The organism is Paenibacillus sp. FSL L8-0340 (assembly GCF_038593145.1).
In the GTDB taxonomy this organism is placed as follows: domain Bacteria; phylum Bacillota; class Bacilli; order Paenibacillales; family Paenibacillaceae; genus Paenibacillus_AQ.
On sequence record NZ_CP151967.1, the window covers coordinates 4,662,495 to 4,720,165 of the forward strand.

Genomic DNA, 57,671 nt, shown 5'->3' on the forward strand with positions numbered 1-57,671 from the left:
AGCAGCTATATCAAGCAGGTAGCCCGCTGCCTCCAGCTCAGAAAATTTTTCGCGGAATGTTCCGATTCCCCAACCTCCGCCATGCACAACCAATCTGCCATTCCTTGCTGGCATGGGCAGCGGCTCGATACCCGTGTCCATTCTGCACAGCACCTTCCGATTCACAAGGTCATACATGTTCACTTCATGGTAGCCCTGCGCATACCCGGGGTTCAGTTTGCGGAGGTTCTTCCAGGAAGGAGAGAGGTCCGCATCGATATAGAGCAAATCGGCCAAGACTTCATAAGCCGCCGTTTCCCGGTACATGTCCAGTACATGAACCCAGTGTCCGGAGAGTGTAATGAAATGCTGCCTTCCTTCCCCACGCCAGCGTTCAAATAACGCTTTGACCACAGTGGGGTCAAGGCTGCTGCGGATATCCCCCGGTATTTTTTGCGAAGTCAGCGCCACGGCAAAATTCTCCCTGTAAGCTTTGCGGCTGTTATCTGTCGTCTTCTTCTTATCCTCAAACATTAAGGTTTCGAAGACCTCCACCTCCGCCTTGATTCCCAAAACCTTCAGCGCCCGTTCAATCAGCAGGCCAGGAACATAAAAGCCCAGCCCAAAGCCAGAACATAGTATCGTCACTGTATCCTTCATTGGCTGCTTCCCTTCATTTCCGCAAAATAGTATATCCGCTGCTTTGCAGCGCCTCGTCCAGCTTGACCGACAGCTCCTTCTTATGCGCAGTATCGCGGTAAGCGAGCGCCGCATACAGCTTGCCTTTGGTGCCTGCGGAGTGCTCCTTGCCCGGCGGATGAAGTGTACCTGAAGTTAAAGGAATTACGCCTTCCCCGTTTCCCGCGCCGAACAGAATATTCGCTTGCTCCAAATTCCGCAGCAGCACTTCATAAGAGGTTTGCCCCATAGAAACCAGCGGAACTTGAACCAGAACCGTATGGATGTCTTCCCGGTTCAGATACCGGTCTACGCTGTGCTTGATCAGACTCATCGATTTTCGTGCATTAATCTCGACCAGAGGCGCAATTGAGCCGTCGCGCAGCAGCATCGAATCCACACAGACGTCGCCATAATAGCCATCCTCGTAGAGTTTTCTCCCTATACTGTGCATGATTTCACAATAATTCTCCTGCTCCAGCCTATCCAGCAGCGGTTTGCCGGGAGACTGTGATTCTCCGAAGGCAAACCCATTGTTGACCAGTTGCTGCACAGACACAATGGAGATTGCACCTGCTTGATCAATATGAAATTGACAGGAGAAGTCCATTTCACGGTCGAGCAGCCGCTCCAGCACAAAGCGGATTCGCTTCTCCTTATTCCTGCCGGATTCCAGATACCCGGCAATTCTGCGCAGGGTCCGCTCGGAATCTACCAGCTGGTTTCCTTTGCCGGAAACACCATACTCATCTTTGATCAGGAATGGGCCCTTCTCCAGCAGTTGCAGTCCGGTATGCAGTAATTCCTGGACGCTGTCAACCGCTAACCCTACGTTCGGCAACGACAGGCGGTCCCGCATCGCTATCGAGTAGGATTTGGTGTTCACGCTGCGTACCGTCTGCTCGTCCGGCAGTTCGGGCTGAAGGCGGTAGCGCCTTAGGGCATTCTGTGTTCCGGGAAGCACGGCAAAGGGGGAAAGAGACGCTCCCCCGGGTATCATCCTGGCTAATGGGCCTTCCGGGTCCAGTCTGTCCAGCAGCTCAAATATATTCAGACTCTCCTGAGCAGCACCTTCCTCTTGCAATGTCATCGGATACACATTTGTAGTGAATGCGTAACCGAGGGAATGCAAATAATCGGCCTGCGCTTTGTCCATGCCGTAACGGGTCAGCAGCACATCGCCGCTGCCGCAGAATACAAACAGCATTTCATCCATAGCCTGCACAATAGACATCCCGCTCAGGTCGGGAATGGAAGGCAGCGCGGCGAGGTCTTTCTCCCGCCAGTACCGTTCCGACTCAAAGCTGCCGCAATGCACCGTAGTCTTCATTGTCCGGTAAGTCCGGCAACATAACCCGTGAAACGGTCTACCGATTTCAAATGCTCCAGATCAAAGGTATCGAAATCAACTTCGACATTGAACTCATCTTCGATCCTAAGAATAAAATTAATAATCTGGAGCGAATCCAGAGCAGCGTCAATCGTCAAATCGGAGCTGCCGTCAAGCGTTTGCAACAACGCCGGATCCTCCTTAATTTCCGCTATGATTTCAATAACTTTTTGCTGCATGTGTATACTCCTTTCTGTGTGATTACTTGGATGGAATGAAAAAAATATACCAAATTTAATACTGTTAATATATGGTTGAATGCGCCAAAATATTCAGTTATACTAGATGGATTCCAGACTACTAATCTTACTTATTCTTCTATTTCTAGCTGAAACGGAGGTTCGTCTATGGAGGTTTTTCCGGTAGTTGCTGGGGAATATCTATTTGACACAAATTCACCGGTTCAAGTGTTGCTGACCGAAGAATCACTCACATCTGTTCTCCACCAGCATGATTTCATGGAGATCGCATATGTGCTTGAGGGAGAGGGCATTCAGCTTATCGACGGGGACAAAATACAGGTTGCAAAGGGCGATCTGTTTGTCATCCCGCCTGGGGTATCCCATGTGTTCCAGCCCCGGGATCTGAGTGGAACACAGCCGCTGCGGATCCTGAACTGTATGCTGAGTCCTGAGGTGTTCAAGCTTCCTGCCGCTTTGCCGGCGCTCTTCACGGGGCCATTCGATGAAGAACAGCAACGCCGATTGCGGTTGCTGGAAGAACAGAAGTCCTGGTTCGGTTACCACGAGCAGGGAATGGAACTGGAGGCCTTGTTCCGCCACATGCAGGACTTACATAACAACAGCCCGTCGGCAGATCCATTGAGGCTGTACCCCTTATTGTTTGAACTTCTAAGGATTGTCGAGCCTTGTGCGGGAGTTCCTTTCTCAGACCGTTTACAGCAGGCAGATGATCCGCTGCATGATGTAATTTTATATATGGTCAGTAATTTCAAACAGAGAATTTCATTGAAGGAGATCAGCCGCTATATTTCCATGAGCTCGCGCCAATTTCAAAGACTGTTCAAGCTGAAGACCGGCAAATCCTATATCCAGCTGTTTCAGGAAATTCGTATGAAATACAGCTGTGCACTGCTGATGTTCACAGACTTTGGCATTCAGAAGATTGCGCTTGAGGTCGGGATTGGAGATATGAAATACTTCTACCGTTTGTTCCGCGAATACAGCGGGATGACACCGGGGAATTACCGCAATTGGGGGCACAGCCATTTCTCAACTGGCAAGGAGATGATAAGTTATGCTGAACATCCTGCCCGTTAAAAGCACTCCCTACCCTACGCTTCGCAGCTGTATCGATGACTGTATCCAATCAGTGGCTGAATGGCAGGGTAAAGACAGCAAGTACATGTACGGCAATGCCTGGCAGTTCTCCTTCAAGCAACAACAGTCTTCAGAACAGTCCATCATCGACCGGGTATCTACTCCGCGAATCAGCAAGGAGTATCTGGCGGCTTATCATGGGATAAATTTTACATATGTGAACCGGGAAGAATCGGCGATGGACAAGTCTTTTCTGCTTGATATGCTAGAGAAGCGGCTCGCTGGCGGCATGCCTGTTCTGGTAGGATTCGATTCCTATAGCTGCCCCTGGTGTCTGGCCTACCGTAAGCTGCATACTTCACACGCTTGTCTGGCTGTAGGCGTCGATCGTTCAAGCCGGAAGATTTATTTAACGGATGGCTACTACGGCCGCCCCCTGGAAGCGGTGGATTTGGATGAATGGGAGTCCGCCTGCCATTTCTTCGCAGAGTTCAGCCTGTGCGAACCATCACGCCCCCTTGGGCAATGGCGCCTTGCCCTTGAGCATACGCTGCTGAATCAAGAGCATGAAATCCAGCCGCTCCAGGTTGCGGAGCATCTAAGAGCCTATGCTGATGCCTACCTCGAGACAGGAATAATCGCAGAGAACCCCGGGGAATATAGTGCCTATTTCTTGCTGGCTGCCAATACCCTTCCGATCACCCGGATAAGGTACAGCCTCTTCTTGAGTGCCATTTCCGCTGATCAAGAAGTGTCTGAGCTTACCCGCGTTGCCGAGGGCTACCGGATTGCCGGGGAGACGTGGAATATGGTGAATCAATTTATGATAAAGGTGATGTGTTCGGGTAACAAACCGGCACAACGCGGCAAAATTCATAAGAAAATGCTTGAAATCATTCACTCGGAAGAAGCATTGCTGCTTGAGCTGGTGCAATTAGTGAACCAACCCGCATTCAAGAGTTAAATTTCCATTTCCCATAGACACCACTACAAATAGACCGCTCCTTATCAGGAACGGTCTTCTCTTATTACGCTTAGATCAAATAGATCTAAAGAATTCGGTAACTTCTTGAGTTTTTTTATCTCTGTTCAAGCAACTACTTCTCTAATTGTTCCATGACCAGTGCAACGAACGACTGAACATAACTTTCCTGCTGTGCCTTGGGTCTGCTGGCCATCCATATGGAATGCTTGGTCACAGCGTCTCCTGTTTCAACCTTGGCTAACGTCCCCTGATCAAGATAAGGCTGTGCCAACAAGGAAGAAACAAAGGTAATTCCATAACCGGCTATCACGGCCAGAACCGTCTCGTTCACACCATTAAATTGCAGTTCGATCTTGGGTTGCGCTACTTTTCTGTCTTCACACAGCCGAAGCAGTCTCTCTCTGGCCGCACTACCCTCCTCTCTCATAATAAACGCCTCAGATACCACGTCCTCAAGGCAGATCTGCTGCTTGGCAAAAGGGTGCTCGGAAGAAACCACAAACACGTACTCATCCTTGTACAATTCGCGATACTCAAAGTTTCCCGTATTATGTGTAGGGAACTCCATATCACTGTAAATAGCCACGTCCGCTTCAAAGTTAATTAGTTTCCCCATAGTTTCGTAAGAATTGGCGGTTGAAATCTGAATTCCAAGGTCGTGAAACCGTTGTTTAAATAAGGATGCCCATCTAGGAATCAGCAGGCTTGTAGCAAGGTAATTGCCTGCGATACGGATATTCCCCATCGGAAATTTGTGATAATCTTCAATCATTTGCTCTATTTGTTCACCCATGGCAAACAGTTTCTCAAGTGGCTGGATCAGCCTGTGTCCAAGTGGTGTGAGCGCCATCCTCTTTCCTCTCACTTCTAATAATGTAATATTATTCTCCCGTTCAAACTTACGAATCTGTGCGGATATCGCGGGCTGGCTGATATGCAATCGCTCCGAAGCCTTGGTTACACTACCTGTTATCGCCACGTAATAAAACAATCTCAATACATGAAAGTTCATCTGAATACCTTCCTAACGATATGAATGGAACGCTGTATTTGTGCAAACAGGAATTCGCAACTATAAATATACATTATGAATATTAATTATTATATAATGTTTATTTATATTCTCTTATTTTATACTTACATCTATAAATAAGGGAGGCTTCGAACATGACAGAAACCGTATTATATTTAACCCGCCATGGGCAGACAGAATGGAATTTGCAGAAAAGAATGCAAGGGCATCAGAATTCAGCTCTTACTACCCTGGGAAAGCAGCAAGCTGAATGGTTGAAGGAACGTTTAGAGGGAGAGAACTTAGACGCGATCTATTCAAGTAGCAGTCTAAGAGCATTCCACACTGCGCAAATTCTGAGGGGAAATCGAACGCTGCCTATTCAACAGTTGGATGAGCTGATGGAAATCAATATGGGGATATGGGAAGGAATGAAAACCGAGCAAATAGAGCAAGATTATCCCTTGCAATATGCTCAATTTTTCACCAGTCCTGATCTATATGTTCCTATAGGCTTAGGAGAAACGTATGAACAGCTAGAACAAAGAGTGATTCCCGCTGTTAAGTGCATCCTTAACGATAACCCGGGACAGAAGCTGCTCATTGTTACACACCGAATGACCTTGAAAGTCATTATGGCTCATTTTCTCAATAAATCACTACGGGAAATCGGGGAAATGCCGGATATTTTCTCCACTGCATTATGTAAAGTACAAGTAATAGACGGAATACCACACATCGATTTGCTGGGTGATACTTCACATTATCGTGGAGCACAGAACCAGGAAAGCAGAACCGGTAATGCTACTTGATAGCAAATGGGTGACCGGTTCAGGCTTAGCTAGGACAAATTGCTCCTAAGGACTCCTAGCTTTTTCAAATTCAATATAATCGATAACATGCAGCTAAGTGAAACAAGCCCCATCCATAGGAATAGTGAATACGACATCCACACGCTAATCATGTAGTAATTATTGTTTAACAGATAAGGCCAGAACATAACCAATACCAGCAACATCGCTCTTAGGATAATAACAATAATTACTATAAGTCTCTTGTTCCTTGTCTTTTCAACCTTTTTATTTTGCTTGCTTCCTCCAGCTAGCTTAATCACCTTAAGACTTAAACTAATGGCTGTTAGTAAGGCCAGGAACGAAAAGATCAAATCAAGCAATATGTAACTGTCATCGTATGTAAATTTATTTATAGGATTACCATTCATATTCTCATGCAGGTTATGTGCAATCAGCGATGGTGCAGTTGAATTTAAATTAGTTAATACTAATACGGCCTCAAATTTCTCAATATCAATAATAAAATGTGAGGAATAATTAGGATTACTTCCACTGTGACTAATCACCCGTTCCTCTGGATCATTACTCCAACCGTATGAATAGTATTGGTTCTCCTCTTCATATCCAGCGGTTTGGAGGTCCACCTCATGAGATTGCTGAATAGCTCTCCTCAGACCATCCGGGATATCACCCATTCCTAATTGGGCATTCATCCAATGCTCCAAATCCTTTATATTCGTCACCAAATATCCAGCAGCAATATTCCCATAATATCTGGGGGCATCATATTGAAAGCTTTTGCCGAAAAACACCCGGTATCCTCTGGTAAGCTGATCCGGTTTCTGTTCCTGACCTGTTGAAAAATAACTGTCCGTCATTTTTAGCGGTACCAGTATATTCTGAGTTACATAATTCTGATAGCTTGTACCTGTAACTTTCTCAATAACCATCGCCAGAATATCATAATTTACAGTTGCATACTGATATTCTGTCCCCGGGTATGTATCCAATGAAATATCTGAAATCTTATTTATGGTTTCGTCAAGCAGATTCTCAGTAGTTCCTTCAGGAATTAACTTTATACTCCAAGACGGAATCCCACTTGTATGAGCTAACAGCTGATCAATTGTAATATCCACATTCTCTCCTTGAAAGGCTGGGACAAAACGGGGAAGATACTCTGAGACAGTATCCGAATAAGCCAGTTCCCCCTCATCTTTCAACAGAATAATAGCCAGAGCTGTAAACGCCTTGGTCGTTGATCCCAATTCAAACAACGATTCTTCAGTGACCTTCTTGTCTAGGTCAACATCTGCGTATCCGTATACTTTATAATCTGTATTGCCCTGCTTGGATGAGACTATGGCTACTCCTGGAGTCGCTGTTTTGGCCATAAGGGTCTCTACCATATGCTCCTCAGTATCATATTCCCCTTCCGTAAACAACGTTCCAAACGCGCCCCTGTCAACAGCGGCAGTAATGATAATGATAAGCAAGATTACACTTGCTAGTGCTAAGCCTTTTCTCCTAAATAAGTTCTTCATTGTCTCTCCTCTTCTTGTTCGTATTATTCCATACTCCGCACAGCCCCAAGTCATTAGAAGCTGCTGCCTGGAGCAACGCTCTTTATTTAAATCTTAACGTTCTTCATTTTGTTAGACGTTCTATTCCTCTACTTCTCTGCAACTAGTTGACAGAAAACCTCTCCACTAACCGTTTACACAAATTTAAGACAACCAAGTGGAAACGGATACCGTCCTCAAAAGGACGGTATCCGTTTCAGCGAGAAATAGAAGGATAATTTATAGCCTGAAGCCTATAAATTCTTATCTTTCAAAAAAGCTCCCGCCAAAACATCAGCAGAAGCTCCATTGAACTATTTTTAGACATTTCAGGTCAATTAGTATCTTCGTCACTTTTGTATTCTAAGATATCGCCAGGCTGACATTCTAAAGCCTTACAAATCGCCTCTAAAGTGGAAAAGCGAATTGCTTTTGCCTTTCCATTTTTTAATATAGACAGGTTAGCCATCGTGATTCCAACCCTCTCCGTAAGTTCGGTTACGCTCATTTTCCGCTTAGCCAACATCACATCAATATTGATTATAATCGCCATAGTTTTCACCTCAGACTGTCAAATCATTTTCAGATTTTAGTTCAATCGCCTCTGTTAAAAGGCTTTGGAGAACAGCAGCAAAAACGGCAATCACCATGGAGGCAAAGATAATAATCAATCCGATGACTATGATTCCAGGGGCATCATCCTTCTCCGCTATGAGATAGAAGAGTGGCATGCCTGCCACATACACGCTGCTGATTGTAATTGCACAGTATTTTATATTTTTTAATACTCGTACTGATAATTCTGAGAAAGCTTTGTTGTTGTCAATATAGCCCAGAAGTTTAAAAGCTTGATACAGAGCAATGTAGAAAGGAATCGCCGATGCATATAAATCGAGATAAACGAGAAATTGGATGTACGTCATCTCCGGATACAATTCTGCTGCAAAATTCGCGATCTCAGGTACCAGAAATATGCACAAAGCCAGAACCGGGATTCCAATCAGAATAACTGCTGCCTTTAAAAAGAGTGTTGTTCCTAGTTTCATAAAAAGCCCCTCACTTATGTTTAAATTTAATATGACTTTAGCACATAATTTATCGTTTTTCAATAAAAAATTAGTGAATTTAAATATATTATTGTTGTTATAAGTAAAAGCCAATTAAGCTCCTGCAGCACTATGCGGCAGATAGTATCAATTTGTATACTGTAAAAAACACAAATGACCCGTAAGAGGGTCACTTGATGTTCAAAGTTTCCATCTTACGGGTCACCGTTCAGACCAGCTCTGTTGCCGGCTGTTTAAAACACTTTTGTCGTCCACGATTCGCAGTTCCATGTTTCTGTCACGATATCGCGGTAAAACTCGGGCTCATGGGAGATCAGCAAAATGCTGCCCTTGTACGCCTTGAGCGCACGCTGTAGCTCGTCCTTCGCATCTACGTCGAGATGGTTGGTTGGTTCGTCAAGTACGAGCAGATTTGTCTCACGGTTGATTAGCTTGCACAAACGGACCTTGGCTTTCTCGCCGCCGCTTAAGACCGTGATTTTGCTCTCGATATGTTTGGTCGTCAGGCCGCATTTAGCAAGAGCCGCCCGAATTTCAAACTGCGTATAGGACGGGAACTCGGTCCAAATTTCTTCAATACAGGTGTTGTAGTTCGCATCCTTCATTTCCTGCTCGAAATAGCCGATTTCCAGCAGGTCGCCGAGCTTGACCGAACCGGAGATCGCCGGAATCTGGCCGAGAATGCTGCGCAGCAGCGTCGTCTTCCCGATCCCGTTCGCACCGACGAGCGCTATTTTTTGTCCCCGCTCCATGCGCAGGTTCAGCGGTCTGGACAGCGGAGAATCGTAACCGATCACAAGTTCATTCGTTTCGAAAATCAGCTTGCCGGAAGTGCGCGCGTCCTTAAAGTTGAACTGCGGCTTCGGTTTTTCCCTCGCGAGCTCGATAACCTCCATCTTGTCCAGCTTCTTCTGCCGGGACATCGCCATATTCCGCGTAGCCACACTGGCCTTGTTCCGCGCAACAAAGTCCTTTAGATCTGCGATTTCCTGCTGCTGACGTTTGAATGCAGATTCAAGCTGCGATTTTTTCGCCTCGTACACCTGCTGGAAATAGTCATAATCCCCCACATAACGGGTCAGTGCCTGATTCTCCATATGGTAAATCAGGTTGATGACACTGTTCAGGAACGGTATGTCATGCGAGATCAGAATGAAGGCATTTTCGTATTCCTGCAAATACCGTTTCAGCCACACGATGTGCTGCTCGTCAAGATAGTTCGTAGGCTCGTCAAGCAGCAGAATGTCCGGCTTCTCCAGCAGCAGTTTAGCCAGCAGCACCTTAGTCCGCTGCCCCCCGCTGAGATCATGGACGTCCTTATCCAAGCCGATGTCTGTAAGTCCAAGTCCGCGGGCGGTTTCGTCGATTTTGGCGTCGATCATATAGAAATCCTGGCTCGTCAATGTGTCCTGAATGGTTCCAACATCCTCGAGCAGCTGCTCCAGCTCCTCCGGGGACACCTCACCCATTTTGCCGTACATGTCGTTCATCTCTTGTTCCATATCGAACAGATACTGGAACGCTCCGCGCAATACATCACGGATCGATTGTCCCTTGGTAAGCACCGCGTGCTGGTCCAGATATCCGGTCCGCACCCGTTTAGCCCATTCAACTTTACCTTCGTCCGGTTGAAGCTTGTCTGTGATGATGTTCATGAAGGTGGATTTACCTTCACCGTTGGCACCGATCAGACCGATATGTTCGCCCTTAAGCAGGCGGAAGGATACATCGGTGAAAATCGCGCGGTCTCCAAACCCGTGACTCAGCTTTTCTACGTTTAATATGCTCATGTATTTAACACCTTTTCCTTTATTCTTTATACTCGTCATATTATAAAGGCTAAAGCGCCACAACTCCATACGGTTTTAAAAAATCGTACATTTCTCTTAAACCAAAAACAAGCCATCCCCTCATACGATCTAAGGGGAAAGCTTGTTCAATTATACCTCATTGCACTCTGGCTGGGTTGTCCCCGGAAGTATCAGAACGCCGCAATCCGCTGCTGGATGCGCGGAAACAAGCCAAAGGCATTCTCGTAAAACACCTTCTCGTGATGCTGCTCAGGTACAAGCCGGCGGACGAATTCCGCATACAGGTCAATTGGGGCAAGCGGCCAATCGGTGCCGAACAACATTTTCTCATAATGGTCGGAGTACACCAGTGCCCGGCGGAAATGGTCCATGAACAAGGGTTCGTTCATAAACCGTTCAAAATGGGGCCGGTCGCCGACGACAAGGCCGGACAAATCGGCATAGACGTTCGGATTCTTGGCCACCACTTCGGCAGCGTCCATCACCCAGGGATCGCCCAGATGGCAGATCATAAAGTTCACGCCGCGCTGCTGGTAGGCTAGTTCATCTACGGTAAGAGGATGCGAATACTTAAGCAATCCATTCATCGAATACGTATCGCCGGTATGAATGACCACAGGCACGCCGTATTTGGCAGCCAGCTCATAGACCGGTGTATAGATTTTGTCATAAACGTAGTGATGGTAGTACCCGGCATACAGCTTAATTCCCGCTACCTCGGGAGCTTGCAGCCGTGCTTCAATTCGGTCAAGCTCCTCTTGGACCTGGTCCCCTGCGAGCATGTTCGGGTTGATGCCAACGCATTCCATTAAGAACGGCGGAACACTGGCTTCCAAATCAAGGCCCATCGGATTGGGTGAAGCAGAGTCAGGAAAAGCACCCTTCGTCTGTTCCGTGACCCCCATACCAATGCCGAGAACTACACCGTTCTTGTCAAATTCCGCCTTGAGGCCAGCGGCTGTGTAATCGACCTTGGACAAATCCGCCGCTGTTTGATGAAAGCTGTCGATGTCAGACAGATGAATGTGTATGTCAATGATCGGCATTTATGCTCTCCTTTTCGTCAGTAGGACTGGTAAAGGCCAGCTTCAGAAGGCCCCGTACATCCTCTGGATTCAGAGGGATCTCCCCCATGATCAAGAAGGTTGGCTGTGTCCAAGCGGTTTCTCCGTTTAGAAGTGGAAGATGATGATCCACATCATGAGTGAACACCTTATTGTTCACATACAATGAAGCCCTCTGGTTGGGGTAATGATTCACAACATGCAGCATATCCTTACGTGAAACCGCACCGACCCGCAAGATCCCCTTGGAATCCAGCTGAGCTTCCACTTTCCCCAGAAGGAATTTGCCTTCCCCGGGGAATTCCATCCATCCTTCGGCAAAAACAGGTGAAGGCTTGAAGTAACTCTCCTCAGATAGCGAATACTGTGGCAGAACCACTCCACTTCCGTTGGTTACCGAATGCAGCATACAGAGCACCGGAACGCCGGGCAGCATAAGGTAATGCTGGTTGATTATGATCCCCCGGTTTGCTTCCTGCTTTTCGATAGAAGTGGTTAATCGCAGGCCTTTCCAGACATTTCCATAAACATCCTTCCGCTTCACCCACGCTGCGGTTCTCGGCTCCTGCTGCCGGCTGAATCCACCCATTCCGGAAATTCCTACGCCGAGACCACCGTACCAAGGATTCCACCAGGAACGCGGAATGGCTTCCGGGTAGGAGCTGTCCAGCCATTCTTCCCCTTGGTGCTTCAAGGAATGCACCACGCTTCCGAACTGAGGGGCAGCCGCTATCGAGAGTACTCCGTTACTCACCGTATAAATGGGACCCGCCGGACCTTCTTCGATCTCGCAAACAACTGTTGTTTCCGTCTGAGGGAACCAGAGACCCGACCGCTCCTGAATGCGATCCTCTCCGCGATAGACCACCCGGACCTTGTGACCAGATTCGCTGTGTCCCGGCGATCCAATTTCCTCAGGAGGGAGTTCAAAGCCCGCAGAGCGTATATCCTGCTCCCTTTGCAACTCGATACCAGCCGCTCTCTGCTCCGCTCTGCCATCGGTTTGCATAAACAGCTCAAGGCTTCCTGCAAGCGGGGTCATCTTTCGTTCGAGTAGTTCTGCCTGAAGCGCACCTGCCGCAAACGGATTTCCGCCGCCGAGTGTGAGTTCCAGATGATCGTCCAGCACCGGGATAACCGAATTCTTCTGCTTTCTGGCGAAGGCGCGGAATTCCGGCCACTTGGGAAAGGTGTTTAGTGCAAACACAGTTGCCTTTGTCCGCACGATCTCTCCAGCGGAAATCTGCCCAAGGTTATGCTCAAGCCCAAGCGTGTATTCCGGGCGAAGCAGCTTCAGCGAAGGGTCCCAGCAAATTCCGCAGGTGACGTTCTCTTCCTTGCAGAACATCCAGTTCTCCGTGACCTGGTCGCTGTCCCAAAGACCCGGATCACCGGCGTACGCATCGCCCATGTCCACGTAATGTCCCTGATACGGCAGGATCAGCCGCTTGCCAAAAAAGCCGAAATTCGTCAGTACATACATGTTATCATCTAATGCTTTGCTGCTGGTATTGCAGATCTCATGATGAAACTCAGCGATTCCGTTAGCGAATAGCTTAGCCACCGTTGTTATCTCCATACCCGGGAATTCATCCGACTCGTAGAGCGCTTCGAGAACCTGGCTCTCCCCTTCCGGGTAGATCTTCACGCTGACAGCCTGCTTCTTAGAAAATTCTTCTGCGAACGGCTTGCCTAGCTTCGGAAAGGTCCACCAGAAGTTATGGCTGGAGCCGGGATATTCAATCCACATTCCATTGTCGGACTTGTTCATATGGAGCGAGAAGGCACCGTTCACGGCGACCCACTGTTCACCCTCCTGCCCGCCGAAGCGGCCCTGCGTTCCCTTCATTAGAACGGATAGTTTGCTTGTGAAGGTGACCGCCTTTTGCCCAATTGGAACGGCCGTCACTTCAATATCTTGTGAGTAAAGCCCGTAGGACAACAGGGTGAAGGCTACCGGGATAGAGGCTTTGCTCTTAGCCGGAACCGTGAAGCGTATTGCACGTTCACCCCACTGCAGGAAATCCTTCTCCGGCAATTCAAAAGCGAACTCCGCTTCCGAGGCGAAGTTATTCTCCACGTTCAGATACAGCTCAGCCGGCAGGCCCGGATACAACTCCCGGGTTGGCAAAGCAATCTTCATCTTGACCGGAAATTTCGGAGCTACGCCAAGGCGGAACTCAGCCCGCTTGCCACCGATGATCCATTGGCTCGTCACAACCGGATGGGTCTTCTTATCATTCTGCTCCTCCCGAACCGGATCAAGCTCGAATTCACCCTCTACACTAACCGTTTCTCCCGCAGCAAGTGTATGTACAGCAGACAGGTCAAACCGGATGTTCTTATCATTCTGGCCCTTGATCTCAATCGCGAGTTCAGATGCAGAACGATTCTTGATCACATAACGAATCTTGTAAGCGGAGCCAAACACAAGATCATGATCGTCTATTTCAGTTGAGATCTCATAGTCAGGTGTATCAAGAGCGGTCAGCCCGCGACCGGACTTCTCGAATTCTGCCCGCAAGGAGAGTTCTCCCTTTTGCCAAGTATAATCAAAGAAATCAAACCCACGCTCCCGCCGGCCATCCGGCTGAATGGGAAGTTCGCGGGTGCTGTCTGCGTACCAATCCAGCTCCTCGAAATAGGGAGCAAGCGCTTCAGTCTGAAGAACGGTTGGAATGAAGTTCATCAGATGGACGTAATCTTCATTCTTTTCCCAGAAGAATCCGCATTTCTTATACATCGGCACAGCCTTGGTGTTGCCTGCCCAGGTAAACAGATCGAGACGCGGCCACCCCGCTTCGACGGTCTTGCGGACGGCGTTCAAAATCAGATTACGGCCTACCTTGTAACCGTGATAATCAGGTCGCACATTTAATAACGGTACGTACAATGCTCCCTCGTCTTGACGGTAATGTGCAAAACTGCAGAATCCGACCACCTCTTTGCCATCGACAGCGAGAAACACATGAAGATTGGCCGAAACCTCCATTTCCCTGCGCACACTGTCTTCTGTTCTGTGGTTGGTGCCGCCGCCCCAGCTTTCGTTACTGCGGTTCCACATCTCCGCGACCGCTCCAGCGTAAGAAGGATCGTATTCAATAATGCGGATTTGTTCCGTAGGGATAATTGCTGTCATGAACTCATCTCCTTATGTTTCAAATATGGATATGTAATCTACTTTAGCAGAGCAATAATAGCCCTATAAGTTCTCATTATACTATTATTTGGAAGACCATTACGAGGGCAAAAACTCTTATACTTAAAGAGTACATAGCTCAGTCTGACCCAATTATAGGAAACAGCGGCAGCCATGGACGACGAAATCATGTCCCGGACTGCCGCTGTTTTATTGGAGTATCGTCCTCTCCTAACCCTTCATGCTCAGCTTCTTAATATACGCGCTATCACGCTGACTAGTTTAATCTGCTCGTCTTGCGGCCATGACGTCCGCCTGACAAACCGGCATCCTATCCCCTTCCCGGCTCCGGCACTAGCATGAGAATGACAATACCTGCGATGAACAGGACGATAAGGCTGAAGACTCCCATGTTCGTGTGGCCGGTGAACTGTGCGGTGACTCCGATTAGAAGAGGTCCCAGAATCGATGCGAACTTGTCGAAAATATTATAAAACCCGAAAAACCGGTTAGCGTTCTCCTTCGGCACCATCCGTGCGAAGTAAGCCCGGCTCAACGCCTGAATGCCGCCTTGCGACGTGGCAACTAGCATCGCAAGCACCCAGAAGTCGAACACCGACTTCATGAAATACGCGTAGATACATACGATGATATAGACACAGATACCGACATATAGCATGGTTTTGCCCGAGAACCGATCCGCCAGACGCCCGTACAACATCGCAAATGGAGCAGCGACGACTTGCGTGACGAACAATATAATGAGCAAATCAGTCGATTTGATGCCCAGATCAGTCCCATAAGCGGTAGACATCGTAATGATCGTTCCAACGCCGTCGATATAGAAAAAATAAGCGAGCAAAAAAAGGAAAATCGCACGATGCTGCTTGATTTGCTTTAAGGTCTCGTAGAGGCGCTTGAAGCTGTTCGTGATGATTCGCGGCTCGCGGTTCAAGTAATGCTTCTGGTGTACGTTGCGGAGCATGGGTAAGGTGAAGATGCCCCACCAGAGGGCCGTAATGAAGAAAGCGATTTGGCTCGACACCGTGACGGAGATCGGCAGAATTTCTTGCTCAGCAAGAAGAATGATCGCAATGCTGATGATAAAAGGAATCGTACTGCCTATATACCCGATCGCAAATCCGCGGGCAGACACCTTATTCATCCGTTCGTTGTCGGTGACGTCTACTAGGAACGCGTCGTAGAACACATTGGAGCCTGCCGACCCGATCGCGATGAACATATAGCAGATGAGCAGCAGCTCCCAACTGTCGTTCGGAATAAACGTGAGCAGCGCGGTAGCGACTATACCGAGCAAGCTGAAGCAGGCGAAAAACGTTTTTTTGAACCCTTGGTAATCGGCAATTGTGCCCAAGATCGGGCCTAGCAGGGCAAGGATAAACGTCGAAACTGCAACAGTATATCCCAGGTAAGCCGTAGAATCCGCGGCACTGATGCCAGCACCTTGAGCTGCTGCTTTGTAGAAGAGCGGGAAGACTGCCGTCGAAATGATGATGGAGTAGGCGGAATGACCCCAGTCGTACCACATCCAGCTTTTTTCTTCCTTCGAATATGTACTCATAAACTGGACCTCCTGAATGAACCGAATGCTTTTATGTATAGGATATGTGAGTTTGGACAGGGTGAGGTGACTCATAAAGGAAGTATAAGGCTTGAAATCGCAAAAATAACATGATTTTTGTAAAAATTGATGGATATAGGTTTAATAAAGAGCGAGGAAAATGATTAAGAAAAAAAAACATTAGGCATTAGTCGTTACAGAGATAGGGACAGATACATATTATGGGTGTATAAGTTAAAGCAAAGGAGGAACAATAATGAGTGGTTGTGCAGGATTCGGAGGGTATACTTCTACTACTGTCATTTTGGTACTTTACATTCTGTTGGTAATTGTACTGAGAACGTTCTAAAATAATATTAAAAAAAACAAGAGCCTACGCTATGGAGGCTCTTTTCCCATTTATGTTATGTGTACAATAAAGTAATGACAAGCAGCTCGTACAGGACAAGAGTTAGAATCATCTCATCACTACTGTAAGAAGGACTTCCGAAAAAAGCACGCTGCCCTCCTTGCTTTGGAACTGCGAAATACAGTAAGCCTCTGTCACAATGCACAATTCTCCCGACGTAAACTTGACCGTCCAGGGTTTCAATTCTGACAATCTGATTACCATGTTGTTTGCATATATGCTGTAGGTGGCTCCTAATGTTTTTTAAGTTTTGAACAGATTGGCTGTCTGCTTGATACAAAACTTTTTGCTGATATCCTGCAGTTTGAAAACTCATAATTAACACTCCCTTCCTAATAAACTAATACATCATATGCCTAGTGCAATTACGTGGTTCGTTGCTTTAGAAAAAAGTTCTATGACCCTCCCCTCTTCCTTTTTATTTGAAATGAACCAGTTCTATTTGGTATAACTATAAGAAAACTGGTAAGGAGGTGAGCTCATTTGAACCATAAAGTGCTTAAAGTACTGAATAAGTTGTACAAGTATCCTAATTACAATTACGACAGAGAGAGGGAAGTAAGCCTCTACTTGGTGGATACCCTATCTCCTGCCGAACGGGAACTGCTGGAACAGCATCATTGGCAGGCTAATGATATCGGGCACATCACACATGATTCTGTGATTCACAGCCTGACCACGATGCAGGCGAATGCAAACCTTTCGTGGAAGGTAATTGCCGCCGCTTTTGTCACAGGTGTAGGAGGCAGCTTTCCACGTGGAATCTCCCCTTTGACCAGTTATCACCAAATGCTTCACACCCGCCCGCATCGTTATGAAGAAGCAGAACGTTTCCGCTTTTGTAAAGTGTGCGGGTTCAGCCACAACGATGAAGGCTGGACAAACGCATCCTATATTAGATATGCCATTCACTTAGGGAATACATATGGAAATAGTCCAATAGGCGCCTATGTGGACATAACCGAGTTTGCGCAAATCATAAAGAATGAGCCTATAATCCCGAGTAGTGAGGATATTGCCGTTTTTAACCGGCTGCTCCGCAATCTCGCTGAGGCGCCGGAGGATGAGACTCCAGGTAAATATGAGAAACGCCTAACCTCCATGAAGCTGGTTAAAGGAACGGCGGGTGTGCGCCGGGGTATCCTGCAATCACTGGCAACGGTCGGCATCCTGCCCAATCAAGTGCTGGAGCTTCAAGCTGATCGTTGGAGCAATAGGGAAGACATTGTAAACGGAGAACTGCAGTTGAACAATACGAGAGGCCGATCTGACATGGAAATGCCGTGGGCAGGATGGTACGGAGGCCTTGGGGTCGATTGGGACAAGGCGCAGCAGTTATTTGGCGAATGGATACAGCTTTAGTATTTAAGCCCTTGCCATTAACGGCAAGGGCTTATTCCCATTCATCTTATCAGTATTTGCAGCATCATAAATCCTACAAATTAATCTGCAAAAGCATCAACTAGAATATATCTTAGTGAATCTGCAAGAATTGTATTTGTTGTTTGAACGGAGAATGTGTCGCCAGGTTTGATTTGATTTTTATTGTATACATCAAAAGAACCGAAATTCGAATCTTGAACATAAAAGCGCAAATAGTTTCCAATACTTAATGACGATTCCCCCTCGTTGAGGGCCGTCACATTTACATTAATGACGGGTATTCCGGCTTTGTTGATTGTCGTTTGAATAGTGGAGTTTATAGGCCTAACCTTCGTATCGGATTTCCCGAGATGTCCCTCATCACTTACTACTCCCGAAGGCAAGTAGGCCGGATCGAGATTTAAACTTACAAGTCCTTTATTGTGATCCCAGGTAGTCTTAATATGGAGTGCTTTAGTGACTACGCTCAATGGAATGAACATACTTTCTTTGATTAAAGCTGGTACCGTATCCATCTCGGATTTCACATTATTTATTTCAATCTCTTTTGACCCAATTGTCATTTTTATAGTATAGTTCTTCTCTTCTTCCTTTAGATAGTTCTTTCTTGTGATCATAGCGTTTTTTGTCTTAGCATCATAATTCACGTCAGCAGCCAATAAATCAGATATGCTGCGCAATGGAACCATTAGGCGATTTTTGTTATCAACATATGGTGCGTGGGGAGCGGTGTATGCCACATAGAACTGGTTAATTTTCAACAATAATGGTGATTTAACCGGTGCAGATGAAGTGGATGCTGCATTTGCTACAGGGATCGATGAACAAGTTGTTATCAGAAGACAAAGCATCATTAACTTTCGTTTGATGAGCACATATATCAACCTTTCGAGATAAAGTAGTAAAGACACCTTATGTGATAACACCAGAGAATATTTCCACGGCATCATAAAAATAAGGTGTCTTTAAATTTATTTACACTGAACAGTAATAATTATTTTGAAACCTTTATTGTTACATTGTTGCTCGAAACGGTTACATTAGCAAAATCGGTACCGTTGGACACAGGAGTATATGCGCTACCGTCTATGAGAATATTACTCAATATACCTGTAACTTGTCCAGCAGCGTCCCCTTGAGGCACTTCATTAACTACTGTATCCGCAATAGTGGCCAAATATTTCCAACTACTGGTGCTACTAACATAAGTGTTTGCTATTTCTGTTACGGCTGTAAGATATGTGTTTGTTCCGTTCCCCTCATGGTCAGCATAAAGAGCATAACCTCTTGTGGATAATCTAGTATTATTACCAAGATTTCGATAAATAGTTACATCTACATCTTTACCTGGAACGTATCCATTTTTATACCAAATTTCATTATATGGACTTATTCGATTTCCTGGAACTGTATTTCCATCTCCTTTACTTCCCCAATAGTAATTAATAGTTGGTTGCCACTTATTAACACCATATGCACTTGAAAATACAAGTCCCATATCTGACTCAATTGTTCTGTTAGTTGTTCCTGACTTGTCCTTTCCTACACCAGAAAAACCGCCATAAATATAGGTTCGGGCTGTAGGTCCTGTTGTAGTAGCAGGAGTACGAATAACAAAGGTGTTGATGCTTCCATTTTTTTGAACTGTTGCTCGTCCCCCGATCCCACTTGGAATTGTGTCGGAGGCAGCAGCAGTTACTTCACTCTGATCAGATGTTATTTCGTTTTGTGCTAAATATTCTATAGGGTAAGTTAATACGTATTCATCAGCACTTACCGAAGACCTCTCATAAAAATATCCTGTATCTCCCTCTACAAATATATAGTTAAATGTTTCAGGAATTGAATTTAAATTATTGGTTTGTTGTTTGTTCGATGGTGAATATTCTTCAGATAAATTACGTGCTTTTGATATAAAAGAATCTAGCTTTTCTTGAGCCGGTTTAATTCCTTCGCTTTGAATTTCAATATTGCTTCCTTCAGTTTCTGCGCTTGCTATCGTTGGAACAAGAAGCATTGAACTTAAAACTACTAAACATATGCCTTTCTTCAAAATCATAATATTTCCTCTTTTCTATAAATTTTTCAATTTATATTTGAAAGCCGGCCAGCTATTCAAAACAAAATGACATGATTGATAGTATAGAGGATATGTATGACATCAATAGATATCCCTGACACAATATAACATTATATTCCATAGTAATCAATGGAATTTTTTCTATTAATTCTTTTTTACATTCACAGATTCAGTGACAGCTCCAGGATCATATTCTACCTAATAGTTTTTCGTTAACTAAAAGTCAGCAAAAAGCGGCACATTTAAGTGCCGCCTGCGAATTATGATCTATAAGAGTCATGTGTGGGACGAAACAAATCTTCCTCAGAATCTCTGACCATAGAAAAGTGCTCGACATTGTAGTGCCCATGTAACGTTTTATTGTGATGCCTGATGATCTGTTCTGCACTTAAAACATCAGTGTCCGTTGTAGAATGTCCATCCCCAACCAAGGTGACATCCATATTACTGACCGTAGCAGTCCGGACTGCAGTATCGATGCAGTGCTGAGTTTTACAACCCATAATGACCACATGCCCAATCTGCTGATCTTTCAGGTATGCAAGAAGTCCTGTCCCGTGAAAAGAATTGGTTGCCAGCTTATCGAAGACTTTGGCATCTGCAGACTTATTGATTTCATGGTGCACTTGAAAGCCTGCACCTTTTCCCTCCGCTACATCGAGGTCCCTTACAAACACAACTTCGACACCTGCTTCTTGGGCTCGTTCAATCACTTTATTAATATTCCGGATAAGCTGTTCTTTGTTAAATACCGCACTTTCCTGCTCATTTCCATCAATTAACTCTTGCTGCGCGTCGATAATTAATAATACCTGATTCAAATTAATTTTCCCCTTTCAGATGGCGGGGAACGTTAACGGACATGATTAGTTAGACGTTATCCCCATATTGTTTTTTTCACTGGCATTGTTTTTCATAATATCTAGCTCCCGAGAAAAAATAGTGTATCCACTTTAGAGTGAACATTTAGACTTTTTTAGTCAGGTACCGCAGAAAGTCCGGTAGGGTCTGGTGGATTCCTCTGGCAGTGAATTGTAGTCATCCTGATCTGATGAGTAGGCGTATGGGTTGGCAAGCACACCAAGGAGCCGCTCCAGCACACTAAAGTCCTCTTCTCTCACTGCTGCTTCGAGCGCTTCTTCTACCCGGTGGTTGCGTGGAATTACCGCTGGATTGCTGGCGCGCATTAGCTGCTGCGAAGCGTCTTGCGATTCCTGCTGCCTGCCCAGTCTCGCCTGCCAAAGTTCATACCACCCGGTAAATTCAGGTGTTCCATGCAAAACCGTTTCTTCCGGCTTATTTAAAGTTAAGGCCCGGAAAGTATGGGTATAGTCGGCACGATACTGTTGCATCATTTCAAGCAAGCCTTCGATAAGAGATTCATCCTGCGGTTCTTCATTAAAGATTCCCAGCTTCGCCCTCATTCCTGTGAGCCAATGGCTGAGGAAGATCTCTTGAAAATCTGCAATTGCATCCTCGGCAAGGCTGATCGCCTCGCCCTTGTCTTCATGCAGCAGCGGCAGCAGCGTTTCTGCAAATCTTGCGAGATTCCATGCAGCAATCCCCGGCTGATTGCCATAGGCATACCGGCCTTGAAGATCTATCGAGCTGAATACTGTCGCAGGATCATAGACATCCATGAAAGCACAAGGACCGTAGTCAATGGTTTCTCCACTTAGTGCCATGTTGTCGGTATTCATCACTCCATGAATAAACCCGACCAGTTGCCACTTAGCAATCAGCTCAGCCTGACGTTTGATCACTTCCCGAAGCAGCACAAGATAACGGTTCGGATCAGAATCAGAGCCAGCTTCCGGATAATGTCTTTGCAACGTGTAATCTGCCAGGGCCTGAAGATCCTTGTCAGTGCCCCATGCGGAGACGTATTGAAAGGTACCGACACGCAGATGACTGGCAGATACACGAGTCAATATAGCACCCGGCTGCTCAGTCTCGCGGAATATCAGCTCCCCTGTAGTGACTACCGCCAAGCTGCGGGTGGTAGGAATACCAAGCGCATGCATGGCTTCACTGATAATATATTCGCGAAGCATTGGCCCGAGCGCTGCACGTCCATCGCCTCCGCGGGAGTATGGCGTTCTACCTGAGCCCTTAAGCTGAATATCAAACCTCTCGCCTTCTGGCGTAATCTGTTCACCAAGAAGCACAGCCCTCCCGTCACCTAACCTGTTAAAGTGTCCGAATTGATGTCCTGCATAAGCTTGGGCAAGTGAATCAGCACCTTCAGGAATTTCATTGCCTGCCAGCACTGCAGCTCCATTATCGCTACGCAACGCCTGAACCTTCAACCCAAGAGATGCTGCCAAGGTTTCATTGAAGATCACCAGCTTCGGCAGTCGTACGGAATCAGGTTTGAGCCTTGTATACAGCGATTCGGGAAGAGAAACATAACTGTTGTCGAAATTCCATCCTGCATCAATTTTCTCCGTCATAAAATCTCCTATCCGAAATTTATTATTTTTCGCAAAGCATTTTCTCTGATCTCATTTAGTTCTGCTGGATTAAAAACACCTGCATGATACAGATTGAAAAATTCCTCCGAAACACTTTGATCAAAAATAATCATGTCATCCGTATTTACGGTGACTCTAATCCCATTATCATATAATGTTCTAATAGGATGCACGTTATAACCTGCTGCCCTGCAAAGTACAACATTACTTGTCGGACATATATTAAGCTGAATTTTATGATCACATAACCAATTCATAATGATTTGCGAGCTGGCAGCAGCTATGCCGTGTTGAACTTGATCCAGTTCAAGTTCTTCTACAGCCTCTTTGACTAACTCAGCTGATCCAAATTCGCCTACATGCGCTTTTAGCAGCAATCCTTTTTCTTTCGCTTTTCTGTATACTTTTTTGAAGGAAGGAACAGCAAATTCATCGCCAAACATATCCAACGATTGGAAATAATTCTGAGCGAAATATTGATCTAACTTTTCATTTATCTCATCAATAGGAGTATAGGATAAGAATGTAATTTCCGGTACAAAAGTAACATCTGGAGCAACGCTCTGATGAATCCTTTTTAATGCTTTAACCAAATCCTCAATGGATTGATCATAAAAAGCCTCTTCTCCTATTGAAACGCTCATATGAAGCAGCTGAACACCATCCAACTTTGCCTGCATAAATGCGGCTTCGATACGTTTTTCATACCCTAATCTTCCCTGAAATAATGGTTTTATGTATTGCGCATTCCATTGATTCATTTCGCTCAGGTCATTAAACTTCGGACAATCAGGTATTTTCACCCCGGCCCATTCTTCGATATACTTCTTATTACCGCCTCTTGGAAGATGGTTGTGCAAATCCCTTTTGGTATTTTTCTCATCTCAGCCAAATCATTACTTTCCAACGCTTTACAAAATCTATCCTTCATCCAGCACCTCCTAAATACCGCTCCTCCAGTTCCAAATCCCCCTCCATTGCCCCTTTTCCTTATCTCAAGTATTTAAGTTCAATTTATAGTCGCTAAAATTCCTTGGATGTAACCGGTCAGCTCTTGTGCCGCTTGCTTATGGGCCAATACTCCCGGATGGCTTCTTGCACCTATAGTTTCATTCGTCATATTCGGAAGTTGAAATACAGAAACCTTCTTGTCGCCTGTTCTCTTGGCATAACGGTCTACACCACGATGAATCGCCGGCATCATTGGGATGCCCAGCATTCCATAGGCCCAGATGATGTGCGCAGTTTTATTATTAGTTCTGAGCTTCAGAAGAAACTTCTCAACAGCCAACTCGAATGCCGCCAAATCCCCTTCATTATAAGTCCCGTCCTCATTTAGCCGTTGATTATGAATCTTCCCGCTATCTTCATCGTGCCATCCCGGAGAATGAAAAGCACCGTCATCATTGGTTCCGAGATTAACCACCACCACATCCGGCTGCCAAGAATCAAAATCATTTGCTGAAAAAGCTCCTAACGCTGCATTTTTCGCACCGGCAAGCAGCCCGCATACCTGCTCGTAGGTTTCAGGAAGATTGGCATGCGGATTATTATCCCAGCTAGTAAGCACGCCCCATCCGCTTTGCGAAATAACCCGATATTCTGCGTTCAAAGCGTCAGCCGTCATTGCCGTATAATTATGTATTGCGCTGAACCACATCGGAATCCAGTCTTCTTCACTTTTGGCTCCGACGACGCCTTCCCCGGAAGTAATGCTGTCGCCAATAAACTCAAATTTATAGGGCTTAGCTTCAACAGGTACAAATCCCCCATCCGTCTTCACGGCGTGGATTTGCATGTAGCAGCCCGGATCTCCGCTCATAGCCTGCACATCTTTTACAACCCGGACATTCTTCACAGCATTCTCATTCATCCCTCTGAACACACAGACCCAGTACCTTCCCGCGGTTAACATTTGTCTGCTTACAGGTACAGAGTTGATGAGTATACTAATCCAAGGCTCGTACTGATCATATCCGGACTCCACTTCAATCCAGAGCTCCGAAGCCTTTACGTTGAATTCAACCGCACTTCCTGTCCAGAACAAGGTTACCGGGTCCAGGCAGCCTGTTGTTCTGCCATGAACCTTCAAATGTTCGATCCCGGAGCATGGATATGTCTGCAATGCTTCATTTTTGTGCATCAAATTCCCTCCAATTTATGGTTTTAACCCACAGGAGATCTGTAAACTTCTCTACATCCATTGATACATCATAACAATGGAGGAGATCAGGTTAGTCAGCCCATGCAGGACCCAACCTGGTATAATCGAGCCGGCAGATAACTTCTCGTCCAACAGTCCGATACTCCAGCCCACAGAGCCTGCAAGAATCATTACAACTACAGAATGAAATAATCCGGCACTACTGTATAACATAACAGCATGTACGGCGCCAAACAATAGAGCCTGGGCACTGTTCCCAATTGCAAATCCGAACTTCGAGTTTAGCCGTTTGCCAATGAATCCGCGGAACAGAATCTCTTCGGACAAACTCGTCTGCACCCATGAAAAGATCAACGCCGGAATCAGACCCTTAAGACCTGTACCGTAAAACTGCGAGCTGGCCAAAGTATCCTTATCCAGCATATAGATTGTAGTAAGCATTCCCAAGCTGGTGAATATAGTCACTGTAAGGATGAAGCATAGGATGAACTGCTTCCTGGAAACCACTTGAGGTTTCTTCCAGCCAATCCACTTTACAAACGAAGATGTCTTTCTGCTTGTAAAGAACCAGTATGCATAGGGAATAGAGGTGAACAAGATAAGCTGAAGGACTGCACTGATGAGCAATGACAATGTCAACGGAATAACCTCCTTTAAATAAAGAACAGCCTCACTTTATCATGGACTGCTTCTCTGAAACGGGAGGAGACCGTAACTTGCCCGGTTGATGGAGTAGTTGGCATCTGATAGCTACCCGGGCACTGGCAATACCGCCAGCATCATGAACTGCTGATCCTCATATCTGAAACTGACACTTCCTTGAAGCTGCTGAACGGCATACTCAATACTTTCGATTCCGAACCCTTTGCTGCCTAAGTTCCGCTTGCTGGATAAAAAGGAGCCATGTCCGTCCTCCGTAAGCAGAGATGCGGGATTCTTCAGGGAAATCACCAATAATCCGTCACTATAAATCACTTCCAGTTCAATTGAATACGGCCCTGGCTGGGGTAATCTCTGAATCCCTTCAATCGCATTGTCGAGGGCATTGCCAAGGATTATCGCAATATTCACCTCTTTGCCTGCAAGCGACAAGTCCTGAGGAATGCGAAAATGAGATTGCATTGCAACCTTATTCAGTTCAGCTATAGCGAACTTCTCGTTATAGATCGTATCAATAGCTATGTTTCCAGAAGAGATAAATTTTTCTCCCGGCCTATGCTTCAAAGCAACCTCCGCAACATAAGCGCTGGCTTCTTGTACAGCTCCTGCTTCCAGCAGAGAATGAATGAGGAGCAGAACATGATTCAGATCATGCCGCAAGCGCTTTGCTTCTTGATTCTCTTTCAGTTTACCTGTGTATTCCGTCACTTGCTGCTCCAGCACATGATTATGGAATTCTACCTGCATCCGTTTCATTAACTTATGGTACATAAACATTTCAGCAATGTTAATGACAAGAATACCTAACAGGATGATCACAAATTCAAGCGGGATATTGGAAGGCTTGAACCCATTCCCCCTTATATTGACAATAATAATGAGCAAAGAGCCGGCCGAAACCAGATTCAGCACAGCCCAATCCTGATTCGACAGTAACGTTGTGTTGTCAACTTGGAATAACCGTAACAATAGCAGGCATAACATGATGCTTAGCAAAATAAGAACGATGAAACTGAAAGACAGCCACAGGAAATTGGCATTATCCATTCTCTCGGGATTGAGCGGGATATGCTGAACCCCGTACCACACCAGCATTTCAATAACAACTGTAAATACCGTATAGAAACTGCTGAAGAACAGCTTTTGCAGCACACTGCCGCGAAAATAAACGGTCGTAATCAGACTATATACTAGGAGGTGAAGGACAACCGAAACAACCGGCGGCAAGCTGGCTGCGGTAAGTGATTTAACCATATAAACGAGAATAAGGCAGCCAACGAATGACTTCTTGCTCCTGTTCAGGATTAGAAATTTTTTTAGAAAAATATAGAATGCAAACCCCTGCGGAGCATAAATAAGGATGAGCATAAACACACCGAGCAAAAAGTAGGGACTATTCTCCTGAATGAAAGACATCTATCTAAGAAGCCTCTTTTCTATAAAGGCATGGTACGACCGTAAAGAATCAGAGCTTCTACTGCGGCTGACAGGAAGTTCCACTCCGTTCTTCAATTGAATAAGCTCTTTACTTAAAGAACGGACATAGAGCCAATTTACAAGGTATCCCGTATGTACGCGACAAAAATCATGCGGCCAGAGCCGTCCCTCCAACTCCCCCAATTTGCCGTAATATGAATAAGTAGCGTTTTCAGTACACAGGACCAATTTTTTCCCCCGTTCTACCGTGATATACATAATGTCATCTACTTTTAAATTATAGTCCATATGATGAATTGAGAATGACAGCACATTGCTTCTTTGCATGCATTGCTGGACGGCCTTGACTGTCGCGGCCTGCAGTTCATGTTCATCAATGGGTTTCAGCAAATAACGGAACGGATGAACCTCAAAGCTTCTTCTCATATAACTGGTGTGGCTGGTGACATAGATGATTAACACACCGGCATCTTCTAGCCGGATCTTCTCTGCGACTTCTATGCCGTTATACCCGGGCATCTCCATATCCAGATAAACAATATCGTAAGCAGTAGAGCTCATGGCCGTAAGCAAGGATTCACCTGACTCAAAAATCTCAATGGTGCCAGTTATCCCCTGCAGGTTCATCAGCAGCTTCATTAGCAATTCTTCCAATCTTGAGGCCTCTGTCCTCTGATCGTCACAAATGGCAATGTGAAGATTCATAATATGTATCCCTCCAAGTGAAACGTATTCTATCATATTATCAAATGGAAAAATATGAAGATCAAGTGTGATAAAAAGCGCAGATAACATTCCTATATAGGAATATCCTGTACAGGAGGAAGGTGGTCCACACGAAAACATCAGGTGGTTTCTTAATCTCTCAGATCAAACAGCTCCAAGGCAGAGTTTTTGAAAAAATGTTAAAAGAAAGCGGTGTGGACGCGTTTAACGGGGCACAAGGAAGGATTTTGTATGTGCTGTGGGAACACGAGAGGCTTACGATTTCCGAGATTGGCCGGCTTACCTCGCTTGCAAATACTTCTTTGACCAGCATGCTTGACAGAATGGAAGAAGGGGGGCTTATTGTTCGAATTCCAGACAACCATAACCGCAGGCAAACTTTCATAACGATTACTGAACAGGCCAAAGCATACCGTGAGGCTTACGATCTCGTATCTGAACAAATGAATACTTTGTTCTATCAGGGATTCACAGAATCGGAGGTTACTGCATTCGAGAAAATGCTGAGCAGAATTGTTGATAATTTGAATTGATGAATTGGAGGAACCCGAAATGGAGCAGCAAACTAAAGACGCTATCCTCAAATTAATTGAAAATAGCCGTGATGCCATTGCATGTTCAATTGACAGTGACGGATTTCCAAACGCCAAAAATATGTTCAAGATCAAACATGAAGGCCTAAAGACCTTCTGGTTCTCGACAAACACGTCTGCAATCCGCACCAGCCAATGGATGAACAACTCCAAATCTTGCATTTATTTTCTCGACGCCGAGGACTTTCACGGATTGATGCTTACAGGGCATATGAAGGTATTCCTTGATGATGAAACGAAGCAGAACTTCTGGAAAGAAGGCGACGAACAATATTATCCGCTTGGTCCAACTGATCCGGATTATTGCATGCTGTGTTTTACGGCAGAGAAAGGGAACTATTATCATGGGCTGCAGAAGCATTTGTTCAGCGTAGAGGAATTGCAGGAATATTATCGTCATGCCTTATAAGCCGTGCCCGGTACGAAAGTTATGTAATTTTTCCGTATCGGGCAACTATATAGATTGAACTTATAATTCTTCTATTTCGGGATTGGCCGTGACTACAGAGAATATTTGGACTTCCGGCCGCTGTTAGGTTTGGATTTCCTGAATTTAACCGCGATTTGCGGTAGAAATCCAAACAGTTACGTACGACGCATATATGCACGCACGGTGATGGGAGCGAAGATCGCTACGATTACAGCCGCTCCGACAAGGGAGAAGACAAGATCTGTGCCCATCGTCCCCGAGTTGACCAGCTCCCGGACGGCTGTCACCAGATGCGAAATCGGGTTAATATTCACGAACCACTGGAGCCAGTCCGGCATGGTATTGACCGGCACAAAAGCATTGGAAAGAAAGGTGAGCGGGAACAGCACAATCATGGATATCCCCTGCACACTGGAAGCCGTGCGCGCTATTACGCCGAAGAAGGCAAAAATCCAGCTGATCGCCCAGGAACATCCGATCACGAGGAGCGCTGCGATGGCTACATGCCCGATCCCGCCTTCGGGACGAAAGCCCAGAAGATATCCCATGACAAAAGTAAGCACAGTCGCTATGGTGTACCGGACGGTGTCGGCAAGCAATGCTCCTGCGAGCGGGGCAATCCGCGAGATCGGCAGTGATTTGAACCGGTCAAACACACCCTTTTCCATATCCTCCCGAAGCTGAACGCCTGTAACTATGGAAGTCGTAATAACGGTCTGTACGAGAATACCGGGGATGATGACCGGCAAATAATTATGCACATCTCCGGAGATCGCACCACCAAAGATATAAGTAAACATCAGCGTGAAAATGATTGGCTGAAACGTGACATCAAACAACTGCTCGGGTGTGCGCTTGATTTTCAGCAACCCCCGATAGGCCATTGTGAGTGAATTGCGTACCGATTGGCTAAAGCTCGAATGATTTTTCAGCTGGCGTTCGGCACCCGGTTTAATGATTGTACTCATACTGTTGTTCCTCCACTTTGTTCAATTTGCCGGACGCCTGAACCGCGTCCTCCTGTACACCATGGCCCGTGAGCGTCAGAAATACCTCATCCAGCGTTGGTTTCTGCACACTTAATTCGGCTAGCGGGATACCTGCTTCGCGCAGCGCGATCAACAGATCGGTGACCCGGTCGGCGTTGCCCATAGGTGCAGTGATTTTCGCCACTTCCATCGAAAGACTGGACGGTACCTGAAGCACCTGTTGCACAAGCCGGCGGGCATTCGTGAGATCTTGCGGATTCTGAACCTTTAAATGCAGCGACGAACTTCCGACAGAGGATTTCAGTTCATCTACAGTGCCCTCGGCAACCACACGGCCATGATCGATAACCGCGATCCGGTCGGCCAGTTGATCAGCCTCTTCAAGGTATTGCGTGGTTAGCAATACAGTTGAACCCGACTTCACCAGCCGCCGGATCGTGTCCCACATTTGGTTGCGCGTACGCGGGTCCAAACCGGTCGTGGGTTCATCCAGGAAAATGAGCGGTGGCTGCGCAATCAGACTCGCGGCCAAATCCAGCCTCCGGCGCATCCCGCCGGAGAAATTTTTGAGCGGGCGTTTCGCCGCTTCGGTGAGTCCGAATTCCTCCAGCAACTCTGCTGCCTTATGACGCGCCTCGGCACGTCCCAGTCCGAGCAAGCGGGAGAATATCACCAAATTCTCTGTCGCACTGAGCGACTCATCGACTGAAGCGTACTGGCCGGTCACCCCGATCAGCTGACGCACAATCTGCGGTTCCTTTACAACATCATGTCCGAAGATCCGCGCCGAACCTGCATCCGGTCTTAGTAAGGTCGCCAGCATTCGGATGGCTGTGGTCTTCCCCGCTCCATTCGGACCCAGCACACCGTAGATCGAACCGGTCCCCACTCTCAGATCCACACCGTCCACCGCCCGGTTATCTCCAAAGACTTTGACAAGCCCCTGCGCTTCAATGGCCCAATCTCCGTGGTGTGGTGCTTTTTTCGTTAATTGATTCATTTGCAATTCCTCCTAAACAACTGAATATATAAGGATGGTAAGCTCCTTATTTAAACTGAATATAAACCTGCTATGTATTTCCTCGGTGCTGCTTTATTATAATCCCGCACCTGCTAGGATCTTAACGGTCTGTGAGATGATTTAAATCTCGGCCTCGGGATGGATAAACCAAAAAAGCCGATCCTCTCGGACCGGCCCATAATCACTTCTTTTTCAAGGAAGTTTCAACCCTAGTCAGTTTCATCCGAATCGCTGAACAGCTCACGCAGTACACTCTTTCTATTTTCGAGAAAGCGTCTTGTGATCATGTAATGCATCGTCTCTTCATAACGAATTTCCCCAACCGGATCTTCATCGAAATTCAATATCTGGGCATCCGGATAACCGAGAAGAATCGGCGAATGTGTAGCTATGATGAACTGGGCTTCATGTTCCAGATCCTTAATAATACGGAGTAAGGCCAATTGCCGTGCTGGCGAAAGAGCCGCCTCCGGTTCGTCGAGTAAATAGATCGCCTTTTTGCCGAAACGATGATTAAAGAGTGCCAGAAACGCCTCACCATGGGATTGCTCGTGCAAGGATCGCCCACCATAATACTGTAAGCTCTGAGGCATAGTATCCAGATGAGAGGCAAAGTGATAAAAGGTCTCTGCCCTAAGAAAAAAGCCGTTTGTAACTTTGGGCAGCCATGATAAGCGAATATGATCTCCCAGAGCAGAGTGGGAAGCATCCACCTCGTAAAGGTTGTTCTTGCTGCCTCCAGCCGTATTAAACCCGCATTGATAGGCCATGGCCTCCAGAAGGGTTGATTTGCCCGATCCGTTCTCTCCCACAAAGAAGGCAACGTTTGATTTGAATTCGATGGTGCTGAGGTTCTTTAAAGCTGTAATGGAAAACGGATAACGGCTATGGTCCATTTCATGTTTCCTCAGAATTTCAAGACTGCGCAAGAACAAGGTACCCTCTCCCCACCATTTTTCTGCAATTGTTCCATCGTTGTACTTACCATACACCTGCGGAGAATGTTTGATCTTCCGGCCGCTGTAGTCGTAAGAATTTCTTGACTTCGTTCCGCTGTTCGCGGCTAAACGTCTATTCAGTCTCTGTGCGCTGCCGGGACGCCAGCCGCCGAAACTGAATGAAGATAAACAGAGCAGTCAGCATCACAACGATTCCTGAACCGAGGAACCATAGCTGCACGCCGTATTCATCCACCACGGGTCCTGCCACCAGAAGTCCAATCGGTGAAGACAGCATCATAATACTGGTCACGAGTGAAATGACGCGTCCCAGCATCTCCGGCTCGAATGAACGCTGAATCATCGCCATGAAGGGACCATTGAAGAAGGGTGCGGCACTGCCCATGAAGAACGAGAGAACCGCAAAGATCACAAAAGCATCCGGACCAATCAAGCCGCTGATTACACAGGTCAGGCCGATGACCAGCAGACCCAGGCTCATATAGCTAATATCACTCCACTTGGATGAGAACACCGACAGAAGCAATCCTCCCAAAATCATCCCGATGCTGAACACCGCTTCCACCAGGCTGGCACTATAGCCCCCACGGCCAAAATGAGACAACGTCATATAAGGAAATAAAGTCGCCAGCGGCATAAACGCGATACTGAACACTGCTGTAGCCCCTGTAATCAACACAATAGGTTTTGCTTGAATGAGTGCGCTCCAGCCCAGCCGGAATTCATGGATAAAGGAGGGTGAAACTGTTATCTGCGCTTTGGGCTGATGAATCTTCACCAGGAACAGCATTAGATTCGCAATCAGCGCCCCGGCCACATCCAGGAGCAATACCGCCCCAAGCGAAGTCGCCGAATATACTGCTATCCCAAGCGCTGGACCCATTACATTCGAGAAAGAGAAGACCATCTGCTGCCAACCCGCGACTCTTGTCAGCTCCTCTTCCGGTGCAATCAACGGAACGGCCGCCTGGAACGCCGGGGCATGAAAGGCCGAAGCTGCCGAACGCAAGCTCAGAATGACATAGACGATTCCGAGTCCCGGCTCCCCCAAAATGAAATAGAACCCTAAGATCAGACTGAAGAGCGCAATTGCGCTATCCGCAATAATCATCGTTAATTTACGGTTCCAGCGGTCCAGCCAGACCCCTACGAAGGGACCCAGGACAGCTTGCGGCAAGAATGCAGCCAATCCGGCAATCATCAAAACTGCGGCTGAACCTGTCGATTCCGTCAAATGCCAGATCACTGCGAATTGAACCATCGAACTCGTGAGTATAGAGAATATCTGTCCACTAAAAATAAGCGCGAATGTTTTTTTCCATTGTTTTTGCATAAGGTCATCTCCTTTGATTGAAAACTCAAATAAACTCATTCCATTAGCATAGGTACACTGAAACAGGCGCATAACAAATAAACTCATTCCCTTGTCTCAAAAAATGGGCGAGTTCACCAGTCTTGCACCTCCAATTACCGTAAACGTATGGAATGGGTCATAAGGAGCACCTCCTGAAAAATTAGGTTTATTATAACATCGCCTATCCTCCATGAGCCAGTTTCAATTGTTCTTTTACGAAGAATTTGATCTATCCCCACCACCCAACACCTCAAGCATCATCAAGACACCCAGCCGGAAACCTTGCGTGTATGCCGCAGCAGCATAAATGGATGTAGTTTGACCCAGCAAATCTATTAATTCCTCCAAAGCATCGAATTCTTCCATCGTGAGTTTCTTTTGATAGGCTTCTATTGATGCAGTAATTTTCCGGTTCAAATCACGGTATTCAGGACTTGTTGGGTGTATACATTCGTCAGGTCGGATGTTTCCATAGAATAGACTTTCCAATACACTGCTCATGATTTTCCTCCTATGAATTGCAGATGAAAAAGCCGAGAATAAAAGTTCTCAGCTGTATAGTACTTCATCTGACCATTGCACAATGCATTTTAGCGGTATAATCACTAAGTTATGCTACCAAAAAGAAACGGATGTCGTAATTAACCAAAGACGAGATCCGTTTCCGCGAGAAATATAAGGTTGAAGTATAAATACTGTCCTTATAGGGCTGCTCTCCGTTTCACCTGTTCCTCAACCCTTTCCCCAATCCTTAACCTCCACCCATCCCCCATCCTTACTCCCCCGTTCGAACGCCGTACCCACCTCGTGTTGAAATGGCTCGAGCAGACTAGAATCCAGATCCAGAATAGGGTACACACGCATGAGCTGTGTATTGTTGGGATTGTTCAGATATTCGTTATCTTCATCTCCGGCAAAAAGCCGCCAGCCGCTGTCCTCTTCCCGGGTTGCAGGCGTCCGGTACATCCAGCGGACGAAGTTTCCGGGCTGCAGGCATTTTTTGGAGACAAAAGCTATCTTCTCACCCACCTCCACCCACAACGGGTCCCCTTTGCGGAGTACGGTCTGGGCAATATGTCTGGGTTCAAATTCCACGACATCACCCGCTTGACGCCCTTCTCTCTTGTTCCGGGGGAATAAAGAAGGATTCCGAGTATAATCGGCTCGTGTCTTCCACATCTTCTAGGGTCCATTCCATTCAGCATTCCTCCTGAGGTACAATTTTCAGGGTTGCCTTTGTCATATGGTATAATTAGCCAAATAAATGCTATTACGGAGGTAATGAATATGAAAAAAAACATTTCAGTTGCATTGATTCTCGCAATTTCACTTCTCTTTTTGTCAGCTTGTGCAAAAAATAGCCCCACTAAATATGTAGATGCAAATGGAAAAGAGTATACATATAGTCTTGAGTTAAGTGGCACAATGCCAAATGCTGAAAAGTCGAGTAAATGGGTTGTTTACACGAATGATGCTGATTTGACATTTGATGAGGCAGCAAAAAGTATATTGAGTTCTAATTCAAATGACTGGATTGATATGCATATTGTTTCAATGGAATAATATAGGCCTAAAAAAGCCCGGTGATGCAGGAGTTCCTGAATCACGCGGGCTTTGCATGGGTTGAGGCAGATCAAGCCTTGTCTTCTATTACTCTTTCACGACCAGCTTCAACGGTGCGGGAATCATCGGCTTTACAGTTTGCCCGTCCAGCACATCCTTTGCAGCTTGAACGGCCAACTGGCCGATTAATTCGGGCTGCTGGGCGATGGTTCCGGTCAGTTTGCCCGCCTCGATGGAATCAAGCGCGTCTTTGTTGCCGTCGAACCCGATTACGGGGATGTTTTTACCCGAGCTCTGGATTGCTTCAATCGCCCCTAGCGCCATCTCGTCATTGTGTGCGAAGACTGCCTGCACGCCAGGATTTCCTTCGATCAGGTTCTCCATGACCGTCAATCCTTTGGTGCGGTCGAAATCGGCGGTTTGCTTTGCCATGACCTCAAGCTGGGTATCCGCGATTTCATGGAATCCCTTACCCCGTTCACGTGTAGCTGATGCGCCCGGTGATCCTTCCAGCTCGATGACCTTCGCACCCTTACCCAGCTTCTGGACGATATATTCAGCCGCCATGGAACCGCCTTTGATGTTGTCCGAAGCGACCAGCGCTTTGACATCTCCTTTATCCGCCGAGCGGTCCAGTGTAATGACGGGGATATCCAGACTGTTCGCCGACTGGACCGCCGTCGAGATTGCCGATGAATCCACAGGGTTGATCAACAACGCGTCTACCCCTTTTTGTATCAGATCCTCCACATCATTGTTCTGCTTGGCAGAGTCATTCTGCGCGTCGATAACCAGGATCTCCACCCCTTGCTTATTCGCCTCCGCTGTCACGCCGTCTTTGAGGGCCACGAAGAAGGGATTGTTCAGGGTTGAGAGGGATAAGCCGATTTTCAAATTTTGCCCGTTGCCTTCATTATTGGGCTTGGCCCATTCCGGGGGCTCCAGGGAGCAGCCGGTCATTAGCAGCAGCAGTATGGACGTCAGGACTAAAGTGATTTTTTTCATAATAGAATCCCCCTTTTATGCGGCTTTCTTGCGGTCAATCAGTACGGCTATCGCAATAACAATCCCTTTGACCACCATTTGGTAGAAAGAAGAAACGCCCAGCAGATTCAGCCCGTTGTTCAGAATTCCGATAATGAGTGCACCGATTAAGGTACCCACAATACGTCCGCGGCCCCCGGTCAAGCTGGTGCCTCCCAGTACAACGGCCGCGATAGCATCCAGCTCATAGGAGGTTCCCGCCGTTGGCTGGGCCGAATTCAACCGGGAAGTCAGAATGGCCCCGGCCAATGCCGACAGCATACCTACCAGTGAATAAATCATAATTTTGATGCGGTCTACCTTAATCCCGGAAATTATTGAAGCTTTCTCATTGCCGCCGATGGCATAGGTCTTGCGGCCGAACGGCGTTTTGTGCAGTACAACCCACAGCAGAGCGAACACGATAATCATCGTCACAGCGGGAACGGGAATCCCTAAGAAGTACCCGCGGCCAAACAATTGGAACGTCATGCTGTCTCCAAGGCCCGTAATCGGGTTGCCGTCCGTATAGACTAGCGTTAATCCCCGGAAGATCGTCATAGTCGCCAAGGTAGCGATGAACGGTGCCATTTTACCCTTGGTAATCATTAGGCCGTTGACCATCCCGATCACTCCACCCAATACACAGCCGCCGATAATCGCCAGTATGGGATTCCAGCCCGCCAACAGCAAGTTGGCCATGAAGGCACTGGAGAGCGCGAGAACGGAACCCACCGATAAGTCAATTCCGCCTGTCAGAATGACAAAGGTCATGCCAAAGGCAATCAGCGCGTTGATCGCAACCTGCCGGAGCAAATTCAGAATATTAAGCGGCTCCAGAAAGCTTGGGTTCAGCATAGACACGATGAGAACAAGAATAAATAACCCCAACAGCGGACCCAACTTCTGTGTAATCTGCCCCACCCGCAAACTCTTCTTTTCTTTGCCATCCGTAATTGTTGTCATCTCATTGCCCCCCTGTGGCTAATGTCATAATACTTTCCTGCGTAGCTTCCTGCCGGGAGAGTTCTCCGCCGATCTTCCCTTCATGGACCACTATTATGCGGTCACTCATCCCCAGAATCTCTGGCAGTTCAGAGGAGACCATAAGGATCGCAACGCCGCGTTCGGTTAACTCGTTCATGAGCTGATAGATTTCGCGCTTCGCACCCACGTCGACGCCGCGTGTGGGTTCATCCAGAATCAGCACGCTGAGGCCGATACCAATCCATTTGGCGATAACCACTTTCTGCTGATTGCCTCCTGAGAGCTGACGCGCCAGTGTAGATGAGGACTCTGTCTTGATCTGAAGACGCTGAATGAGCAAGTCCGCGAAATCTTTTTCCTTCTTGTCTATGATTACACCCTTGGGGGCGAAGCTGGATAAATTCGTCACTGCCATATTGTCCCGAATGGAAAAATCAAGAATCAAGCCCTCATCCTTCCGGTCCTCCGTAACGAAGCCGATACCCGCTTGCATCGCATCATGGGGATTGCGGATTGCCACTTGCTTTCCCCGAATCTTCACCTCACCGCTGTCTAGAGTGTCCAGTCCGAACAACGCTCTCATGATTTCCGTCCGGCCTGATCCCATCAATCCGGAGAATCCAATAATTTCACCGGCCCGCACCGAGAAGTTAACGTCTTTAAATTTCCCCGTTTTGCAAGCATTCTTCACTTCAAGCACCACTTCTCCCGGCTGGAAGACACGCTGAGGGAAACGGTCCGTTAATTGACGTCCGACCATTTTCCGAACTACATCGTCAAAATCCGTGTCTGGAATGGCTTGGGTATCTATGGTTTTCCCATCCCGCATGACGGTGATCCGGTCGCATATCGTAAAGATCTCCTCCATCCGGTGCGAAATATAGACGATGGAGACACCTTCTTTTTTGAGAGAGGCAATGACTTCGAATAATTTCTGAATTTCCCGTTCGGTCAGTGCAGCCGTGGGTTCGTCCATCACGATAACCTTGGCATGGGTCATGAGCGCCTTGGCAATCTCGATCATCTGTTTCTCCCCGACGGAACATTCCCCAGCCTCCTGGTTCAGTGGAATCGTCACGGAGAGCTTGCGGAACTGTTCGTTTGCTAACGCTTTCATTTCTTTCATATTCAATAGTCCAAGTGAAGAGATTTTTTCCTTCCCGATAAACAGGTTTTCCAGAACCGTCATATCCGGCCATACATTCAGCTCCTGGTGGATAAAGGCGATCCCGCTTCGCTCTGCTTCTCTGGGGTTGGCAAAATAGGTTTCCCGCCCATCAATGTGAATCGTTCCCTGATCCCGCTGATGAAGACCAATCAGAATGTTCATCAGTGTGGATTTGCCGGCGCCATTCTCTCCCATCAGGGCATGAATCTCCCCATCCAACAGCTCGAAATCTACCCCCGCAAGAACCGGGTTGGTGCCAAAGGACTTATAAATGTCTTTCATTGCAATGCGCATATCCCTCGAACCTCCTCCATATTAAAAATAGACGCCGGCTTGCAGGATGCAGTTCGCGTAAGGCTTCGCTTCGCCCGTGCGAACAATCACCTTGGCCTTCTGGGTCAACTGCTTGAATTGCTCATGGGTAAGCGCCTCTATCGGCGTTCCCCTGAATTTATCATTCACGTATTGCGAGGTTGCTTGATTATTCACGGCCAGTTCCTCGGCCACAATCACCTTTTCGATCACCATATCCTCCGCAATGACATCGACGACCTCTTGAAAGCCGGGGACGCCCAGTTTAAGCGCCAGGTCAATCTTGAGAACGCCCGCCGGAACCGGCAGTCCGATATCTGCAATGACAATCATGTCGGTATGGCCCAGGTCGGCCAGTATTTTGGAAATATGACTGTTCAATATTCCATGTTTCTTCATAATTAAAGACTCTCCTCGACTTCAGCTCTCATGGGCATGCCGCCTTGAGCGCCGAATTTTGTTACGGATAAAGACGCTGCACGATTCGCGAACTTCACGCTGTCCGGGATGGAGCTGCCTTCGGCCAGAGCCACGGCAAATGCAGCGTTGAACGTATCTCCTGCTCCAGTTGTATCTATAGCCTCCACTTGATAAGTGGGCACCAGCACCTCGCGCTCACCATCGTAATACCGCACACCGCTGCTGCCCTCCGTTATGAACAGCTTGCCCGGAAACTTCCGTAAAGCTTCTGCTTTATCCACCCCGCTGAACAAAATGGAGCATTCATGTTCATTCGGCGTCAGATAGGCAGCCTTTTCGATCACCGCTTCACTAAGCGGACGGGCAGGCGCTGGATTGAGCAGCAAGGGCACATTGATTCTCTGGCAGAGGCTGCTAACATACGATACCGTTTCCTCCGGAATTTCCTGCTGCACCAGGACCATATCGGCGCTGCGGATGGCGTCCAGTGCCCGTTCGACCAGAGCAGGCGTGACGAAATCATTGGCGCCTTTGACCACGATAATGCTGTTGTCCCCCTCAGCTAAAACGATGTGGGCTGTTCCGCTCTCTGTATGTGTAACCGGTTCCACATTGGTGGTAATAACGCCATTTCTTTTAAAATTGTCCATGATCGCTTTGCCGTAAAAATCGTCCCCGATACAGCCGATCATCGTTACCTCAGCACCCAGCCGTGCGGCGGCAACCGCTTGGTTCGCACCCTTGCCTCCCGGAACGGTGGTGAAGCGGTCTCCTAGAACCGTTTCACCAACTTGAGGCCGTTTGGAAGCGGTTACCACCAAATCCATGGAACAGCTTCCAATTACACAAATCTTAGCCATATCTTTCACCCTTTCTTACTGGTTTCTATTCTGCTTCGGGTAGTTTCCCGCTCGATGAAGCTGACCGGCAACTGAATGTTCTTCTCTTCCACCTGATCCTGCTCAATGAGCTGAATCAATAATCGGGCGGCCTCGCTGCCCATGTCACGCGCAGGCTGGCGGATAGTTGATAAAGATGGCGACATCAGACTGCTGAGCGGAATATCGTCAAAGCCGATAATCTGAACATCCTCCGGCACGGTTTTGCCCAGCCGGTGGGCTTCATGAAGAACCGCCGTGGCCACAATATCATTACTGGCGATCACGCCGTCCGTATCCAAAAACCGCTCAAACAGCTCGGTCGCCCATTGCTCTGCTTCGGTATAGGAAAAGGATGATGTCCGGATCACATTGTAGCTGATCCCCATTTCTTCAAGCGCTTCGGCCGCGCCCTGAAACCGGTCCTGCGCCGGCTTGACATGGGCCGGTCCTTGGATAATGGTAATCCGGTTGCTGCCTCTTGCGACCATTTCCTGAGCGGCGAGACGTCCGCCCTTCCGGCCATCCGCGTAAACGGAAGGACTGTCATTGGAAGTACGGTCCAGGAAGACAACCGGAATATTCATTTCCAGATAAGCCCCGCTGTCGGGAAAATTCGTTGAAGATATCACACCTACGACATTATTCTGTACAAAAGTGCGGATATAATCCAGTTCCTTCTCTTCATTCTCGTCACTATTGCCAAAAATAATCCGGTACCCATTCTCTTGCATGTAATCTTCGATGCCCCGTGCCAGCTGTGGAAAAAAAGGGTTGGTAATATCCGGCAGCAGTAAACCGATTAACTTGGATTTGCGTTTGTATAAAGACCGGGCCACTTCATTGGGGGAATAATTGCTTTGCCGGATCGCCGCCTCTACCTTTTTGCGGGTATCGATGTTGACATAACCTGATTCATTGATTACCCGTGAAACCGTGGCCACCGAAACGCCGGCAATTTTGGCGACATCCTTAATTGTAATCATGGACTGCTCTCACTCCCTTGTGTGTAACCGGTTACATGTTTTACATTTCCAGATTAGCATATCGCGATTTGATTTTCAAGTACCAAAAAAAGGCACTTACACGAAGCAAGCCCCCTCATACTTAGTACCCCTGTGGAATACGGTCTGGGCGATAGGTCTGGGTTCAAATCCACAACATTAACCAGCCATGTTCGCAACGGCATACCGCAGCAGCTGCTCACGTGTATCTAGTGGAATGTCCTGAGGCTCATCCACCAGAGCATGCGGGTTCACCTCTATCTCTTCTCCAGCTTCTGCCTTTAAACGGGCAATCTCTTTAATGGTATCTACAGGACTGGAGTGACTTCCCAGCAAATGAGAGGTTAACCGCTCCGTCAACTCTTGCGGATTCTCCATCTTAAAGCACAGCTTCCCTTCTGTCAGCCGGATCTGCGACTCATACTGATCTCTTTGATCGGTCACGGTCCATCCCGGCCAAGCTGTGCGAATCTGCTGCAACAGATTCCCCGCATCCGGGGCATACCAGATATCTATCGTTCGTGCCAGCAAATCCAGGTGAAAGCCTTGATCCGGTGTCTCTTTCGGCCATTCGTTTAAGTCCAATTCTGTGCTGCCTTCCGATTTATTAAGCAATTCTACCAGCGAAGGCCCCTGCAATAGATAATCCTCCAGCTCCGATTGTACCGGGTATAGTCGCAGTTCCCCATCCAGATAAACCACGCTTGCCACCGTTCGGACCCAGCCGTCCCTGGATTCAGGCACCAGCGATAATGGTGTAATGGTCCTACTCACTTCACTGATGAGTTCTTCCACCGGATAACCCACATAAGCTGCCATGTCCAATATCCCGGAAGAAGCCCATTCAATGGTCCATCCCGGCCATAAGGGCTGCATCATCTTCAATAGATGCCGGCGCAGCGGAATCTCATAATGCTCGTCCTCTCCGCCGTACCACAATAAATGCCGGTGATCCAAATCCACACATGCACAGCCTTCCGCCCATGCATTGTCCAGCCAACCCTCTGCAGGCTCCTGCTGTTCAATAAAAGCCACAGCCGCTTCCGGTCCCCAGAACAAATCACTTGGAAGAGTAATTGCGCACCAATGGCTGTAGTACAAAGAGTAATTACCTTCCCGAATAATCATTAGATTGGCCCGATGTCCCATACTCTACCTCCTAGTGAATTAATGCAAGTTAAAGCTGAAGTTTCTTTAAGTTTTTATACCGTTCAAATGGTTATCTATATAGATATCTGTTCGCTTGATGTATTAAAGAGTCTGATTGGATAAAATAGGGGGACAGCCGGAAGGATCATACTTGATTCTCCAATTTGTCCGTTACACGTTCAATAAAATTTAGCAACTCCGACTGCTCTCTTCGATCTGCTATCATCGAATCCATTACTTCTACCGTCACATCACGGCCTCCACTTAAATTCGTAAACAGCGAACCAATGGTATAAATCGGCCCCCACGGTATGCCCCACCATCCGAACAATACACTAATTAACGTGAATTTGAGCCCTGTGCCCACTGAACCCATTCTTGGTTCTATGTAATAGATTGACGAACTCTTCCGGAAGGTCATGAAGATGATGGATATACAATATGTATACACGACAAATTTCCCGCCTTGTCCAACCTCCTGCTCTAATGTATCCCAAGGGAGTCCCCCCAGGCCAATAATATTCATCTTACAATTCCCTCCATATGTATGTATAGTTGCAATATTCTTTTGCAGAGTGATTGTAGCATAGATTCCACAATTTGTAATCGAACAATGGTCATGTTCCTAACCAAAGAAATCCACGCCATTCCGGCATAATTTTCTTTTCTTAACGGGATAACTAAACATGCCGATGAATACACGATCAGGTGATTTCTTCTATTACTTTTAAGCTTACGAAAAAGACCCTTCCGTTGAAGAGTCTAATTAGAATCGGATGTTCACAGTAAATTATCTTCATACACCATAATGTATAACATATTTCTGTTCAGCAATCGCCCTCCTTAATAATGTCATTAAATCTGTCAGTTCCATTGAGTGGAAGTAGGTTCTAATTAAAGTCAGGTCGCTCCACCAATCATTCAGGATATCATCATCAATTGCCACACAATGATATTTCATGGGTTCATAGCAGACAGCATAATCCTTATCTTTCTCAAAATCATCTATGATACCGAATTCCGCCACACAAGTCATAGGACTACCTCCTTTTCAAAGCTCCTTCATACTCAATTTCCGCCGTGTGCCACATTGGTTTAATTTGAAGAACCTGCCCGTCTGTATTCAATCCAATCCGAATGGGTTCCGTTGAATTTGTCAGCAAATCACTTGCTTTATAGTGGAAATCGTCAATCGATGCGAGTATTTTCTGCGCTTCCGGCAGTAGCTGTGAACCTTTTTCCGTAAGGACCATCCCTCTGGAGGTTCGGTAAAAAAGTACAAAACCCAGCTCGTTCTCCAATTGGACGGCGTGATTCGGATGAACTAAAAGTATTAGACTGGAGTCGTTGATTTAACGCGGTTTTTGAATTGAAGAATCGTCAGCTTTTGAAAAATAAGGTTTAGACTAATCTATTAAAAAAAGAAGCGACAGAACAAGACTTGAAAAATAAAGTCTTTGACTGCCGCTGTTGTCGTTCAACTAACGTTTCCCGTTAGCGTATTGCAAATCACTGGCAGTGAAACGCAGTTTAGTTCTTCAAACCTTCCTACTGGTTTGTGGCGATTGACCTCCGAACTCTTTTTTCTTCATTCTTATGCCCAATATGATGAAAGCGACATAGATTACGATGGCAATAGAATCGATTAACGTATCCGTAAGTGCAGAAACATCATAAAATGCCGTTACGCCGAGAATAACCATCAGACGAACGAGCAGAAGTGACGCGATCGTCCATGCAGCAGGCCGGATCTTCGATCGCTCGCTTTGAAATGACAGGATAATAAATACAATACCAAAGACCAGATTCTCTGCGGTGATAATGTGCCAGACATACCTAAATATTATCCGTGTATCCATGGCTATATCATTCACAAAGAGCGTCGGCAGTACAGCGGATTGCCCGTTCCAAGCGTGCGTAACGGCGAACAGTATCGCAAGAACGCCAGCAATCAGATAATAATAATTCTTAATTTTGATGTCCATCACAATCCTCCTTAGTTATTCCAGGATCCTTCTTGTGAAGATCCCGGTAAATCTCCCGAACGAACTCTGCTAGCCGCTGGTCACTTTCATGATTAAAGCCCCTTAGCGTTTCAACTGCTACGTCGAACAACTGACTGACCTTTTCAAGATGTGCAATTTTCTTGCGTGTTTCTGCTTTTTTGGCATCAAGGAATTCAGCGACCTCCTGGTAATAAGCAGAATCTACACTCTGCATTCTGTGGAACTGAAACTTCCCCTTGATTTCTTCTAGAGAAAAGTCCGCATACTGCATGATTTGAATATTCATCAAATCGACGAGGTCATCCTTCGAATACCTACGGTAAGAATTGTGTTCCCGGGACGGCGTTACGATTCCAATACGGTCATAGTACCGAAGCGTATCCTTCGGAATACCAAGTTTCCGTGAAACCTCTTTTATAGAATATTGTTTTTCCATACATTCACAATAACATTGGAGTGAACTCCAATGTCAATTCTGTTTTATTTTTTCTTTCACGCGGTATTCAAGCAATCCTTACAACTATCCTGCCCATCCCTCGGTTTTAAGGGTTTATCTCACATATACTCACTCATTCGTAGGATTTCGTCGCCTCGGAATACAGTTAACGTTCAGAAAGTAAGCTCATTAGACACCGTTGTCTCGATCTTGGGTATGCGGGAACAGAAGAAGCGTGTGGAACAGCTCTCCAAGTGTTATTCTTCTGCACGCATACTCCACAATTTCCTTGGGGGTTCACCATCCCATGACTCTACGGGTCTATACCCTTACCTTCCTTCGTTTCACCTGACCAAGGCGTGGAGACCGATAACGTTTAGCTGACGGGTCTGAGCCCTTATCGGGCAGGAACTCGGTCCTCCGTGTTTTCTTTTTGAAATCCTACGAATGAGTCAATATACGTGATCGCTTAATCAGTCTTAGGCAGCTTGAATGCAAGTAGGGGCAGCTTTTCCAGGAGAAAAGGCTTCTCCCCTTTGAACGATGCCAATGATGATTCGTGCCAGTTTTCCAAGTAGTTTAAATACTGATTGTTGCTTTTTCATTTGCTTGACTTGAACATTATTCTCATGCAGCTGTCGGAACATCGGATGATTTCCAACGAGTTGGAGCGTGGCCAGATACAGGTATTTTCGCAGCGTAGCATCGCCCCTTTTAGAAAGCACAATCTGTCCCTTTCGTTTCCCTGAAGTACTTTCGGTTCAATTCTCTCTAGTATCTCTACCATCCGTTCGAACTCTTGTAATAGCCATTGTAAATCCTGTTTCGCTTCATTTAGAGCAGTCGTTTCGCCTATACTGTTCTTAGCTTGAGCGATGAGCTGCGCAGCCTTCTGCATGCCAGTCGAGCCACCAGCTCGTTTCATATGCTCTCTCCATCTCGTGATCACCTCTGATACGGAAAGAGACTCTAAATCCTGCGGAGAAGGGAATTCTTTAAGCGTAGCTATGGAACGTTTGCATGCCCAGTTTTTAAACACCGAGAAATACTCGGGGAACCGAATGTCTAACCAGCGAATGATCCGGTTCTGTAGCCGTACACTATTCGTCACCCAATATTCCCGGTCACTCATAATTGTTCGTAACTTCTGAAAGACGATAGCCTGTCGCGAGTATTCATAGTAGTAGCCTCGACTGATCACATCAGCAATGACAAGCGCATCCTTCGGATCACTTTTGGAGGGGGAATTATCGCGGTTCTCCTTGTTTCGTTTGGTGGTTGCCGGATTCACCATTTCAACGCCTATGCCTTTGTCGGTAAGCCAATTGGTCAGGTTATACCCGTAGTGTCCGGTCGGCTCCATCCCGATTATGAGATCCTTTAAGCCGTGTTTCTGCCCTATTCCCTCGATCCACCGATCTAATTACGCTTGTGCAACATGAGTTTCCTTCGCGATATCTATACCCACAACAAGGTGAGATGTGGAAATTCGTTCAATGCGTTGATTTTGACCGTCTGATTGTTTAAACTTCATAATAAGAGCGCCTCCTTGATGGTGTTGGGTTATAAACCCGTCGACAAACCCATCATACCGAGGCGCTCCTTTTTTGACAAAGACCAAATCTTAAGCCTTACAGGAATGTTTAGCTTAATGAAGCGCCCGCCAGTCTAATACTTTATTTTCTCAGTCTACAACTTTATTTTCCGAGTCTAACAATTTATTTTTCATTAATTAGACTATTATAAATAGTGGATACTTTGTTCAATTTATGAGCATATATCCACTATATTTATATATGATAGATTCATTATTTAGACATCGAAGTATGCAACATATGATTCTATTTGTGGAGGGCGTAGCCCATAGCGGGAGGCGTAGAGTGGTTAAAAACCGAGCGTAATCAATTAATGTTGGAAGGTGAAAGTCGATGCGAGTACAAGAAGTTATTCTAATGGATAACAACAAACGTTACATGTTGATAGATGGAAATGGTTTACCTGTGATCCCTGTTTTGAAATACCTAAAATACTTAGACAATACGGGAAAAAGTAGAAATACGCAGAAAACGTATTGTTATGCGTTAAAGCAGTATTTTGCGTACTAAAAAGAGACGAATAAAGATCAAAATAATATTCGATTAGAAGACTTGGTGGAATTTGTTGGTTGGTTGCGTAGCCCTTTTGAAAGCAACAAGATAACTCCACTTAAACCGATTCAAACAAAGAGGACAGAAAAGACCATTAATCTAACAGTAACAGCTGTTACAAACTTTTATGATTACTTGTATCGAAATGAAGAGCTTCCCGATGATATGTCCGAGAAGTTTATGCGGGTATTTACTGGAGGAAGATCACGATATAAAAGCTTTCTGCATCACGTCCATAAGGACAAGCCGTCTATAAGAAATATATTAAAAATTAAAGAGCCACGCAAAAATGTTGAGACACTTTCAAAAGAACAAGTGCAGCAAGTGCTAAACGCAACAACAAACATCAGAGATCAGTTTCTCATCCAAGTGTTATTTGAAACAGGTTTGCGAATTGGTGAAGTCCTCTCACTCTATTTGGAAGATTTTAAGTTTGATTATAGAGGCCATCGGATTTTTCTAAAAGATCGAGGGGAATTACAAAACGGAGCCATGCTCAAAACAGGTGAGCGCGGAATATATGTGTCCCAAGCGTTAATGGACTTGTTTGATGACTACTTATATGAAGTCCTTGATGAGTTGGACTTTCGCTCCAATTTCGTTTTTGTAATTCTTCGAGGTGAAAATAAAGGTAAGCCCCTGACACTTACCGCTGTAGAAGCTCTTTTTAAGCGTTTAAGGGAGAAAACGGGAATTCGCAAACTTCACCCCCACCTTTTTAGACACACACACGCTACGATGTATTACCAAGAAACCAAAGACATAAAGCAAGTGCAGGAACGTTTAGGACATTCGCAGATTCAGACCACGATGAATCTATACGTACATCTTTCAGAAAATGACATTCGTAAGGATTGGGAGAAAGCACAGACAGCATTTCAGATCAATATAAAGGATTCAAGGTGATTGAATATGAAAAAAACTATTCTACGTACATACCGTGAGGAATTGAGCTTTCATGAGAGATTAGAGCAAGAGCTTTCTGCTTATCCTGAGAAGACCATTCATACTGATGGATCTATAAACGTGAAGCATGTAAATAATCCTTATTTCCTGGTCAATGATAAATGGAATGTTGATTTTATCGGAGATATCAAACAGTTTAAAAAGCTGGCGGAGAATTATAATCACTCAACTCAAAATATCCATTTTAAAATCAAAAGCTCTACGGTTAATTTGGAAGTAAAATAGTATCACGAGCTATTTTATGCTGAGAAAGCTCTCGTCACTATTTTTGTGGGACAATGCTGGAGCGTATTTTCAAAATTCCTAAATGAATAGTACCCTACTCTGTTTTCCCTGCTTGACTTAGGTATTGATAAAGTAGAGCGTGAATGGCTATTTTGGTTGCATGAACAGAAATATAAGACACAAGAGATTCAAAACATGCATTTCGTGCCGAAGTTACACGAAAAACACATTTGGCGGGCTATTTGTGATTGTTTCTTTCAAAGTTCTTACAATTAACAGACACCCGTGAAGAATGGGAAAAAGATCGCTGGGATGTAAGGATACTGCATGATAAATATGGGATCCACTATAACAAGAGTAATTCTGCTCACTATCTTGATTTCACGAAGATCGAAAGTCGGTGATGTGCAAGAAATTAAAGTGGGAGAAGACATTCCTGCAGAGATCTTAAATGCGTTATGGCAAGACCATAAGTTGAATGCAATGGATAACCCTTATGGGACATGCCACGCTCGTTTAAAAGGTGAATGCCCTCACATGGAAGCACCACCTTGCTTAACGTGTAATGGAGGAAGCCCATGTAAAGATTTAGCCATAGGCTTCTCTGAATTGGATGTACTGAAATATGAACTGCATATTAAAACCACATCAAAGGCTATTGTGGCAGCAAAACAACATGGTCGTGAAGATATGGCTGAGAAGAACGAGAAAAATCTACTACGTTATCAGGGGATTCTAACTAACCTTCAAGAAGGCAATATCATTTTCGGTAGACAAGACCGTATAAAAAGAAAGGTGAGTGCTGGAAATGGCTAATTACGACCGTACAGCTTATCTGAAGAGAATCCATGCCCAACGGGAAGGCGAGTACCTTAGAGAAGGTAGATCAGGCGATTAAACGCCTCTTACGAGCCAACAAGAGTATTAATTTCAATAGCGTATCAGAAGAATCGGGTGTATCGAAAGCGAGTTTATATAACCATTCAGATATCCGCGAGAGAATCGAATCCTTACGCCGTCAACAATCACAAGCACCTACTCCAAAGCAAATCAAGCGTGAGATGAATGATGCGAATAAGGATATACTCATCGAAACGTTAAAACGCAAAATCAAAGCACTGGAGAACGAGAACAAAGAATTACGAGAAGAAATGAAAAAGGCTTATGCTCAGATTTACGAAAAATATTCCGCAAAAAATATCAAAACCGAGCGTTTCATCTATCGTACAGTGATAATATCTCTATGGAGGCATTAATGTGAACTATAAGGATTCGGTAATCAAGGCCATTTCCTATATTGAAAATCATCTGACCGATGAGAGTTTAAGCGCCAAGGTTTCGGAAGCTGCCGGCTATTCGCCTTACCATTTTCACAGGATCTTCCTATCAGTTACTCGATGCTCCGTCTCAGAGTACATACGCAAGCGGAGATTGACGCACGCGGCATACGATTTATTTCATACCAATCAAAGGATCATAGATATTGCCATCCAGTACCGATTCGAGTCCCAGGAATCCTTCGCCCGAGCCTTTCGGAAATTGTTCTCCATCTCGCCAGGACAATTTCGCAAGCAAAGGGACATGAAGGACACGTTGTTCCGGGCCATGGAGAAGCTTCCTTTGGATGAAGTGGGGCTGCAACATTTGCATAAGGGCTTTTCCCTCGTGCCAGCTTTTGTCTGCCTGGACAATCTGCATTTGGTCGGCATGTCGATACCGGGTGTCAATTCGGACGAGGTCGGAATGCTATGGCGGAGCTTTAGGCAGCGTGTGTTTGAAATTAAGCGAAAGCCGGATACGGAAGACATATTTTATGCGGTCATTGAACTTACGGGCGAGCAATGGGAAGTCACTTATACCGCTTGTGTCGAGGCGACCAGCGAGGAGAGTACGGTTCTCTTGGGAATGGTCGCTAAGCTGCTACCAGCGGCAACTTATGCGGTTTTTACTCATAAGGGGACATTAGCGAGACTCAACGATACGTTCCAATACATTTACGAAACGTGGTTACCCCAGTCAGGCAGCGTTCGTACGAATGCCCCGGAGTTCGCGCGTTACGACCAACGATATCTAGGACCGACGAACGAAGATTCGGTATTGGACATATATATTCCCGTTAGCTCGCCATCTTAGGAGCGTATCGCTTAAGGAGAGGAAGAAATCAAGATGAACAAAAAAGCAGACATTAATGAAGGATACGCAGGATGCTGCGAGGTACAAATTACAGAAAACTCATTGAGGGTGACCTTTCCTATGATCGTGATGTATCCGACAGACTCACCGGAACAGGTTGATCGTCTAGGGCCGTACTCGTTGGAAGTGGCCAGAGACGCTACGCCGAGGGAGGGAAAGTTTAGGTTGGTCCTCATTTCACACGGTACAGGTGGTTCGCCGCTTGTGTACTGGTCGCTTGCTCGGCATTTGGCACGCAGCGGCTTTATCGTTGGCCTGCCCGAACATCCGCACAATAACCGCAACGATAATAGTTTGGAAGGTACGGTCCAAAACCTCACCTATCGACCCCAGCACCTTCGCATGGCAGCCGACTGGTTTTTTGAAGATGAGAGGTTTAAGGGGCTTATCCAGCCGGGAAGCCTCTCGGTCATCGGGCATTCCATGGGCGGCTACACCGCGCTGGCAGCAGCTGGCGGCGTCCCGACCTCCTTCCCTAATGAGAGCCCAAATGGGAAGCCGCAGCAAATCGATGTCCTTCGCGATTCGCGAATCCAGTCCCTGATTTTGCTGGCCCCGGCGTCCGTTTGGTTCCAGAATGAGGGGGCATTAAGTGACGTTCGTCTCCCCATTCTCATGCTGGACGCGGAGCGAGACCCGTACACACCTCCATTTCACGCACAGATCATCTTGAATGGTGTTGCTGAACCACGGATGATTCGCTATCGGACTGTGGAGAATGCCGGACACTTTTCCTTCCTGAGTCCTTTCCCAGCTGCGATGATTTCACCCGCCTTTCCCCCCTCACAGGACCCACCTGGCTTTGACCGCGTGCAATTTCACGAAACGCTGAAGGCTGAGGTAGTAAAGTTTCTGTTGACTTATGATTAGGAAACGAAATGTATCGCAGGCGTATAAGTGTGCGCTACCCATCGGGAGGGAAATATGATTTTTAATAAAAACGGGGGTTTTTTTGACAGTACTGGCAAGTGGGGCTACATATTTCATTGAAAGCCGTTCGACAAATGAACATGACCATTCTGTCTACGGGAGTCAATTACGGATTCAAGCGCTCTATCCCGTTGGTGTCCGGCGCAACCGTCCACAAAATAATGGTATCCCGTCCACACATCGAATTCAAGGAGGAGCGGCAAATAGCATGGCTTCGACTTTTAACACTTCAGCCCTCATATAGAGCTCTTTAGCTTGTTAAGAGAATTATACTGTGAGTAGTCAAATCCAGTAATTGACATGAATTTTACATAATAAGGTTGCCTTTCTCTTAAATCCTTCTCCCAATCTAGTTGATTTTGAGCGCTTCCATGTAATAGAATGGACTAATTAAAAGGAAAAGGATGCGCATAACCGATGCGGTTGAAGAAACCACGTACACTCAGTAAAAGATCCATATTATTTTTCTCACTGATCATGCTTGCCAAAAGCTATTTTGCTTGGTATTACTTGTTCGAAGACGGGCCAACCTGGACTACATGGTTCAAAGAAATTCCTTTTGTGCTATTGATCTTCTGCTTGATCGAATGGTTCGCTACAAAACGTAAAATAGCCATCTACATGTTTGTGAATTTGCTCATTACTGTTTTGTTCTTCTCTTTGATTGTATATCATAATCATTTTGGTATTATTGCTACTTCTCAGGTTATCGGTCAGGCGAAACAGGTGGGAGCCGTGAAGAAAAGTATTTTTTCGGTCATGCACCCTCAATATATGCTTATTTTTCTGGATATCATTATCATTAGTTTGGTTATGTTTAGCCGAAAGAAAGCAGTCGCCTGGAAAAAGGCCATGTCACGCCGAAGTAACCGCAAAGTGGTGGCTGCCTTGTTCTGTGTTTCTTTTGCGATCTGTGTAATGAATATTTTTCCGAACCAGGCCAGTATGAATGAAACCATCCAGGCTGAGCAAATGGGAATTCTCAACTATGAAGCCTACGCCCTGCTTGCAGAGCGTGAAGAAGAGCTTATTGAACTCTCCAAAATTAATCAATCCGTCATTGATCAAACTAAAGGCATTGAGGCTCAATCTAATCCGCTCTTGTTCGGAGCCGCCAAAGGAAAGAACCTGATTATTATTCAAATGGAGTCTTTTCAGAACTTCCTGATTAACTTGTCGATTGACGGGGAGGAAATCACTCCGAATCTGAACAAGCTTGCCGCCGGGAATTTCTATTTCCCCCGTTTCTACCAGCAGGTTGGACAAGGCAACACTTCCGATGCTGAATTTATCGTGAACACTTCCTTTTATGTGCCACCGAATGGTCCAGCTACTGATATCTATGCTCCCAAAGAGCTTCCAAGCTTACCTAAGCTGCTGCAGGCGCAGGGTTATGATACGGCAACCTTCCATACGAATGAAGTTGACTTTTGGAACCGCGGGGAGCTTTATGAGGCATTAGGATTCGACCGCTTTTATGACAAATCTTACTTCGGTGAAGATGACACCGTCTTCTACGGGGCGTCCGATGAAGTTCTTTACAAGAAGACATCGCAAGAGCTGGCCCGAATGGACCAAAGTGCCCAACCTTTCTATTCACATGTAATCTCCATGTCCTCTCATAATCCGTTCTCGATTCCGGAAAGCAAATACAAAATGACATTACCGGAGCGATTTGAAGGAACGCTCGTTGGCGATTATATTCGTGCTCAGAATTACGCGGATTACGCGCTTGGACAGTTTATCGACGAACTAAAGCAGAACGGCGTATGGGATAACAGCTTAATCGCATTATATGGTGATCATCGGGGGCTTCCTATTTTCTCACTTAAGGATGAGGATAAAGTCTTACTTGAGGAAATTCTGAATCATGAATATACGGAACGCGATTTGATTAATATTCCGTTAATCATAGCTTCTAAGGGGATTACGACTCCAACTGTAAAGGATCAATTAGGCGGACAGGTTGACATTTTACCTACGGTATCCAATTTACTAGGGGTAACGCTAGATAACCATATTCATTTTGGACAGGATCTGTTAAATGAATCCGCCTATAACCTGCTGCCTCAACGCTATTATTTACCTACCGGATCTTTCGTGAATAACGAAGAGCTTTTCTTGTCCGGCAGCGGTTTTGAAGATGGCCAACATTATACTTTATCCGGAGATGGCGCTAAACCGCTTCAATCCACAGAAGATGAGTTCAATCGTGCCCTGGCGCTCCTTCAGCTGTCAGACAGTTATGTGACACAATTACCTGATAGAGAGGTTGCCGAAGTAGAATAGTAGGCACAGCCCTCGCGGCAAGGACAGCCCTACATAGCCCATTCAACCCCACCGTTATTAAACGGTGGGTTTTTTTGTAGGCACTTAACCCAATCAGCTGAATAATATGGTTTGAAAAGACAAATTAACGGATGAATGAGGGAAGCCTAATGGAACATTGGATTAGAGTAGAACCGCAGGTGAATGTATATGTAAATGATATCAACCCGCTAGGCAGGAAAACGATATTGTTCATCCATGGCTGGCCTGCGAACCACAAGATGTTCGAATATCAGTACAATCGTCTGGTGCCCATGGGATATCGTTGTATCGGAATGGATATGCGGGGATTCGGCAATTCGGATAAACCTTTGAGCGGATACGACTACAATCGGTTAGCGGACGATATCCGGTGTGTTATCGGGGCTTTAGGGCTTCGGGACATTACACTCGCGGGACACTCCACCGGAGGAGCTGTAACTATACGTTATATGGCCCGCCACAACGGGTATGGGGTGTCCAAACTTGCGCTTTTCGCCTCGGCTGCTCCCAGCCTGATTCAGCGGCCCGGTTTTCCTTATGGCACCACAAAAGAAGCTATAGATCAGATCATTCAAGCGACCTATCAGGATCGGCCCAAGATGCTGCGTGACTTCGGAGAACAATTCTTCTATCAAAGAGTATCGCAGCCGTTCTCGGACTGGTTCTTCCAACTAGGACTGCAGGCAGCAAGCTGGTCCACTATAGCCGTCTCCAACGCCTGGCTCGCCGAAGTATTATTTCAGGATCTCCCAACAATACAGGTCCCTACTTTGATTCTTCATGGTATCCATGATCAAGTTTGTTACTACCCTTTGGCAGTGGTGCAGCATCAAGGGATAAAGAATTCTGTGCTTGTGCCATTCGAGAATAGCGGCCACGGATTGTTCTATGACGAATGCGAAAAATTCAACCGGGAACTATCCAGGTTTGTCGGGTAGCCTAAATAAGAAAGAAGGGCGGGATGCAGATGGGCAGCAATAAGGGTTATGAGCAATGGGCGATTTTTCTGGCTGCTGTCTGCGGACAGACCTATGCGCAATTTTCGAATACGGATGGTTCGTTCGCCGTGCCGGCGAATTATTCGGTCAATCATGTAATCAAGGCGAAATCCTTGGGCCATGTATGGGAAAACTTCGGGTTTATTATGGAATCTCCACAGGAGATAATTATTGCTTTTCGGGGGACCAGCTCGACAACCAATTGGATCTCGGACATCATCGCCTCACAGAGAAAATTCAAATATATTAAGGAAGATTGCCTTACCCATCGCGGCTTCACAGACATCTATTCTTCGGCCCGTGAAGGAATTCTCTCAGCACTGTCCAAGATCGAATCCGGCAAGACCTTATACATTACAGGCCACAGCCTCGGTGCAGCACTTGCAACCATGTGTGCAGTCGATCTGAGTGCCAATACGGATTACCGCTCACCTTATCTATTCACTTATGGGTCCCCCCGTGTAGGCGATCCGGCCTTTGCAAAAGTAAGTACAAGGTATGTTCCGAACAGCTACCGCATTGCCAATCCTTTTGACGTTGTGACCTACACTCCACCCTCTATCTACAAGCTGCCTAAGCGGGAGAAAAGGTACTATTACAGTCATGTCCAGACCCTCAACCCGCAGTCTTTCCAGAATGGTGCTGTTGGTCTTAATCATATTATCGGAAGTTATTTCACAGCGCTCTCCAAGCTTCAGCCGGAGTTTACCGAACAATTATGCCAGGCGAATCCCGGTTTCTGCCCGCTCATTGAAGTGAAAGTGCCAAACTAATTCAGGCCGCTATCCAGGAATTAGCGCCTTATTGTATCCATTCCATCAAGTACAACCGTTGCTTATCCACGTTAAGGATGACGATGCAGTAACTGCCGTCCTCTTTCTTTTTGTAATAATAATAATCACCTGCGTCATACTCCGTCGGGTAGTTCTTATAAAGCTTACCGTATTTAGCAATCTCTTTCTGGGACACCAGTATAATAGATTGTGTGAACCGCGATACTTCTCCTTCCAGGGAATGCCTTGATTCTTCAGTTATTGGCTGCCAGAGTGCCTGGTCTTGAACCTTTGCCAGTTGTTCTTCGTTATAATTCAGAACATAGTATCCTTCTCCATCCCCATGAAAACTCGGTTCACTTTCAAAAACAACTACTAGCTCTGCTGGTTTGGGGATCGTTATTCCCCACCTGCTGCTCCACATATCATAGGTTGCGGTATCGTTGTCATATATTTTATAACCCACACCTATACCGATAACGATTAAAAAAATGACGCCACTCCATATGGCTACTGTCTTCCTTCGCATTGTTGCTTCCTCCTGACCACTCTTTAGTATTGGCCGTTCCTTTCTCTCTTCACCCTTCCACTAATCCATAAAATCTCAAATCTCCGTCTTCAGTTTCCGCGATGTATATATCGCTCCGTTCCTTGACGCTGTAGATCTTTGTCCCAATGGATAATTGATTGGCCGTGCCATTCTTAAATTCCTTGCCATCTCCAGACTGTTCAATAATTTCCGTTACATACTGATCTTTATGAAGTTCTAATTCATCCACCCATGGAATTCCAGAGTTATAAATGATATCCGAGAACATAAAGATGTTCGCATTGGAATTGTCAGACAGAACATCTTCCGCAGTTGGATTGGATGTGCTCCATTCCCGGCTGACTGAACTTTTGTTGGAATTACAACCAGCTATAACAAACATGAGAATGATAGTGACCCATAGGATTGCAATCCGTTTGTTCATTTTGTCCTCCCCTGAGCTGCCAAAGTAGTCTATATATAAGTTTATTATACAATGAAATGGAAGAATATGACGATTGGCGTTCCCTATTTAAAATCAAGCAAAACACTCTAACCTGACATTATGTTGTAAGGTAAAAAACGGCAAAATCACTGAACTGTTGGTCACGCTTATCTAACAGAATTATAGTTTAGTTTATGACAGAAAGGGAGCCGCACTGGGTGCGGCTCCCTTTCTGTCATTCTCCAAACGTAAGAACCAATTGAAACTCCCCATCCGCAAGTGCGGCGCCAAGGCTCCCCCCCTGCTTCTCTACCAGTTGTTTCACGATGGATAAGCCGAGGCCCAGTTGGCCGCTTGCTCTGGAGTGATCACTGGTATAGGTTCGCTCGAACAGCTTGGGAAGATCCCATTCGTGGATATGATCGGTGTCATTCGCGAAAATAATCATTACTTTGTGATCCTCTGTAAATAAAGAAATTGTAAGCCGGTTTTTGGCATACCTAAGCACGTTCTGCAGCACATTGGAGAAAATTCGGATCATGGCTTTCTCATCCAGCCAGATACTCCGCACCGCTTCATCCAAGTTCAGCTGAACTTCAATGTTCTTCTGTACTAGGTCCGTGTGGAACGCGAGAATAACTTCGCTCAACATGCTGTACAGATAGAGGGGCTGCATATCCATAGGATAGTCCCCGGACTCCAGACTGGACAATTCATAGAACGACTCCACAATGTTGTTCATCACCGTCATTTTATGCAGAATAATGTCCAGGTACTCCTGACGCTCCGCTATGGGGATTGCCGGGTCCTTCAGCAGATTGGCGTAGCCTTGCATTGAAGTAAGAGGTGTCCGCAAATCGTGAGAAATGTTGGCGATTTCCCGCTTAATTGCAAGCTCTCTCGATTGATGGGTCACTTGTTCTTTCCTGCGCTGATCGAGCTGCCGGTTAATGGCAACCACCAGCTGCTCCATTTCACGCCCCGGCAAAGGCAGCTTAACGTTCAGGTGCTGCGTGGGAGGATGGTCTACTTCTGCCAGTTGTTTTCGTACTTGCATAATGCTCCGCCGCTGCAGCATATAGGGAATAAGAAACAAAGCAGCCGTTAAGGCCGCAGTTATGACGAGAGCTAGATGCATGTTCCTTATCCCCTCCTGGACTTATAGTCAGAACTCTTCTTTCTTGAACAGATATAGCCCTAGCGTATAAAAGACCAGCGTATAGACCGCCCCCACTGCCCACGGTTCCCAGGCTGCATAGCCCATATCTTCATAGGCATTAAGCAAATAATAAGCTGGTCCATGACTATGCAGCCACTCTGCCCATGTAAATCTGCCTTGGAGGTAACCCAGAATATAATGTGGCAGGAAATAGATGAGCAGGTAGGCGATGAGCAGCTGTGCATTTTTCTTCATGCTGGCAGCAAGACAGTAGTAGGTTGTGATTCCTGCAATCATGAGGGGCAGCATGTTAACCAGCATCCTCGTATATTCCGTGAGTGCATGATCCACATTGCGAACCATCAGGGTAGTTCCCAAAAGCAAGGACACTCCCACCAGTACAAGAGCGAATAAGAAGAATCCGGCCATTGTAATCAGCAGTTTGGCTGTATAGATGGCTTGCCTGCTGTAGCCATAGGCTACCGTATTCTTAAGCACATTCTTATTGTCGCCCATAACGATCAGCGGAAAGATGAAGAGCAATACGAACACAACCGGCATCATGCTTAGGACATTGCGGTAGAAGAAACGTTCATTCCCGTAAGGAAAATTAAGCTCTGACTGATTAAAAGCATAAAGGGCCACAGCAGCGCCAACCATTAGCAGAATATAGAGCAAGCCAGATAAATAATAGTTTCGGGTCCGGACGAAACGATACTGCTCGCTTTTCATCAGATTAAGCATCACGTTCACCTCCCAGCAGACTCAGGTAGTATTCTTCCAGGTCTCCTCCCGTGACATTTATCGAAAATACACCGATACCCTGACTATAGAGTACCCCGTTAATATGATCGGTCTTGTCCATACCGCCGAACAGCTGAATGTGATGATCCGGCAGGATTCGATAAGGGATGCCCGGGAAGTGCTTTTCCAGAATCGTGGCGGCTTTGCCGCTGTCATTCACAACCAGCTCAACGGTTTTTCTGGTTTTGTTCAGCAGTTCCTCTGCCGTCAGCTGCTCAACAATC

The 57,671-nt window shown here is 46.2% G+C and carries 57 protein-coding genes and 5 pseudogenes (2 of these 62 cut by a window edge); 17 read left to right on the forward strand and 45 right to left on the reverse strand.

The features are described from left to right. The 3 genes in view from NST07_RS21195 to NST07_RS21205 are tightly spaced (at most 13 nt apart) and all read right to left on the reverse strand, a layout consistent with a single transcriptional unit that may run on beyond the window. Positions 1-639: the 5' portion of a UDP-glucuronosyltransferase gene (locus NST07_RS21195; protein ID WP_341094172.1), read on the reverse strand. Its footprint begins 480 nt before the window's first position; only the first 639 of its 1,119 coding nucleotides appear in the window; it begins with the start codon at positions 637-639; the stop codon falls past the left edge of the window. A 13-nt stretch (positions 640-652) separates the two neighbouring features. Beyond that, complete coding sequence (locus tag NST07_RS21200; RefSeq protein WP_342480127.1) at positions 653-1,987, reverse strand: hypothetical protein; 1,335 nt, start codon at positions 1,985-1,987, stop codon at positions 653-655. Next, positions 1,984-2,226 carry a phosphopantetheine-binding protein gene (locus NST07_RS21205; RefSeq protein ID WP_341094174.1) on the reverse strand — a complete coding sequence of 81 codons (243 nt, stop codon included), beginning with the start codon at positions 2,224-2,226 and terminating at the stop codon, positions 1,984-1,986. Before NST07_RS21205 ends, NST07_RS21200 begins: the two co-directional genes overlap by 4 nt. Before the next feature lie 168 nt (positions 2,227-2,394). On the opposite strand from NST07_RS21205, the gene NST07_RS21210 reads away from it, so the two are divergent. Together NST07_RS21210 and NST07_RS21215 are read left to right on the forward strand one after the other, a co-directional pair. Then, a complete protein-coding gene (locus tag NST07_RS21210; RefSeq protein WP_342480128.1) occupies positions 2,395-3,327 on the forward strand; it encodes an AraC family transcriptional regulator in 933 nt (310 codons plus the stop codon). Then, positions 3,305-4,291 carry a hypothetical protein gene (locus NST07_RS21215; RefSeq protein ID WP_342480129.1) on the forward strand — a complete coding sequence of 329 codons (987 nt, stop codon included), beginning with the start codon at positions 3,305-3,307 and terminating at the stop codon, positions 4,289-4,291. Before NST07_RS21210 ends, NST07_RS21215 begins: the two co-directional genes overlap by 23 nt. A gap of 133 nt (positions 4,292-4,424) precedes the next feature. Here the strand turns inward: NST07_RS21215 and NST07_RS21220 are convergent, their stop codons facing one another. Continuing rightward, positions 4,425-5,324, reverse strand: a complete 900-nt coding sequence (locus NST07_RS21220; protein WP_341094177.1) for a LysR family transcriptional regulator — start codon at positions 5,322-5,324, stop codon at positions 4,425-4,427. A 155-nt stretch (positions 5,325-5,479) separates the two neighbouring features. On the opposite strand from NST07_RS21220, the gene NST07_RS21225 reads away from it, so the two are divergent. Further along, the gene (locus NST07_RS21225) at positions 5,480-6,136 is read left to right on the forward strand and encodes a histidine phosphatase family protein (RefSeq protein WP_341379021.1); all 657 of its coding nucleotides are present in this window, start codon (positions 5,480-5,482) and stop codon (positions 6,134-6,136) included. 29 nt (positions 6,137-6,165) lie between these two features. Here the strand turns inward: NST07_RS21225 and NST07_RS21230 are convergent, their stop codons facing one another. The 7 genes from NST07_RS21230 to NST07_RS21260 form a co-directional block, all read right to left on the reverse strand. Beyond that, complete coding sequence (locus NST07_RS21230) at positions 6,166-7,662, reverse strand: serine hydrolase domain-containing protein (RefSeq protein WP_342480130.1); 1,497 nt, start codon at positions 7,660-7,662, stop codon at positions 6,166-6,168. Positions 7,663-8,014: 352 nt separating this feature from the next. Beyond that, the gene (locus NST07_RS21235; protein WP_038593853.1) at positions 8,015-8,233 is read right to left on the reverse strand and encodes a helix-turn-helix transcriptional regulator; all 219 of its coding nucleotides are present in this window, start codon (positions 8,231-8,233) and stop codon (positions 8,015-8,017) included. 10 nt (positions 8,234-8,243) lie between these two features. Next, entirely contained in the window at positions 8,244-8,726 is a 483-nt protein-coding gene (locus NST07_RS21240) for a DUF2975 domain-containing protein (RefSeq protein ID WP_342480131.1), read from the reverse strand. A 254-nt stretch (positions 8,727-8,980) separates the two neighbouring features. Further along, positions 8,981-10,537 carry an ABC-F family ATP-binding cassette domain-containing protein gene (locus tag NST07_RS21245; RefSeq protein WP_341094181.1) on the reverse strand — a complete coding sequence of 519 codons (1,557 nt, stop codon included), beginning with the start codon at positions 10,535-10,537 and terminating at the stop codon, positions 8,981-8,983. 191 nt (positions 10,538-10,728) lie between these two features. Then, positions 10,729-11,604, reverse strand: coding sequence for an amidohydrolase family protein (locus NST07_RS21250; protein ID WP_341094182.1), 876 nt, complete (start codon positions 11,602-11,604; stop codon positions 10,729-10,731). Then, positions 11,591-14,761, reverse strand: coding sequence for a GNAT family N-acetyltransferase (locus NST07_RS21255; RefSeq protein ID WP_342480132.1), 3,171 nt, complete (start codon positions 14,759-14,761; stop codon positions 11,591-11,593). Before NST07_RS21255 ends, NST07_RS21250 begins: the two co-directional genes overlap by 14 nt. 331 nt (positions 14,762-15,092) lie before the next feature. Further along, positions 15,093-16,343, reverse strand: a complete 1,251-nt coding sequence (locus NST07_RS21260; protein ID WP_341094184.1) for an MFS transporter — start codon at positions 16,341-16,343, stop codon at positions 15,093-15,095. A gap of 256 nt (positions 16,344-16,599) precedes the next feature. Between NST07_RS21260 and NST07_RS21265 the strand changes: the two genes are divergently transcribed. Next, positions 16,600-16,692, forward strand: coding sequence for a YjcZ family sporulation protein (locus NST07_RS21265; RefSeq protein ID WP_231578298.1), 93 nt, complete (start codon positions 16,600-16,602; stop codon positions 16,690-16,692). 55 nt (positions 16,693-16,747) lie between these two features. Here the strand turns inward: NST07_RS21265 and NST07_RS21270 are convergent, their stop codons facing one another. Continuing rightward, complete coding sequence (locus NST07_RS21270; RefSeq protein WP_076114330.1) at positions 16,748-17,068, reverse strand: hypothetical protein; 321 nt, start codon at positions 17,066-17,068, stop codon at positions 16,748-16,750. A gap of 167 nt (positions 17,069-17,235) precedes the next feature. Between NST07_RS21270 and NST07_RS21275 the strand changes: the two genes are divergently transcribed. Next, positions 17,236-18,114: a hypothetical protein gene (locus NST07_RS21275; protein WP_341094185.1), complete on the forward strand. Its 879-nt coding sequence runs from the start codon at positions 17,236-17,238 to the stop codon at positions 18,112-18,114. Positions 18,115-18,194: 80 nt separating this feature from the next. Here NST07_RS21275 and NST07_RS21280 read toward each other — a convergent pair whose 3' ends face one another. The 9 genes from NST07_RS21280 to NST07_RS21320 form a co-directional block, all read right to left on the reverse strand. After that, entirely contained in the window at positions 18,195-18,989 is a 795-nt protein-coding gene (locus NST07_RS21280) for a copper amine oxidase N-terminal domain-containing protein (RefSeq protein ID WP_342480133.1), read from the reverse strand. A gap of 140 nt (positions 18,990-19,129) precedes the next feature. Continuing rightward, positions 19,130-20,194 (reverse strand): YrpD family protein, encoded by a 1,065-nt coding sequence (locus NST07_RS21285; RefSeq protein ID WP_342480134.1) that lies wholly within the window; start codon positions 20,192-20,194, stop codon positions 19,130-19,132. Positions 20,195-20,475: 281 nt separating this feature from the next. After that, positions 20,476-21,036: a cysteine hydrolase family protein gene (locus NST07_RS21290; protein WP_342480135.1), complete on the reverse strand. Its 561-nt coding sequence runs from the start codon at positions 21,034-21,036 to the stop codon at positions 20,476-20,478. Positions 21,037-21,195: 159 nt separating this feature from the next. Beyond that, complete coding sequence (locus NST07_RS21295; protein ID WP_342480136.1) at positions 21,196-22,668, reverse strand: YdiU family protein; 1,473 nt, start codon at positions 22,666-22,668, stop codon at positions 21,196-21,198. Between the two features lie 8 nt (positions 22,669-22,676). Next, positions 22,677-23,450, reverse strand: coding sequence for a hypothetical protein (locus NST07_RS21300; RefSeq protein WP_342480137.1), 774 nt, complete (start codon positions 23,448-23,450; stop codon positions 22,677-22,679). Positions 23,451-23,698: 248 nt separating this feature from the next. Then, a complete protein-coding gene (locus tag NST07_RS21305) occupies positions 23,699-24,832 on the reverse strand; it encodes a GDSL-type esterase/lipase family protein (protein ID WP_341094191.1) in 1,134 nt (377 codons plus the stop codon). 51 nt (positions 24,833-24,883) lie between these two features. Beyond that, the gene (locus tag NST07_RS21310; protein ID WP_342480138.1) at positions 24,884-25,492 is read right to left on the reverse strand and encodes a CPBP family intramembrane glutamic endopeptidase; all 609 of its coding nucleotides are present in this window, start codon (positions 25,490-25,492) and stop codon (positions 24,884-24,886) included. Between the two features lie 111 nt (positions 25,493-25,603). Beyond that, positions 25,604-26,767 carry an ATP-binding protein gene (locus NST07_RS21315; RefSeq protein WP_342480139.1) on the reverse strand — a complete coding sequence of 388 codons (1,164 nt, stop codon included), beginning with the start codon at positions 26,765-26,767 and terminating at the stop codon, positions 25,604-25,606. A 162-nt stretch (positions 26,768-26,929) separates the two neighbouring features. Beyond that, positions 26,930-27,655, reverse strand: a complete 726-nt coding sequence (locus NST07_RS21320) for a LytTR family DNA-binding domain-containing protein (protein WP_341379035.1) — start codon at positions 27,653-27,655, stop codon at positions 26,930-26,932. 197 nt (positions 27,656-27,852) lie between these two features. Between NST07_RS21320 and NST07_RS21325 the strand changes: the two genes are divergently transcribed. After that, positions 27,853-28,209, forward strand: a complete 357-nt coding sequence (locus NST07_RS21325; RefSeq protein ID WP_341094195.1) for a MarR family transcriptional regulator — start codon at positions 27,853-27,855, stop codon at positions 28,207-28,209. A gap of 19 nt (positions 28,210-28,228) precedes the next feature. Further along, the gene (locus NST07_RS21330) at positions 28,229-28,678 is read left to right on the forward strand and encodes a pyridoxamine 5'-phosphate oxidase family protein (protein ID WP_341094196.1); all 450 of its coding nucleotides are present in this window, start codon (positions 28,229-28,231) and stop codon (positions 28,676-28,678) included. Positions 28,679-28,854: 176 nt separating this feature from the next. On the opposite strand, the gene NST07_RS21335 is transcribed toward NST07_RS21330, so the two are convergent. The 6 genes from NST07_RS21335 to NST07_RS21360 all read right to left on the reverse strand — a co-directional run bounded on the left by NST07_RS21335 (position 28,855) and on the right by NST07_RS21360 (position 34,201). Then, a complete protein-coding gene (locus NST07_RS21335) occupies positions 28,855-29,667 on the reverse strand; it encodes an ABC transporter permease (RefSeq protein WP_341094197.1) in 813 nt (270 codons plus the stop codon). After that, positions 29,651-30,688 (reverse strand): ATP-binding cassette domain-containing protein, encoded by a 1,038-nt coding sequence (locus tag NST07_RS21340; RefSeq protein WP_342480140.1) that lies wholly within the window; start codon positions 30,686-30,688, stop codon positions 29,651-29,653. The genes NST07_RS21335 and NST07_RS21340 overlap by 17 nt, the downstream gene beginning before the upstream one ends. Positions 30,689-30,918: 230 nt before the next feature. After that, positions 30,919-31,644, reverse strand: a complete 726-nt coding sequence (locus NST07_RS21345) for an AAA family ATPase (protein ID WP_341094199.1) — start codon at positions 31,642-31,644, stop codon at positions 30,919-30,921. Between the two features lie 136 nt (positions 31,645-31,780). After that, positions 31,781-33,001, reverse strand: coding sequence for an MFS transporter (locus tag NST07_RS21350; protein ID WP_341094200.1), 1,221 nt, complete (start codon positions 32,999-33,001; stop codon positions 31,781-31,783). Between the two features lie 234 nt (positions 33,002-33,235). Continuing rightward, on the reverse strand, positions 33,236-33,523 hold the full coding sequence (locus NST07_RS21355) for a DUF6809 family protein (protein ID WP_341094201.1): 288 nt from the start codon (positions 33,521-33,523) through the stop codon (positions 33,236-33,238). 231 nt (positions 33,524-33,754) lie between these two features. After that, positions 33,755-34,201: a DUF2185 domain-containing protein gene (locus NST07_RS21360; protein ID WP_342480141.1), complete on the reverse strand. Its 447-nt coding sequence runs from the start codon at positions 34,199-34,201 to the stop codon at positions 33,755-33,757. A 108-nt stretch (positions 34,202-34,309) separates the two neighbouring features. Here NST07_RS21360 and NST07_RS21365 point away from each other — a divergent pair, with 108 nt between their 5' ends. Beyond that, positions 34,310-34,585: a hypothetical protein gene (locus tag NST07_RS21365; RefSeq protein WP_342480142.1), complete on the forward strand. Its 276-nt coding sequence runs from the start codon at positions 34,310-34,312 to the stop codon at positions 34,583-34,585. An 87-nt stretch (positions 34,586-34,672) separates the two neighbouring features. Here the strand turns inward: NST07_RS21365 and rbsB are convergent, their stop codons facing one another. The 13 genes and pseudogenes from rbsB to NST07_RS21430 form a co-directional block, all read right to left on the reverse strand. After that, positions 34,673-35,590, reverse strand: coding sequence for a ribose ABC transporter substrate-binding protein RbsB (gene rbsB / locus NST07_RS21370; RefSeq protein WP_341094204.1), 918 nt, complete (start codon positions 35,588-35,590; stop codon positions 34,673-34,675). 15 nt (positions 35,591-35,605) lie between these two features. Next, entirely contained in the window at positions 35,606-36,574 is a 969-nt protein-coding gene (gene rbsC, locus NST07_RS21375; protein ID WP_038593920.1) for a ribose ABC transporter permease RbsC, read from the reverse strand. A 1-nt stretch (position 36,575) separates the two neighbouring features. Continuing rightward, on the reverse strand, positions 36,576-38,057 hold the full coding sequence (locus NST07_RS21380; RefSeq protein ID WP_341094205.1) for a sugar ABC transporter ATP-binding protein: 1,482 nt from the start codon (positions 38,055-38,057) through the stop codon (positions 36,576-36,578). A gap of 21 nt (positions 38,058-38,078) precedes the next feature. Beyond that, positions 38,079-38,474 carry a D-ribose pyranase gene (gene rbsD / locus NST07_RS21385; RefSeq protein ID WP_341094206.1) on the reverse strand — a complete coding sequence of 132 codons (396 nt, stop codon included), beginning with the start codon at positions 38,472-38,474 and terminating at the stop codon, positions 38,079-38,081. A 2-nt stretch (positions 38,475-38,476) separates the two neighbouring features. After that, entirely contained in the window at positions 38,477-39,355 is an 879-nt protein-coding gene (gene rbsK, locus NST07_RS21390; RefSeq protein ID WP_341094207.1) for a ribokinase, read from the reverse strand. A gap of 5 nt (positions 39,356-39,360) precedes the next feature. Beyond that, positions 39,361-40,359, reverse strand: a complete 999-nt coding sequence (locus tag NST07_RS21395) for a LacI family DNA-binding transcriptional regulator (protein ID WP_342480143.1) — start codon at positions 40,357-40,359, stop codon at positions 39,361-39,363. A gap of 177 nt (positions 40,360-40,536) precedes the next feature. Beyond that, entirely contained in the window at positions 40,537-41,526 is a 990-nt protein-coding gene (locus tag NST07_RS21400; RefSeq protein WP_341379040.1) for a hypothetical protein, read from the reverse strand. A gap of 145 nt (positions 41,527-41,671) precedes the next feature. After that, positions 41,672-42,052 carry a hypothetical protein gene (locus tag NST07_RS21405; RefSeq protein WP_342480144.1) on the reverse strand — a complete coding sequence of 127 codons (381 nt, stop codon included), beginning with the start codon at positions 42,050-42,052 and terminating at the stop codon, positions 41,672-41,674. A 270-nt stretch (positions 42,053-42,322) separates the two neighbouring features. Beyond that, positions 42,323-42,562, reverse strand: coding sequence for a hypothetical protein (locus NST07_RS21410; RefSeq protein WP_341379042.1), 240 nt, complete (start codon positions 42,560-42,562; stop codon positions 42,323-42,325). 4 nt (positions 42,563-42,566) lie between these two features. Next, the gene (locus NST07_RS21415; protein WP_342480145.1) at positions 42,567-42,827 is read right to left on the reverse strand and encodes a hypothetical protein; all 261 of its coding nucleotides are present in this window, start codon (positions 42,825-42,827) and stop codon (positions 42,567-42,569) included. Between the two features lie 237 nt (positions 42,828-43,064). Then, complete coding sequence (locus NST07_RS21420) at positions 43,065-43,511, reverse strand: hypothetical protein (RefSeq protein WP_342480146.1); 447 nt, start codon at positions 43,509-43,511, stop codon at positions 43,065-43,067. Further along, on the reverse strand, positions 43,495-43,968 hold the full coding sequence (locus tag NST07_RS21425) for a MerR family transcriptional regulator (protein ID WP_341379045.1): 474 nt from the start codon (positions 43,966-43,968) through the stop codon (positions 43,495-43,497). The genes NST07_RS21420 and NST07_RS21425 overlap by 17 nt, the downstream gene beginning before the upstream one ends. A gap of 479 nt (positions 43,969-44,447) precedes the next feature. After that, a pseudogene (locus tag NST07_RS21430) lies at positions 44,448-45,331 on the reverse strand (transposase). 565 nt (positions 45,332-45,896) lie between these two features. Here NST07_RS21430 and NST07_RS21435 point away from each other — a divergent pair. From NST07_RS21435 to NST07_RS21475, 9 genes and pseudogenes are all read left to right on the forward strand, one after another. Further along, a pseudogene (locus tag NST07_RS21435) lies at positions 45,897-47,021 on the forward strand (tyrosine-type recombinase/integrase). 6 nt (positions 47,022-47,027) lie between these two features. After that, positions 47,028-48,122: pseudogene (locus tag NST07_RS21440) on the forward strand (hypothetical protein). After that, positions 48,115-48,490 (forward strand): annotated as a pseudogene (locus NST07_RS21445) (DUF6262 family protein); the annotation flags it as partial. The pseudogenes NST07_RS21440 and NST07_RS21445, both read left to right, overlap by 8 nt. Before the next feature lie 73 nt (positions 48,491-48,563). Then, positions 48,564-48,869 (forward strand): annotated as a pseudogene (locus NST07_RS21450) (helix-turn-helix domain-containing protein); the annotation flags it as partial. A gap of 18 nt (positions 48,870-48,887) precedes the next feature. Next, complete coding sequence (locus NST07_RS21455; protein ID WP_341097716.1) at positions 48,888-49,439, forward strand: GyrI-like domain-containing protein; 552 nt, start codon at positions 48,888-48,890, stop codon at positions 49,437-49,439. Between the two features lie 33 nt (positions 49,440-49,472). Beyond that, positions 49,473-50,369: an alpha/beta fold hydrolase gene (locus tag NST07_RS21460; RefSeq protein WP_342480147.1), complete on the forward strand. Its 897-nt coding sequence runs from the start codon at positions 49,473-49,475 to the stop codon at positions 50,367-50,369. A gap of 477 nt (positions 50,370-50,846) precedes the next feature. Continuing rightward, entirely contained in the window at positions 50,847-52,718 is a 1,872-nt protein-coding gene (locus NST07_RS21465) for an LTA synthase family protein (RefSeq protein WP_341094221.1), read from the forward strand. A 149-nt stretch (positions 52,719-52,867) separates the two neighbouring features. Further along, on the forward strand, positions 52,868-53,677 hold the full coding sequence (locus NST07_RS21470) for an alpha/beta hydrolase (protein ID WP_342480148.1): 810 nt from the start codon (positions 52,868-52,870) through the stop codon (positions 53,675-53,677). Positions 53,678-53,706: 29 nt separating this feature from the next. Then, a complete protein-coding gene (locus NST07_RS21475; protein ID WP_341094223.1) occupies positions 53,707-54,510 on the forward strand; it encodes a lipase family protein in 804 nt (267 codons plus the stop codon). Between the two features lie 28 nt (positions 54,511-54,538). Here the strand turns inward: NST07_RS21475 and NST07_RS21480 are convergent, their stop codons facing one another. From NST07_RS21480 to NST07_RS21500, 5 genes are all read right to left on the reverse strand, one after another. Then, the gene (locus tag NST07_RS21480) at positions 54,539-55,039 is read right to left on the reverse strand and encodes a hypothetical protein (RefSeq protein WP_341094224.1); all 501 of its coding nucleotides are present in this window, start codon (positions 55,037-55,039) and stop codon (positions 54,539-54,541) included. A gap of 49 nt (positions 55,040-55,088) precedes the next feature. After that, complete coding sequence (locus tag NST07_RS21485; protein ID WP_341094225.1) at positions 55,089-55,484, reverse strand: hypothetical protein; 396 nt, start codon at positions 55,482-55,484, stop codon at positions 55,089-55,091. A gap of 235 nt (positions 55,485-55,719) precedes the next feature. Next, complete coding sequence (locus tag NST07_RS21490) at positions 55,720-56,622, reverse strand: HAMP domain-containing sensor histidine kinase (RefSeq protein ID WP_341094226.1); 903 nt, start codon at positions 56,620-56,622, stop codon at positions 55,720-55,722. 27 nt (positions 56,623-56,649) lie between these two features. Beyond that, on the reverse strand, positions 56,650-57,387 hold the full coding sequence (locus tag NST07_RS21495; protein WP_341094227.1) for a hypothetical protein: 738 nt from the start codon (positions 57,385-57,387) through the stop codon (positions 56,650-56,652). Beyond that, positions 57,380-57,671: the final stretch of an ABC transporter ATP-binding protein gene (locus NST07_RS21500; protein ID WP_341094228.1), read on the reverse strand. It continues 632 nt past the right edge of the window; only the last 292 of its 924 coding nucleotides appear in the window; the start codon falls outside the window, past its right edge; it ends in the stop codon at positions 57,380-57,382. The genes NST07_RS21495 and NST07_RS21500 overlap by 8 nt, the downstream gene beginning before the upstream one ends.

Bases quoted from the DNA above. Each gene is read 5' to 3' on its own strand.
- NST07_RS21200 (WP_342480127.1), bottom strand. From the start codon at position 1,987: ATGAAGACTACGGTGCATTGCGGCAGCTTTGAGTCGGAACGGTACTGG.
- NST07_RS21205 (WP_341094174.1), bottom strand. From the start codon at position 2,226: ATGCAGCAAAAAGTTATTGAAATCATAGCGGAAATTAAGGAGGATCCG.
- NST07_RS21210 (WP_342480128.1), top strand. From the start codon at position 2,395: ATGGAGGTTTTTCCGGTAGTTGCTGGGGAATATCTATTTGACACAAAT.
- NST07_RS21215 (WP_342480129.1), top strand. From the start codon at position 3,305: ATGCTGAACATCCTGCCCGTTAAAAGCACTCCCTACCCTACGCTTCGC.
- NST07_RS21220 (WP_341094177.1), bottom strand. From the start codon at position 5,324: ATGAACTTTCATGTATTGAGATTGTTTTATTACGTGGCGATAACAGGT.
- NST07_RS21225 (WP_341379021.1), top strand. From the start codon at position 5,480: ATGACAGAAACCGTATTATATTTAACCCGCCATGGGCAGACAGAATGG.
- NST07_RS21230 (WP_342480130.1), bottom strand. From the start codon at position 7,662: ATGAAGAACTTATTTAGGAGAAAAGGCTTAGCACTAGCAAGTGTAATC.
- NST07_RS21235 (WP_038593853.1), bottom strand. From the start codon at position 8,233: ATGGCGATTATAATCAATATTGATGTGATGTTGGCTAAGCGGAAAATG.
- NST07_RS21240 (WP_342480131.1), bottom strand. From the start codon at position 8,726: ATGAAACTAGGAACAACACTCTTTTTAAAGGCAGCAGTTATTCTGATT.
- NST07_RS21245 (WP_341094181.1), bottom strand. From the start codon at position 10,537: ATGAGCATATTAAACGTAGAAAAGCTGAGTCACGGGTTTGGAGACCGC.
- NST07_RS21250 (WP_341094182.1), bottom strand. From the start codon at position 11,604: ATGCCGATCATTGACATACACATTCATCTGTCTGACATCGACAGCTTT.
- NST07_RS21255 (WP_342480132.1), bottom strand. From the start codon at position 14,761: ATGACAGCAATTATCCCTACGGAACAAATCCGCATTATTGAATACGAT.
- NST07_RS21260 (WP_341094184.1), bottom strand. From the start codon at position 16,343: ATGAGTACATATTCGAAGGAAGAAAAAAGCTGGATGTGGTACGACTGG.
- NST07_RS21265 (WP_231578298.1), top strand. From the start codon at position 16,600: ATGAGTGGTTGTGCAGGATTCGGAGGGTATACTTCTACTACTGTCATT.
- NST07_RS21270 (WP_076114330.1), bottom strand. From the start codon at position 17,068: ATGAGTTTTCAAACTGCAGGATATCAGCAAAAAGTTTTGTATCAAGCA.
- NST07_RS21280 (WP_342480133.1), bottom strand. From the start codon at position 18,989: ATGATGCTTTGTCTTCTGATAACAACTTGTTCATCGATCCCTGTAGCA.
- NST07_RS21285 (WP_342480134.1), bottom strand. From the start codon at position 20,194: ATGATTTTGAAGAAAGGCATATGTTTAGTAGTTTTAAGTTCAATGCTT.
- NST07_RS21295 (WP_342480136.1), bottom strand. From the start codon at position 22,668: ATGACGGAGAAAATTGATGCAGGATGGAATTTCGACAACAGTTATGTT.
- NST07_RS21300 (WP_342480137.1), bottom strand. From the start codon at position 23,450: ATGAATCAATGGAATGCGCAATACATAAAACCATTATTTCAGGGAAGA.
- NST07_RS21305 (WP_341094191.1), bottom strand. From the start codon at position 24,832: ATGCACAAAAATGAAGCATTGCAGACATATCCATGCTCCGGGATCGAA.
- NST07_RS21315 (WP_342480139.1), bottom strand. From the start codon at position 26,767: ATGGTTAAATCACTTACCGCAGCCAGCTTGCCGCCGGTTGTTTCGGTT.
- NST07_RS21320 (WP_341379035.1), bottom strand. From the start codon at position 27,655: ATGAATCTTCACATTGCCATTTGTGACGATCAGAGGACAGAGGCCTCA.
- NST07_RS21325 (WP_341094195.1), top strand. From the start codon at position 27,853: ATGTTAAAAGAAAGCGGTGTGGACGCGTTTAACGGGGCACAAGGAAGG.
- NST07_RS21330 (WP_341094196.1), top strand. From the start codon at position 28,229: ATGGAGCAGCAAACTAAAGACGCTATCCTCAAATTAATTGAAAATAGC.
- NST07_RS21335 (WP_341094197.1), bottom strand. From the start codon at position 29,667: ATGAGTACAATCATTAAACCGGGTGCCGAACGCCAGCTGAAAAATCAT.
- NST07_RS21340 (WP_342480140.1), bottom strand. From the start codon at position 30,688: ATGAATCAATTAACGAAAAAAGCACCACACCACGGAGATTGGGCCATT.
- NST07_RS21350 (WP_341094200.1), bottom strand. From the start codon at position 33,001: ATGCAAAAACAATGGAAAAAAACATTCGCGCTTATTTTTAGTGGACAG.
- NST07_RS21355 (WP_341094201.1), bottom strand. From the start codon at position 33,523: ATGAGCAGTGTATTGGAAAGTCTATTCTATGGAAACATCCGACCTGAC.
- NST07_RS21360 (WP_342480141.1), bottom strand. From the start codon at position 34,201: ATGTGGAAGACACGAGCCGATTATACTCGGAATCCTTCTTTATTCCCC.
- NST07_RS21365 (WP_342480142.1), top strand. From the start codon at position 34,310: ATGAAAAAAAACATTTCAGTTGCATTGATTCTCGCAATTTCACTTCTC.
- rbsB (WP_341094204.1), bottom strand. From the start codon at position 35,590: ATGAAAAAAATCACTTTAGTCCTGACGTCCATACTGCTGCTGCTAATG.
- rbsC (WP_038593920.1), bottom strand. From the start codon at position 36,574: ATGACAACAATTACGGATGGCAAAGAAAAGAAGAGTTTGCGGGTGGGG.
- NST07_RS21380 (WP_341094205.1), bottom strand. From the start codon at position 38,057: ATGCGCATTGCAATGAAAGACATTTATAAGTCCTTTGGCACCAACCCG.
- rbsD (WP_341094206.1), bottom strand. From the start codon at position 38,474: ATGAAGAAACATGGAATATTGAACAGTCATATTTCCAAAATACTGGCC.
- rbsK (WP_341094207.1), bottom strand. From the start codon at position 39,355: ATGGCTAAGATTTGTGTAATTGGAAGCTGTTCCATGGATTTGGTGGTA.
- NST07_RS21395 (WP_342480143.1), bottom strand. From the start codon at position 40,359: ATGATTACAATTAAGGATGTCGCCAAAATTGCCGGCGTTTCGGTGGCC.
- NST07_RS21400 (WP_341379040.1), bottom strand. From the start codon at position 41,526: ATGGGACATCGGGCCAATCTAATGATTATTCGGGAAGGTAATTACTCT.
- NST07_RS21405 (WP_342480144.1), bottom strand. From the start codon at position 42,052: ATGAATATTATTGGCCTGGGGGGACTCCCTTGGGATACATTAGAGCAG.
- NST07_RS21410 (WP_341379042.1), bottom strand. From the start codon at position 42,562: ATGACTTGTGTGGCGGAATTCGGTATCATAGATGATTTTGAGAAAGAT.
- NST07_RS21420 (WP_342480146.1), bottom strand. From the start codon at position 43,511: ATGGACATCAAAATTAAGAATTATTATTATCTGATTGCTGGCGTTCTT.
- NST07_RS21425 (WP_341379045.1), bottom strand. From the start codon at position 43,968: ATGGAAAAACAATATTCTATAAAAGAGGTTTCACGGAAACTTGGTATT.
- NST07_RS21455 (WP_341097716.1), top strand. From the start codon at position 48,888: ATGAAGGACACGTTGTTCCGGGCCATGGAGAAGCTTCCTTTGGATGAA.
- NST07_RS21460 (WP_342480147.1), top strand. From the start codon at position 49,473: ATGAACAAAAAAGCAGACATTAATGAAGGATACGCAGGATGCTGCGAG.
- NST07_RS21465 (WP_341094221.1), top strand. From the start codon at position 50,847: ATGCGGTTGAAGAAACCACGTACACTCAGTAAAAGATCCATATTATTT.
- NST07_RS21470 (WP_342480148.1), top strand. From the start codon at position 52,868: ATGGAACATTGGATTAGAGTAGAACCGCAGGTGAATGTATATGTAAAT.
- NST07_RS21475 (WP_341094223.1), top strand. From the start codon at position 53,707: ATGGGCAGCAATAAGGGTTATGAGCAATGGGCGATTTTTCTGGCTGCT.
- NST07_RS21480 (WP_341094224.1), bottom strand. From the start codon at position 55,039: ATGCGAAGGAAGACAGTAGCCATATGGAGTGGCGTCATTTTTTTAATC.
- NST07_RS21485 (WP_341094225.1), bottom strand. From the start codon at position 55,484: ATGAACAAACGGATTGCAATCCTATGGGTCACTATCATTCTCATGTTT.
- NST07_RS21490 (WP_341094226.1), bottom strand. From the start codon at position 56,622: ATGCATCTAGCTCTCGTCATAACTGCGGCCTTAACGGCTGCTTTGTTT.
- NST07_RS21495 (WP_341094227.1), bottom strand. From the start codon at position 57,387: ATGCTTAATCTGATGAAAAGCGAGCAGTATCGTTTCGTCCGGACCCGA.